Annotated in this window: 45 protein-coding genes and 1 other annotated feature (1 of these 46 only partly in view); of the genes, 18 read left to right on the top strand and 27 right to left on the bottom strand. The window is 59.2% G+C overall.

The genetic code is table 11. From position 1 onward, the window contains the following. Window positions 1-374: 374 nt before the first annotated feature. The 3 genes from dcd to apbC all read right to left on the bottom strand — a co-directional run bounded on the left by dcd (window position 375) and on the right by apbC (window position 2,857). Window positions 375-956, bottom strand: coding sequence for a dCTP deaminase (dcd, locus tag OKC43_RS08490; protein WP_005336719.1), 582 nt, complete (start codon window positions 954-956; stop codon window positions 375-377). A 63-nt stretch (window positions 957-1,019) separates the two neighbouring features. Next, window positions 1,020-1,664 (bottom strand): uridine kinase, encoded by a 645-nt coding sequence (gene udk, locus OKC43_RS08485; protein WP_005352133.1) that lies wholly within the window; start codon window positions 1,662-1,664, stop codon window positions 1,020-1,022. A 110-nt stretch (window positions 1,665-1,774) separates the two neighbouring features. Then, window positions 1,775-2,857: an iron-sulfur cluster carrier protein ApbC gene (apbC, locus tag OKC43_RS08480; protein WP_058057670.1), complete on the bottom strand. Its 1,083-nt coding sequence runs from the start codon at window positions 2,855-2,857 to the stop codon at window positions 1,775-1,777. Between the two features lie 186 nt (window positions 2,858-3,043). On the opposite strand from apbC, the gene metG reads away from it, so the two are divergent. Further along, on the top strand, window positions 3,044-5,077 hold the full coding sequence (gene metG / locus OKC43_RS08475) for a methionine--tRNA ligase (protein WP_236271415.1): 2,034 nt from the start codon (window positions 3,044-3,046) through the stop codon (window positions 5,075-5,077). A gap of 140 nt (window positions 5,078-5,217) precedes the next feature. Here the strand turns inward: metG and OKC43_RS08470 are convergent, their stop codons facing one another. Next, entirely contained in the window at window positions 5,218-6,084 is an 867-nt protein-coding gene (locus OKC43_RS08470; protein WP_236271414.1) for a CHAD domain-containing protein, read from the bottom strand. Window positions 6,085-6,099: 15 nt separating this feature from the next. Further along, window positions 6,100-6,372: an acylphosphatase gene (locus OKC43_RS08465; protein ID WP_129504015.1), complete on the bottom strand. Its 273-nt coding sequence runs from the start codon at window positions 6,370-6,372 to the stop codon at window positions 6,100-6,102. Between the two features lie 82 nt (window positions 6,373-6,454). Between OKC43_RS08465 and OKC43_RS08460 the strand changes: the two genes are divergently transcribed. Beyond that, on the top strand, window positions 6,455-7,885 hold the full coding sequence (locus OKC43_RS08460; protein ID WP_236271413.1) for a methyl-accepting chemotaxis protein: 1,431 nt from the start codon (window positions 6,455-6,457) through the stop codon (window positions 7,883-7,885). Between the two features lie 129 nt (window positions 7,886-8,014). Here OKC43_RS08460 and OKC43_RS08455 read toward each other — a convergent pair whose 3' ends face one another. After that, window positions 8,015-9,583, bottom strand: a complete 1,569-nt coding sequence (locus tag OKC43_RS08455) for a flagellin N-terminal helical domain-containing protein (protein ID WP_270658572.1) — start codon at window positions 9,581-9,583, stop codon at window positions 8,015-8,017. A gap of 293 nt (window positions 9,584-9,876) precedes the next feature. Between OKC43_RS08455 and OKC43_RS08450 the strand changes: the two genes are divergently transcribed. Next, window positions 9,877-11,070, top strand: a complete 1,194-nt coding sequence (locus OKC43_RS08450) for a class I SAM-dependent methyltransferase (RefSeq protein ID WP_005336736.1) — start codon at window positions 9,877-9,879, stop codon at window positions 11,068-11,070. Window positions 11,071-11,419: 349 nt separating this feature from the next. After that, window positions 11,420-12,604: an acyltransferase family protein gene (locus OKC43_RS08445; RefSeq protein ID WP_236271412.1), complete on the top strand. Its 1,185-nt coding sequence runs from the start codon at window positions 11,420-11,422 to the stop codon at window positions 12,602-12,604. A 34-nt stretch (window positions 12,605-12,638) separates the two neighbouring features. Here the strand turns inward: OKC43_RS08445 and OKC43_RS08440 are convergent, their stop codons facing one another. Beyond that, on the bottom strand, window positions 12,639-13,067 hold the full coding sequence (locus OKC43_RS08440; protein WP_236271411.1) for a GNAT family N-acetyltransferase: 429 nt from the start codon (window positions 13,065-13,067) through the stop codon (window positions 12,639-12,641). Between the two features lie 405 nt (window positions 13,068-13,472). Between OKC43_RS08440 and selD the strand changes: the two genes are divergently transcribed. Genes selD through OKC43_RS08425 form a run of 3 tightly spaced genes read left to right on the top strand, consistent with a single transcriptional unit; the run spans window position 13,473 to window position 16,289 of the window. After that, a complete protein-coding gene (selD, locus tag OKC43_RS08435) occupies window positions 13,473-14,510 on the top strand; it encodes a selenide, water dikinase SelD (protein WP_236271410.1) in 1,038 nt (345 codons plus the stop codon). Beyond that, window positions 14,507-15,622, top strand: a complete 1,116-nt coding sequence (mnmH, locus tag OKC43_RS08430) for a tRNA 2-selenouridine(34) synthase MnmH (RefSeq protein WP_236271409.1) — start codon at window positions 14,507-14,509, stop codon at window positions 15,620-15,622. The genes selD and mnmH overlap by 4 nt, the downstream gene beginning before the upstream one ends. A gap of 22 nt (window positions 15,623-15,644) precedes the next feature. After that, a complete protein-coding gene (locus OKC43_RS08425; protein WP_101530594.1) occupies window positions 15,645-16,289 on the top strand; it encodes an MBL fold metallo-hydrolase in 645 nt (214 codons plus the stop codon). Window positions 16,290-17,098: 809 nt separating this feature from the next. Here OKC43_RS08425 and rnd read toward each other — a convergent pair. The 7 genes from rnd to OKC43_RS08390 form a co-directional block, all read right to left on the bottom strand. After that, the gene (gene rnd / locus OKC43_RS08420) at window positions 17,099-18,211 is read right to left on the bottom strand and encodes a ribonuclease D (RefSeq protein ID WP_236271408.1); all 1,113 of its coding nucleotides are present in this window, start codon (window positions 18,209-18,211) and stop codon (window positions 17,099-17,101) included. 108 nt (window positions 18,212-18,319) lie between these two features. Beyond that, on the bottom strand, window positions 18,320-19,996 hold the full coding sequence (gene fadD, locus OKC43_RS08415) for a long-chain-fatty-acid--CoA ligase FadD (RefSeq protein WP_270804012.1): 1,677 nt from the start codon (window positions 19,994-19,996) through the stop codon (window positions 18,320-18,322). 198 nt (window positions 19,997-20,194) lie between these two features. Further along, a complete protein-coding gene (locus OKC43_RS08410) occupies window positions 20,195-21,073 on the bottom strand; it encodes an alpha/beta fold hydrolase (protein WP_144713298.1) in 879 nt (292 codons plus the stop codon). Between the two features lie 8 nt (window positions 21,074-21,081). Continuing rightward, window positions 21,082-21,597 carry a Slp family lipoprotein gene (locus OKC43_RS08405; protein WP_236271506.1) on the bottom strand — a complete coding sequence of 172 codons (516 nt, stop codon included), beginning with the start codon at window positions 21,595-21,597 and terminating at the stop codon, window positions 21,082-21,084. Window positions 21,598-21,715: 118 nt separating this feature from the next. Next, on the bottom strand, window positions 21,716-22,417 hold the full coding sequence (gene tsaB / locus OKC43_RS08400; RefSeq protein ID WP_236271407.1) for a tRNA (adenosine(37)-N6)-threonylcarbamoyltransferase complex dimerization subunit type 1 TsaB: 702 nt from the start codon (window positions 22,415-22,417) through the stop codon (window positions 21,716-21,718). Between the two features lie 90 nt (window positions 22,418-22,507). Continuing rightward, window positions 22,508-24,427, bottom strand: coding sequence for an ATP-dependent DNA helicase (locus OKC43_RS08395; protein ID WP_236271406.1), 1,920 nt, complete (start codon window positions 24,425-24,427; stop codon window positions 22,508-22,510). A gap of 67 nt (window positions 24,428-24,494) precedes the next feature. Continuing rightward, window positions 24,495-24,740 (bottom strand): hypothetical protein, encoded by a 246-nt coding sequence (locus OKC43_RS08390; protein ID WP_115521430.1) that lies wholly within the window; start codon window positions 24,738-24,740, stop codon window positions 24,495-24,497. Between the two features lie 187 nt (window positions 24,741-24,927). After that, window positions 24,928-25,056: a sequence feature (His leader region), on the top strand. Between the two features lie 24 nt (window positions 25,057-25,080). On the opposite strand from OKC43_RS08390, the gene hisG reads away from it, so the two are divergent. Genes hisG through hisIE form a run of 8 tightly spaced genes read left to right on the top strand, consistent with a single transcriptional unit; the run spans window position 25,081 to window position 32,334 of the window. Then, window positions 25,081-25,977, top strand: coding sequence for an ATP phosphoribosyltransferase (gene hisG / locus OKC43_RS08385; RefSeq protein ID WP_236271405.1), 897 nt, complete (start codon window positions 25,081-25,083; stop codon window positions 25,975-25,977). Window positions 25,978-25,989: 12 nt separating this feature from the next. Next, complete coding sequence (hisD, locus tag OKC43_RS08380; protein ID WP_236271404.1) at window positions 25,990-27,315, top strand: histidinol dehydrogenase; 1,326 nt, start codon at window positions 25,990-25,992, stop codon at window positions 27,313-27,315. Continuing rightward, window positions 27,312-28,382 carry a histidinol-phosphate transaminase gene (gene hisC / locus OKC43_RS08375; protein WP_236271403.1) on the top strand — a complete coding sequence of 357 codons (1,071 nt, stop codon included), beginning with the start codon at window positions 27,312-27,314 and terminating at the stop codon, window positions 28,380-28,382. Before hisD ends, hisC begins: the two co-directional genes overlap by 4 nt. Before the next feature lie 15 nt (window positions 28,383-28,397). Beyond that, window positions 28,398-29,507 (top strand): bifunctional histidinol-phosphatase/imidazoleglycerol-phosphate dehydratase HisB, encoded by a 1,110-nt coding sequence (gene hisB, locus OKC43_RS08370; RefSeq protein WP_236271402.1) that lies wholly within the window; start codon window positions 28,398-28,400, stop codon window positions 29,505-29,507. Next, entirely contained in the window at window positions 29,507-30,151 is a 645-nt protein-coding gene (gene hisH / locus OKC43_RS08365) for an imidazole glycerol phosphate synthase subunit HisH (protein ID WP_236271401.1), read from the top strand. Before hisB ends, hisH begins: the two co-directional genes overlap by 1 nt. Window positions 30,152-30,156: 5 nt before the next feature. Further along, on the top strand, window positions 30,157-30,918 hold the full coding sequence (gene hisA, locus OKC43_RS08360) for a 1-(5-phosphoribosyl)-5-[(5-phosphoribosylamino)methylideneamino]imidazole-4-carboxamide isomerase (RefSeq protein WP_043850846.1): 762 nt from the start codon (window positions 30,157-30,159) through the stop codon (window positions 30,916-30,918). Next, complete coding sequence (gene hisF / locus OKC43_RS08355; protein WP_236271400.1) at window positions 30,918-31,691, top strand: imidazole glycerol phosphate synthase subunit HisF; 774 nt, start codon at window positions 30,918-30,920, stop codon at window positions 31,689-31,691. Before hisA ends, hisF begins: the two co-directional genes overlap by 1 nt. Beyond that, on the top strand, window positions 31,684-32,334 hold the full coding sequence (hisIE, locus tag OKC43_RS08350; RefSeq protein ID WP_236271399.1) for a bifunctional phosphoribosyl-AMP cyclohydrolase/phosphoribosyl-ATP diphosphatase HisIE: 651 nt from the start codon (window positions 31,684-31,686) through the stop codon (window positions 32,332-32,334). The genes hisF and hisIE overlap by 8 nt, the downstream gene beginning before the upstream one ends. A 31-nt stretch (window positions 32,335-32,365) precedes the next feature. Here the strand turns inward: hisIE and OKC43_RS08345 are convergent, their stop codons facing one another. Further along, the gene (locus OKC43_RS08345; protein ID WP_236271398.1) at window positions 32,366-33,847 is read right to left on the bottom strand and encodes a KAP family P-loop NTPase fold protein; all 1,482 of its coding nucleotides are present in this window, start codon (window positions 33,845-33,847) and stop codon (window positions 32,366-32,368) included. 363 nt (window positions 33,848-34,210) lie between these two features. Here OKC43_RS08345 and OKC43_RS08340 point away from each other — a divergent pair, with 363 nt between their 5' ends. Continuing rightward, the gene (locus OKC43_RS08340) at window positions 34,211-35,500 is read left to right on the top strand and encodes a sensor domain-containing diguanylate cyclase (protein ID WP_236271397.1); all 1,290 of its coding nucleotides are present in this window, start codon (window positions 34,211-34,213) and stop codon (window positions 35,498-35,500) included. Between the two features lie 86 nt (window positions 35,501-35,586). Here the strand turns inward: OKC43_RS08340 and OKC43_RS08335 are convergent, their stop codons facing one another. Beyond that, complete coding sequence (locus tag OKC43_RS08335) at window positions 35,587-37,209, bottom strand: acyl-CoA synthetase (protein ID WP_236271396.1); 1,623 nt, start codon at window positions 37,207-37,209, stop codon at window positions 35,587-35,589. 666 nt (window positions 37,210-37,875) lie between these two features. Here OKC43_RS08335 and OKC43_RS08330 point away from each other — a divergent pair. Further along, window positions 37,876-39,402: a YfcC family protein gene (locus OKC43_RS08330; protein ID WP_064338008.1), complete on the top strand. Its 1,527-nt coding sequence runs from the start codon at window positions 37,876-37,878 to the stop codon at window positions 39,400-39,402. A 62-nt stretch (window positions 39,403-39,464) separates the two neighbouring features. Here the strand turns inward: OKC43_RS08330 and OKC43_RS08325 are convergent, their stop codons facing one another. Continuing rightward, window positions 39,465-39,653, bottom strand: coding sequence for a hypothetical protein (locus OKC43_RS08325; RefSeq protein ID WP_005345660.1), 189 nt, complete (start codon window positions 39,651-39,653; stop codon window positions 39,465-39,467). A 501-nt stretch (window positions 39,654-40,154) separates the two neighbouring features. On the opposite strand from OKC43_RS08325, the gene OKC43_RS08320 reads away from it, so the two are divergent. Further along, on the top strand, window positions 40,155-40,694 hold the full coding sequence (locus OKC43_RS08320; RefSeq protein WP_026035120.1) for a glycine zipper 2TM domain-containing protein: 540 nt from the start codon (window positions 40,155-40,157) through the stop codon (window positions 40,692-40,694). A 116-nt stretch (window positions 40,695-40,810) separates the two neighbouring features. Here OKC43_RS08320 and xdhC read toward each other — a convergent pair whose 3' ends face one another. From xdhC to ygfK, 10 genes are all read right to left on the bottom strand, one after another. Continuing rightward, a complete protein-coding gene (gene xdhC, locus OKC43_RS08315; RefSeq protein ID WP_064338009.1) occupies window positions 40,811-41,296 on the bottom strand; it encodes a xanthine dehydrogenase iron sulfur-binding subunit XdhC in 486 nt (161 codons plus the stop codon). Beyond that, a complete protein-coding gene (gene xdhB / locus OKC43_RS08310; protein ID WP_236271395.1) occupies window positions 41,293-42,171 on the bottom strand; it encodes a xanthine dehydrogenase FAD-binding subunit XdhB in 879 nt (292 codons plus the stop codon). Before xdhB ends, xdhC begins: the two co-directional genes overlap by 4 nt. Beyond that, window positions 42,164-44,482 carry a xanthine dehydrogenase molybdenum-binding subunit XdhA gene (xdhA, locus tag OKC43_RS08305; protein WP_236271394.1) on the bottom strand — a complete coding sequence of 773 codons (2,319 nt, stop codon included), beginning with the start codon at window positions 44,480-44,482 and terminating at the stop codon, window positions 42,164-42,166. The genes xdhB and xdhA overlap by 8 nt, the downstream gene beginning before the upstream one ends. Window positions 44,483-44,856: 374 nt before the next feature. Beyond that, entirely contained in the window at window positions 44,857-46,158 is a 1,302-nt protein-coding gene (locus OKC43_RS08300) for an NCS2 family permease (RefSeq protein WP_180343373.1), read from the bottom strand. A 397-nt stretch (window positions 46,159-46,555) separates the two neighbouring features. Further along, window positions 46,556-47,872 carry a guanine deaminase gene (gene guaD, locus OKC43_RS08295; RefSeq protein ID WP_005336781.1) on the bottom strand — a complete coding sequence of 439 codons (1,317 nt, stop codon included), beginning with the start codon at window positions 47,870-47,872 and terminating at the stop codon, window positions 46,556-46,558. Between the two features lie 52 nt (window positions 47,873-47,924). Further along, the gene (locus tag OKC43_RS08290) at window positions 47,925-49,448 is read right to left on the bottom strand and encodes a nucleobase:cation symporter-2 family protein (RefSeq protein ID WP_047440060.1); all 1,524 of its coding nucleotides are present in this window, start codon (window positions 49,446-49,448) and stop codon (window positions 47,925-47,927) included. Between the two features lie 95 nt (window positions 49,449-49,543). Then, complete coding sequence (locus tag OKC43_RS08285) at window positions 49,544-52,441, bottom strand: molybdopterin-dependent oxidoreductase Mo/Fe-S-binding subunit (protein ID WP_236271393.1); 2,898 nt, start codon at window positions 52,439-52,441, stop codon at window positions 49,544-49,546. After that, a complete protein-coding gene (ygfM, locus tag OKC43_RS08280) occupies window positions 52,438-53,214 on the bottom strand; it encodes a molybdopterin-dependent oxidoreductase FAD-binding subunit (protein WP_236271392.1) in 777 nt (258 codons plus the stop codon). Before ygfM ends, OKC43_RS08285 begins: the two co-directional genes overlap by 4 nt. An 80-nt stretch (window positions 53,215-53,294) precedes the next feature. Then, window positions 53,295-54,623: a putative aminohydrolase SsnA gene (gene ssnA / locus OKC43_RS08275; protein WP_236271391.1), complete on the bottom strand. Its 1,329-nt coding sequence runs from the start codon at window positions 54,621-54,623 to the stop codon at window positions 53,295-53,297. 30 nt (window positions 54,624-54,653) lie between these two features. Next, window positions 54,654-57,671: the 3' portion of a putative selenate reductase subunit YgfK gene (gene ygfK, locus OKC43_RS08270; protein ID WP_270658567.1), read on the bottom strand. Its footprint extends 93 nt past the window's final position; 3,018 of the gene's 3,111 nt are visible here — the last part of the coding sequence; the start codon falls outside the window, past its right edge; the stop codon is at window positions 54,654-54,656.

The following is a 57,671-nucleotide window of genomic DNA, read 5'->3' as shown; positions in this document are numbered from 1 at the left end:
AAAAAAGCCTGTTTATGAGTTGCGGCGGATTATGCCAGATGGCGGCCAACACCATAGCCACCATTGAAATATTTCAGCCATAAAAAAAAAGAGCTTTTTGGAAAAAAATATCCTAGAGCCAGTCTTCATGCGGCTTGCCATCGATTAATTAAAGCCATCAATGATTGCGGGAAAGGGCAAAAATAGCTGACAATTAAGCCAATAATTTCATTTTTATGACGTTTTTATGACAGAAAAACGGGCGAAAGTGGTGATAAAGCGTCCCTGCCCCGTCAATCTCATCCGGCCAGCACCATCAGCCCCATATCCGTTTGATTCCAGATGCAAAAAGGGAGCCCTTGTGCTCCCTTGCATCGTTGCCGTGTTGCCAGTTATCAGTCCTGATTGATACGACTGGCAACGGCGCCCTGTTGGCTCTTGTACTTGGCATTTTCCCGCTTGTTGTAGGGACGGGCCGCGACGCCGGAGAGCATCTCGAAGTTCAAGGCGCCAATTTTCATCTTCGGGCGCAGTGCCAGCGGCAGTTTGCCGCCGTTGTAGAACTCCAGCACGATGCGACCGGACCAACCCGGATCGATGCGGTGCGCGGTCACGTGCACCATCAAACCCAGGCGCGCCAGTGAAGAGCGGCCATCCAGCCAGCCGACGATATCGGCAGGCAGGGTGACGGATTCGTAGGTCACCGCCAGCGCCAGCTGACCCGGGTGCAGGTAGAAGGCTTCGCCATCGGGGATGTGGATCTCGTCACTCATCACCCGATCGATGGCATCGGCCATCTCGCTGCTCGGGCCGCTCAGGTCGATATAGGGCGCGGTATGATCGCGAAACACCCGAAACTCGTTACCCAGCAGCACATCGACACTGACACCACTGATCCGCTCTACCCCGGGCCGTGGCTCAATGACGATCTTGCCTTCATCCAGATGGCGTTCAATATCGGTATCACACAGACGCATTGGGCGACTCTCCTGACAAATTGTGCTTTTAAAAAAGCCGGGCATCACCCGGCTTGTTTCATCTTAACCGATCAACATGTGGCGGATACGCGCCTTGAGCATGTCGATGGCGATGCGGTTCTTGCCACCACGGGGCACGATCACATCGGCATACTGTTTGGACGGCTCGATAAACTGCAGGAACATCGGACGCACTGTCTTCTGGTACTGCTTGAGCACGGAGTCCATGGTGCGGCCACGCTCCTGCACATCACGCACCAGACGGCGCAACAGGCAGATGTCGAGCGGGGTATCCATAAAGATGGAGGCATCCATCAGATCCCGCAGACGGCTGTCGGTCAGCAGCAGGATCCCTTCCAGAATGATCACCCGGCGCGGCGCAAACGGGGTCACTTCGTTCATCCGGGTGTGTTCGGTGTAGGAGTACTGGGGAATGGCAACCGCGTCACCTTTGACCAGCTGGCTCAGGTGCTGTACCAGCAAGTCGTGATCCAGCGCGTTAGGGTGGTCATAGTTGGTCTTGACCCGCTCTTCCATGGTCAGGTGGGTCTGATCACGGTAGTAGCAATCTTCGGTGATCACACCAATCTGACCTGCGCCCAGTTCGGCCACCAGCTCTTCATAAATGGTCTGGGCTATAAGACTTTTGCCAGACGCAGATGCGCCCGCAATACCGATGATCACACACGAATGTTGAGTATCAGACATGACAAATACCTAAAAGAGAAGAGCAGTGGGGATGGTTTAAACCGATCCATTATATAAAAAAGGGTGGGTCATGCCCACCCTCAATTCCCTTTCAAGTGACCGACCGCCGATTATTCATCCAGCGCCATGGCATAGAGGGGGGTCGCAATCGGTTTTGCGCTGAAAAAGAGTTCAGCCCCTACCCTACGCGCCAGCTTCAAATAGGCCTGAGCCAGGCTCCCTTCCGGTGCGCCGAACACCGTCGGGCAGCCATCATCCATGTGTTGGCGGATATCGATGTGCAGCGGTAATTGACCAAGCAGTGCCACTTGATACTGCTCTGCCATCTTCTGGCCGCCACCGGTACCAAACAGCGGCTCATGATGACCGCAGGCGCTGCAGACGTGGTAGCTCATGTTCTCGATGATGCCGAGCACCGGCACATCGACCTTGTTGAACATGGCGATCCCCTTGCGGGCATCGGCCAGCGCCACATCTTGCGGGGTGGTAACAATGACCGCGGCCGACGTCGGCACCTGCTGGGCCATGGTGAGCTGGATATCGCCAGTGCCCGGCGGCATGTCTACCACCAGATAATCCACCTCGCCCCAGCGGGTCTCATGGAGGATCTGCGCCAGCGCCTTGCTCGCCATCGGGCCACGCCAGATGGTGGCATCCTGCTCGGAGACCAGATAGCCGATGCTGTTGCTCTTGAGGCCGCAGGCCATCACCGGCTCCATCAGCTTGCCGTCATGGCTGACCGGGCGCTCCTTGAGGGTGCCCATCATGGTGGGAATGGAAGGGCCATAGATATCGGCATCGAGAATAGCGACCCGCGCACCCTCTTTTTGCAGCGCCAGCGCCAGGTTGACCGCAGTGGTAGATTTGCCCACCCCCCCCTTGCCGGAAGCAACCACGATGATGTTGCGAATGCCCTGCACGGCATTGAGGCCCTGCGCCCGCGGCATGCTGGCGACGTCAATCTCCAGTGCCCAGTCGATACGGGCGGCGCCGGTGGCGCTGCGCAGTCTGGCATCGTAGTTCTCTTTGAGCTGATCTAGCAGCGAGAGACCGGCAAACGGCAATACCAGCCGGATAGTAAGCCCCTGACCCTGATTGATGATCTCGCGAACGAATCCGGCATCCACCAGATCCTTGTGCCAGCCTGCTGGCTTAAATTCGGCGAGGATCTGTTTTACTGAATCAATCACCATTAACTCCTCATTATCTTGTCATTATCTTGAGGTGAACGGTTACCGCACACAAATCAGTGGCTTGCCTGCCATCGTAACAGCAGGTGCTGCCAAGGTTGGCACAGCCACAACCCTAGGCAGGCTACCCCCAATTCGGGTAACATGCACGGCACTCTATCATCCCAACAAGCACATCAAGAACGTAATATGGCAACTGATCCTCGTAAAATGCTGGTAACCTGCGCCCTCCCCTATGCCAATGGCTCCATCCATCTTGGCCACATGCTGGAACATATCCAGGCCGATATCTGGGTTCGTTATCAGCGAATGCGCGGCCATCAGGTGCACTTCATCTGTGCCGATGATGCCCACGGCACCCCGATCATGCTCAAGGCACAGCAGATGGGGATCACCCCGGAAGAGATGATTGCCGCTGTCTCCAAGGAGCACCAGGCCGACTTCGCCGGGTTCAACATCAGCTTTGACAACTATCACTCCACCCACAGCGACGAAAACCGCGAGCTGGCGGAGCTGATCTATGGCCGCCTGAAAAATGGTGGCTTTATCAAGAGCCGCACCATCTCCCAGCTGTTCGATCCGGAAAAATCCATGTTCCTGCCGGACCGTTTCGTCAAGGGGACCTGCCCCAAGTGCAAGTCTCCGGAGCAGTATGGCGACAACTGCGACAGCTGCGGCGCTACCTACAGCCCGACTGAGCTGATCGATCCGAAATCTGCCGTCTCCGGCGCGACTCCGGTAATGAAGGACTCCGAGCACTTCTTCTTCGACCTGCCGCAGTTTGAAAAATGGCTCTCTGAGTGGGTACGTGGCTCCGGCGCCATTCAGGAAGAGATGGCCAACAAGATGCAGGAGTGGTTCGAGAGCGGCCTGCAGCAGTGGGACATCACCCGCGACGCCCCCTACTTCGGGTTCGAAATTCCCGGCGCCCCGGGCAAGTACTTCTACGTCTGGCTGGATGCCCCCATCGGTTACATGGCTTCCTTCAAGAACCTGTGCAACAAGCGTGGCGACATCGACTTTGACAGCTACTGGAAAGCGGACTCCGACGCCGAGCTCTACCACTTCATCGGCAAGGACATCGCCTATTTCCACTGCCTGTTCTGGCCGTCCATGCTGGAAGGTGCCAACTTCCGCAAGCCGACCAAGGTCAACGTGCACGGGTATGTGACCGTCAACGGCGCCAAGATGTCCAAGTCCAAGGGCACCTTTATCAAGGCATCTACCTACCTGAACCACCTGGATCCGGAGTGCCTGCGTTACTACTACGCCGCCAAGCTCAACAGCCGCATCGACGATCTGGACTTGAACCTCGAAGATTTCGTGCAGCGCGTCAACGCTGACGTGGTCAACAAGCTGGTCAACCTTGCCTCCCGCAACGCCGGCTTTATTGCCAAGCGCTTTGGCGGCAAGCTGGCAGCAACCTGCGCCGAGCCCGAGCTCTACGCCGAATTCGCCAATGCCCGTACCGCCATTGCCGAAGCGTATGAGAGCCGCGAGTTCAGCCGCGCCATCCGCGAGATCATGGCGCTGGCCGACAAGGCCAACCGCTACGTGGACGACAAGGCTCCCTGGGTTATCGCCAAGCAGGAAGGGGCTGACGCCGAGCTGCAGGCGGTCTGCTCTGTTGGCATCAACCTGTTCCGCGTGCTGATGGCCTACCTCAAGCCCGTCATGCCGCTGCTGGCCGAGCGTGCCGAAGCCTTCCTGGCCGAAACCCTCAGCTGGGATGGCATCGAGATGCCGCTGGTCGATCACACCGTGGCACCGTTCAAGACGCTCTTCTCCCGCATAGAGCCGGCGAAGATTGAAGCCATGATCGAGGCATCCAAGGAAGACTTGGCCAAAGAGCAGGCACCGAAAGTGAGCGGCCCGCTGGCTGATGACCCCATCAGCGAAACCATCACCTATGACGATTTTGCCAAGATTGACCTGCGCGTCGCGCTGATCAAGAAAGCAGAAGCGGTACCGGAAGCCGAGAAGCTGCTCAAGCTGCAACTGGATATCGGCGGCGAAACCCGTCAGGTGTTTGCCGGTATCAAGTCCGCCTACAACCCGGAAGATCTGGAAGGCAAGCTGACCGTGATGGTGGCCAACTTGGCGCCGCGCAAGATGCGTTTCGGCATGTCCGAAGGCATGGTGCTGGCTGCAGGCCCGGGCGGCAAGGATCTCTGGATCCTGGAGCCGCAGGAAGGCGCCCAGCCGGGTATGCGCGTCAAGTAAGCACATCGCTGACTGCGACCACAGCCAGATAGAGAAGAGAGGCCAAACGGCCTCTCTTTTTTGTCTCACCTGTTTGGCCTGGATAGCTTTTGTAGATGCTGATCGCGGATGGCTGCCGCAGATTGCGTGCGGCCTCGGGGCTATCCACCACCGGGATTCGCGGGCGATACATTTTGTTCTGAATACCTGACCAGCCGACTTGGCATGTCATTCATGTTGTGGCCTGCCAGCATCGCCAGTTTGAGCGCCACCAGCTCCGCCTGCTGGCAGTCCAGTTGACGCAAACGGGCGGTGATCTTCCCCTTCAACTGCTGCCGCAGTTTCGTCTGCTTGCGGGTGTTCCCCTGCTCTGCTCGCAACCTCCGCCGCCATTGACGCCAATCCTGCAACTGTCCGAGTCGCTCCTGCCAGTGAGTCAGGGTGCTCAACCAGCCGGGCTCCCCACTCCCCAGATCCAGCAACAGTTCCACGCCATACCGGGCCTGCTTGATCTCGAGGCGCAGCCGATGCCAGCGGCGCAACTGTTGCTGACGGGAGCTGGCAGATTTCCCAACGCAGGGAATAGGTTCATCGAGAGCGCTCTGCGCCTCATCAAGGCGCAGGGCCAGATGCTGCTGATAGAGGAACGCCAATGCCCACGCATCCTGCACCTGCGCCACCGCCGCAAGCCAGCGGGCCAGTCGCCGCGACAACAGGGGCACGCGACAGGCCGATTTGTGGGTATTACCCGTGCTGGCAGGCGGCTTGCCAAAACGCTCGGCGTAGACCTGAGCATCCCGCAGCGCCGAGAGCCGCCCGACCGAGCGCAGCAGACGCCGCTCCAGCTCGGGATGATAGGTGAGTGGCCGCCACAGGGCGAACAACGCCAGCAAGCGGCGCGCCGCGATACGGTAGCCATGCACGGCCGGTTCGCTGGCCTCTTCGCGCACCGCTCGCGCCGCCTCCTGATAACGGGCGACCCAGCTTGTTGCCTGAGTCAGCAACAGACCTTCCTTGTCAGCGTCCATCTCATCCCCGCCCCTTCAGTTGGTGTGAAAGCCCTGACCGGTGGGCGGCAGCGCCTCCTCATACTCCATCTTGGTCACTCTGGCGGTGCGCGGGCCATGTTCCAGCCACCCCAGCATCATCTGCACCCCCTGCGCGGGGCCGCTGATGAGGATCTCCACCGAGCCATCCTCCAGGTTGTAGGCATGGCCCCGCAAACCCAGTTGCAGCGCCCGCTCGCGGGTGAAATAGCGAAATCCTACCCCCTGCACCTGCCCCCACACCCGAATGACAAACGATTGCTCTCCCATTTCTCACACCTTCCGCTTAAGAAAAAAATTCCCGAGACGATAATGTGCCCGACACTCTATCTCTGCAGGATGCAGCTCCATTATGAAAGAAGTTAAATTCCGGTGGGTTGACCGCTATCTCATTCACCTCACCATCAGTGAAAAATTCCATATCGCGTTCTGGTTACCTCTCTTCATCATCGCCTTTCTCAGCTGGTATATGCTGGCGGCCAGCCATCAGCAGGAGATCTCCCTGCGGGTAGCACAGTTGCAGCAACGGGTCGAGACCACGGCGCAGCTGGTCAGCCAGCAGCCAACTCTGGTGTTGCCTGCTGATCTGCGTCTGACTCGACAAGGCAGCAGCGGGTTGCAGCAGCAAGGAGATCACTTCCTCTTTAGCGCGCCAGCGGGTCAGGCAGGCTACGTCACCGGTGATCTCGACACCGGCAACCTCTCCATGTGGGAGGGTCAGGGCTCGACCCTGCTCCTCATCGGCGCGCTGGCCGCCCTGATGGCGCTGGTGATCCACTACATGATGACCTTTGTCTCCGGTGCGCTCTACTCCACCAACAAGGCGCTGCAAACCGTGGCGGACGGGGATCTCACCTTCCGACTCAACTTCTTCCCGGTGCGGGACGAGTTCTCCACCCTGGCGGGCAGCATCGACCGCTTTACCGACCGCCAGCACCAGATCGTCAAACTGGTGGAAGAGTCTGCCGAAGCGCTGACCATGGCCGCCGACGAGTTTCGTGACCATGCACGCGAAGGCGAGAGCATGGCGCGTTCCCAGCGCCAGCACATGGATTCACTGGCCACCGCCATGGAGCAGATGTCGGCGGCGATCCGCGAAGTGGCGCGCAATGCCAACGACACCCTGCAGCAGACCCGTCAATCGAGCGAAGAGGCAGCCAATGGCGCCAACCGGGTGGCCCGCACCATCGAAGCGATCCGTACCCTGGCCGACGAGATTGGCAACGCCTCCGGCGCGGTCGAGCGCCTGACCCACAACGCCAACCGGATCAACGAGGTGGTCAACGTCATCAACGCCATCTCCCAGCAGACCAACCTGCTGGCCCTCAACGCCGCCATCGAAGCGGCCCGTGCCGGTGAGCAGGGTCGCGGCTTTGCGGTGGTAGCGGATGAAGTGCGTACCCTCGCCAGCCGTACCCAGCAGGCTACGGTGGAGATCCAGCAGATGATCGAAGAGCTGCAGACCGGTACCGGCGCACTGAACGAGATCATGGAGAAAACCGTGGGGCGTGCCGCCAGCAGCCAGCAGCTCATCAGCGAAGTGGGGCTAGATATCGAAAAACTGAGCAACCACAGCGATGCGGTGCTGCAGATGAGCACCCAGATCGCCACCTCCAGCGAGGAGCAGAGCTCGGTCGCCGCCGAGATCACCCACAATCTGGATCAGGTGCGCCATGAAGCGGCGCAGGTGGAGGAGTCTGCCAGTGCCTCGGTAGCCGGCACACAAGGGCTGAAAGCCACCGCCAGCGAACTGACCCAGGCACTCAAGGGGATCACTCTCTGACGCTGCCGAATAGCATCCGGCAACAAGAAGCAATAAGAAAAGAGGCCACCCATTGGGTGGCCTCTTTGTCTTTATGGATAGTGACCATGAATGATAGCGACCAATTGCTATGCCGGCTGGCAGTCCCGCTCAGGATTGCAGCAAACTCAGGGCCGCATTGGGGCGACTGTTTGCCTGACTCAAAATAGAAGCACTTGCCTGCTGCAAGATTTGGGTGCTGACCAAGCGCGCCGATTCCACAGCCATGTCGGCATCCCGGATCCTTGAGCGGGCAGCGCTGAGGTTCTCATTGGCATTGGCCAGATTGCGTACCCGTGAATCCAGCGCGTTGGCTTGGGCCCCGAGCCGAGCGCGCTGAACACCCAGCTGTTTCATACCCACATCCAGGGTTTTGATGGCCCTGCTGGCGTTGTCGTAACTCAGGACATCAATGTTATCAACGGTATATTTCTTCTTGTCCTCTTGATAAAAGCCAAGCGCATGCAAGCTGGATCCCTGCATATCAATATTGGAATACTTGTCGCCTGATGAGCGCAGCTCCATCTGACCGATATACGTCGTCGATGTAACGTCGGGTAGCAAAGCGCTCAGAGAGGAACTACTGATCACCGGAGGCGCCGGTGGTGCTGGCTGCGGAGGGGGAGTTGTGCCATTGGCCAGCGCAAGGCTGTTGCCCTGAGCGCTATGCATGGTCAACGCATTGCTGGCGGGATTGCTGTTGTTGGAGGCACTAACATAAAAACCCAGACCTGCCGATTGCGCAGTACTGTTGATGCGTTGAACCACAGTTGCCATGATGGCACTATTTTTTGCTGTCGGATTGACCGGATCCCATCCGGTCATATCAATGCCTGTGGTCAAATCCACAGAGTGACCCGCCACATCGATATAGGAGGGTAATGCGGATAAATCGACCGCGGAGGCGACAGAAAATGGCAGTTGTTGCGCTTGTACCGGCCCCTGATTATTGGGAAAGGTGGTGCCATTAATATCTGCCACGAACGCTTCCAGGGTTGAATAGTCCTTGTCAAAAGTGACGCCATTAAGGGTGATAGGCTGAGATGAAAGCTTGAGATCAGCAATGTCATACGCCCCTGGCTTGCTTCCTGCCGGACTGCGCGCTTGCCACTCCATCTCCCCCAGATTTTTGGTCTGGGCATTGAGATCGGTAATGACAGTATTCTGTCCTGCATAGGCACCGACCAAGAAGATACCTTCGTAACTCCCCGCCAGCAGGTCCTGTCCGGCAAACCGGGTACCTGTGGCAATCCGGTCCATCTCCAACTGCAGTTGCTTGAACTCAGCATTCAGGGCTACGCGATCCTCTGCTGTATTGGCACCGCTTCCCGACTGCAGTGCCAGAGTGCGCATCCGCTGCATCAGGTTCACCGACTCATCAAGCGCCCCATCGGCGATGTTGATCACCGAGATCCCATCATTGGCGTTGCGAATAGCAGTGTTGGTCCCGTTCACTTCACTGGTGAGGCGATTACTGATCTGCAAGCCTGCTGCATCATCAGCGGCACTGTTGATGCGCAAGCCGGATGAGAGTCGTCGATATACCGAATCCAGCGTGTTGGATGATTGACCAAGATGGCGAGAAGCATTGAGGGCAGAAATATTGGTAGCGATGGAGAGGGACATGGACAGCTCGATACAGGAAAGATTCAAAATGGTCTTCCCCACTATCGACATCATCAAATGACTCTTTAGCGAAAATCACTATAAAGTAAGGTTAAAACGCTTTATTGACTACATTGTGCACACATAGCGACCAACTCTGAACAAAAAACAAGCACAACCAACTGTGACATATAAGATAAACAGCGTGAAACGCCAACATTGAGATTCTGCAAATCTTGCATATGCAACACTCGGGCGTTGTCCAGATGTACAATTCGTCACTCTGCCATATACCAGCAAAGGCTGGCTTAGCCGCACTATTGCACATAGAATGTGGCCCCTTTTCTTTCTACCATCGGCAAACATTCATGAGCGCTTCCATCTATCTCGTCAAAGGCCGCGAAAAATCCCTGCTGCGTCGCCACCCCTGGATCTTCTCCAAGGGGATTGAGCGGGTTCAGGGCAACCCCATTGACGGCGATACCGTCGAGATCTATGCCAACGATGGCAAGTGGCTCGCCCGTGGCGCCTGGTCAGGCAGCTCCCAGATCCGTGCCCGGGTCTGGACCTTCGACAAGGATGAGACCGTCGATCTCGACTTCTTTATCCGTCGTCTCAAATATGCGCAGGAGTCTCGCGATCCGCTGATCAAGCGTCAGGGCCTCACCGGCTATCGCCTCTGCGCCGCCGAATCCGACGGCCTGCCGGGTCTGACCATCGACCGTTATGCCGATTTTCTGGTGTGCCAAATCCTCTCTGCCGGTGCCGAGTTCCAGCGTGAGCTGATAACGCAAGCACTGCGTACCCTCTACCCAGAGTGCAGCATCTATGAGCGCTCCGACGTGGCGGTACGCAAGAAGGAAGGGCTGAAAGAGCGCACCGGCGTCATCTATGGCGAGACCCCGAACGAGCCGGTGGTCATCGAAGAGAACGGTGGCGTCAAGATCCTGGTAGACATTCGCAACGGCCACAAAACCGGTTTCTATCTGGATCAGCGGGACAACCGTCAGGCTGCCGCCAAGTACACCGAAGGCAAGCGGGTGCTCAACTGCTTCTGCTACACCGGCGGGTTTGGCGTTTATGCCCTCAAGGGCGGCGCCAAGGAAGTGGTCAACGTCGATCTCTCCCAGAATGCGCTGGATATCGCCCGCCAGAACGCCGAGCTGAACGGGCTGGATACCAGCAACACCCAGTTTGTCCGTCACGACGTATTCAAGCTGCTGCGTGAATACCGCGAGAAGGGCGAGAAGTTCGATGTCATCGTGCTGGATCCGCCCAAGTTTGCCGAGAGCAAGGCCCAGCTGCTAGGCGCCTGCCGAGGCTACAAGGACATCAACATGCTGGCGTTCCAGCTGCTGGCGCCGGGTGGCGTGCTCTTGACCTACTCCTGCTCCGGCCTGATGGAGCAGAGCCTGTTCCAGAAGATCGTTGCCGATGCGGCGCTCGATGCCGGTCGCGATGCCCAGATCCTGGAGCTGCTCTCCCAGGCCTCCGATCACCCCATCGGTACCGCCTATCCGGAAGGCTTCTACCTCAAGGGTCTGGTGGTACGCGCCCGCTGATCGGTCGTCATCTTCCCTTGTGATCAATCAGGCCCCTTGCGGGCCTGATTGTTTTGCATCGCGCCGTATAAACCTGAGCCTGACGCTCGCCCCGATGACCACCCTCTCTGCTTTATTCGCGTTCCTTCTCCTCCTCTTTTGCTGCCAGCGCCCCACTTCTTCTCTGTTTAAATTACTTTGCACAATAACTGCACATTTATGATTTAAATCACATCCGTATGACTCTCTTTTCCGTAGTGTGATCCCGCCTGCGGCAGCCGAGCCGGGGCAACCGTCCCGTCAGGATTGATGGGCGGCACAACAACAAAATAGATGTCAGGCCAAGCTGAACATCACAAGGGATCCCGATATGAATCAATCATTGCCGCTGTTAACGCCGCTGCGGGGTATCGCTGCCCTGATGGTGGTGCTGTTCCATGCCCGATTATTGCTCTTTCCCCAGTGGATGGAGCCGCTCGCAGGCCACACCCAACTCATCGAGAACGGCTACCTCTGGGTCGATCTGTTCTTTATTTTGAGCGGCGTGGTGCTGGCCCATGTCTATGGGGAGGCCTTCACCCGCACGCCCCGCACCGTGGGCTATGGCCGCTTTCTCTGGCTGCGGCTGACCCGCGTCTACCCCCTCTATCTTGTAACCCTGCTATTGCTGGTTGGCTGGGAGCTTTACAAGGCGCAACACGGGGTGGGCTTCTATGCTGGCCCCTTGTTCAAGATGTGGGAGTGGGAAGGCATGCCGCCTTTCGGTTCCCCCTTCACCCCGGCCGAGGCGCTGCCAAGCGCCTTTCTGCTGCTGCAGGTGGTGACCGATCACGGGTTGACCTGGAACTTCGCAGCCTGGTCGCTCAGCGTAGAGTGGATCAGCTACCTGCTGTTCCCGCTGCTGATCCCGCTGGCGGTGACCCGCAGTCGCTGGAGCCATCTCGTCCCCCTGCTGGCGCTGACGGTGCTGGCCTTTATCGTGCACAGTCGCGGCACCCTGGATGTCACCAGCGGGGCGCTGGCGGTAGGACGCGGGGTGAGTGAATTTGTGCTCGGCCTCTGGCTGCTGCCGAGGGTGAAGGCCGCGAAAAGCTCGCCCATGATGAAGCATGATCTGCCGCTCTTGATCGCCTTTGTGCTGCCCTTCGCGCTGATGCAGTTCGCCATGACACCGCAGCTGACCCTGCTGCTGATCAGCTCCTACGTGCTGTTGATCTGGATTGCCGCCGCCCAGGGGGAGCGCCAGAGCCCGCTGCTGCGCCTTTTGGATAACCGCTTCACCAACTGGCTGGGGGATCTCTCCTACTCCATCTACCTGCTCCATGCGCTGGTGCTGCTCACTGGCTGCGAGCTCATCCACTATCTGGCACCGGGGCTCACCGAGTGGTGGTATGGCCAGACCAACCCGCTGCTGGGGGTAGTGGCCACCTTGCTGATGCTGGCGGTGCTGATCGGGCTCTCTTCTTTAAGTTACAACCTGCTGGAGCGGCCACTGCAAAGGCGCCTGCGCCGCTGGGGCAAGTCACGGCAACCGGCGCTGAAACAAGCCGGATAAGCTAGTCTCGCCCTGTCTGGATGAGTTGACGGTCTTATGCCAACTCATCCAGTACCAGTTCATCCAGGCTGCTCATCACCCAGGCGCTCGGGTGCTGGCTAAATCCGAGCTTGGGGTAGTACGCCACCGCCTGCGGCGCGGCCAGCAGGATCAGCTTGCAGCCCGGCTGCAATTGCAAAAACGTCTCGCGAATAAGGGCTTTGCCAATCCCCTGTCCCTGCACCGACTCGGCCACCGCCAGATCCGAGAGGTAGCAGCAAAAATGAAAATCGGTCACCGAGCGGGCCACCCCGACCAGGGGCTCGCCCTGCCAGGCGGTGATCAGCAAATTGGCGTTATCCAGCATGCTCTGCAGGGTGGCCGGATGGTCCAGCGGCCGTCTCGCCCCCAGCGAGGTCTGCACCAACAACGCCGCAAACTGCGCCGTGGTAATGGGGTGGTTAACCAAAAATGTGGTGGTCACTAAGCTCTCCTGTTGTAGATCGGCAGTTGCGTGCTGTTGGTCTCTTTGAAGTTCTCTTTGCTGCATCTGTACTGCAATCAATCAGCCAGCGCCGGATCCAGACCGATGACTGGCAAGTGCGGGCAATTCCCTGCTGTTTATGTGAATTCCTGTTCGAACCCCAAGGGGCAAATGTGGCATAATGCCCCGTCCTGTGGCCCTTGGCGGGGCTGCGCTGGCGCACCTTGTCGCCCTTTTCTTCCCCGTCCGGCCTGGCGGTCTTTCATAACTGCCAGTCATCGCTGCCCCTGTTGGCACCGAGGCCACCCATATTTGCGGCTTCTTGTCTTCCTTTCTACAAGGCCGCCCATTGACCAAGACGGCTCCACAGAGCCTCTGCTCTGTTTGCAAATAAAAGGGGTAAGTATGTCTTCCATTCGTCTGACCCAATACAGCCACGGCGCTGGCTGCGGCTGCAAAATCTCTCCCAAGGTACTCGACACCATACTCAAGAGCCAGATCCCGGGCTTCAACGACCCGACCCTGATCGTTGGCAACAGCAGCAAGGATGACGCGGCCGTGGTCGATATCGGCAACGGTCAGGGCATTGTCTCCACCACCGACTTCTTCATGCCCATCGTCGATGACCCCTTCACCTTTGGCCGCATTGCCGCCACCAACGCCATCAGCGATATCTACGCCATGGGCGGCAAGCCCATCGTTGCCATCGCCATCCTCGGCTGGCCCATCAATACCCTGCCAGCCGAAGTGGCCCAGCAGGTGATCGACGGCGGCCGTCAGGTGTGCCATGAAGCGGGCATTTCACTGGCCGGTGGCCACAGCATCGATGCCCCCGAGCCCATCTTCGGCCTCGCGGTGACCGGTATCGTGCCTCTGGATGCCATCAAGCAGAACGACACCGCCAAGGTAGGTGACACCCTCTATCTGACCAAGCCTCTTGGTATCGGTATCCTCACCACCGCCCAGAAGAAGGGCAAGCTCAAACCTGAACACGAGCAGCTGGCCCCCAACGCCATGTGCACCCTCAACAAGATTGGTCAACGCTTTGCCGAGCTGCCGGGTGTCCACGCCATGACCGACGTCACCGGTTTTGGTCTGGCCGGTCATCTGCTGGAGATGTGTGAAGGATCTGGCGTCAGTGCCCGCCTCGACTTCAAGGCGCTGCCGCTACTGGACGAGGTGGATTACTACCTGAGTGAGGGCTGCGTACCGGGCGGTACCCTGCGCAACCACGACTCCTACGGCCACAAGCTAGATGCCATAGACGATCGCACCCGCAACATCATGTGCGACCCGCAAACCAGCGGCGGCCTGCTGGTCGCCGTGGGTAAAGAGAGCGAAGCCGAGCTGCTCGCCATCGCGCAAGAAGCTGGGCTAGAACTCTCGCCCATCGGTCAGATCAAGCCCCTTGAGGGCTCCCGCTTTATCGAGATTGTCCAATGAGTGAATTGCCACTGGCCATGGACTACGCCCAGATTTTTTTAGGCGATGTGCCGTTGATTGATGTGCGCGCCCCCATCGAGTTCAAGGAGGGGGCCTTCCCCTGCTCGACCAGCCTGCCCTTGATGACAGACGATGAGCGCGCCCAGGTGGGGACCTGCTTCAAGAAGCAGGGTCAGGCCGCCGCCATTGAGCTTGGACACAAGCTGGTGGGGGGAGCTGTGCGTGCCGAGCGACTCGAAGGCTGGCTGGCGCAGTTGCGCAAGCAGCCCGATGCCCTGCTCTACTGCTTTCGCGGCGGCCTGCGCTCGCAAACCGTACAACAGTGGCTGGCTGATGCCGGGGTGACTCGCCCCCGCGTCGCCGGTGGCTACAAGGAGCTGCGCCGCTTCCTGATCGACACCCAGGACAAGGCCTCTGCCGAGTGCCACTGGACTGTGCTGACCGGCATGACCGGCTCCGGCAAGACCCATATGCTGGACCACGTGGCCCAGGCGCTCGATCTGGAAGGACACGCCCATCACAGGGGCTCGTCGTTTGGTCAGCTGCCCGGCGGCCAGCCCAGCAACATCAACTTTGAAAACAACATTGCCATCGAACTGCTCAAGCGCCGCCATCAGGGCGAGCATGCCTTCGTAGTCGAAGATGAGAGTCGCCTAATTGGCCGCTGCTGCCTGCCCCTCTCCCTCCATGAGGCCATGAGTCAGGCACCGCTGGTGGTGGTAGATGTACCGCAGATCGATCGCGCCGAGCAGATCCGCGAAGATTACGTGCACGATCTCTGGCTGCGCTATCAAGCCATGTATGGCCAAGAAGAGGGATGGCCGCTGTTTGCCGCCTACCTCACCGATGCGTTGGCCCGTCTCAAGCGCCGCCTCGGCGATCAGGCCCACCGTGAGCTGGATGCCCTGATGCAGACCGCTCTCACCGAGCAGGAGAAGAGCGGTGATACCGCGCTGCATCTGGCCTGGATCACCTTGCTGCTGACCCGCTACTACGACCCCATGTATCTCTATCAGCTTGGCAACAAGCAGGAGCGCATCGTGTTTCGCGGTGATAAACAGGCCTGTCTCGACTATTTCGCCGAGCAGCATGCCAGCGCGCTGCGCGGCTGACCCATCCCAAGAGAGGAACTCTATGTTGAAATTCGAGGTGATCCCGGTCACCCAGTTCGCCCAAAACTGCTCCCTCATCTGGTGTGACGAGACCCATCAGGCCGCCCTGATCGATCCGGGCGGCGAAGCGGACAAACTGCTGGCGGCCATCGCCAAGCGCGGCCTGACCCTGACTCATATCCTGCTGACCCACGGTCATCTGGATCACGTCGGTGCCGCCGCCGAGCTGCGGGAAAAAACTGGCGTCACCATCACCGGCCCCCACAAGGAGGACGCCTTCTGGCTCGACATGCTGCCCCAGCAGAGCCAGATGTTCGGCTTCGCCCATACCCCCGCCTTCACGCCGGATCGCTGGCTTGAGCAGGGTGACAAGGTGCAGCTTGGCCAGTGCGAGCTGGATGTCTACTTCTGCCCCGGCCACACACCGGGCCATATCGTGCTGCTGAACCAGGCCGAAAAACTCGCCTGGGTTGGCGACGTGCTGTTTGCCGGCAGCATAGGCCGCACCGACTTTCCCCGTGGGGATCACGGCACGCTGATCAAGTCGATCACCGAGACCCTGCTGCCGCTGGGTGACGAGATCGTCTTTATCCCGGGCCACGGCCCCAGCTCCACCTTCGGCCGCGAGAAGGCGAGCAACCCCTACCTGACCCAGCCTATCTGGTGATCAAAAAAGGCAGCGGTGTTCCGCTGCCTTTTCCTTTTTTCTGAAGTCCTCATTGCTATAGGTACAAGCGAGTCTTTATAATTCACCATGATTTGTCTCTGACCATCAAAACTTGGGAACAAAAATGTATCTTGCTTTAGCTATTGCCATATTGTTATTTATTTTTTTCCTGAAGAAGTCACGAGCCAGATATAGAATCAGAGATTAAAAACGCCCAACAATCATTCATGGGATAATAATACTACTCGTTAATATCGTATTTGAGATAATATATAGAGCTGAGTTTGTCCCCATTCAGGCCATTTACAGCAGCTTACTAACCTATGTACTGCCTCAAGTTATATACTACCTATTGTTGATCACCATTTTTTTAGTTATGGCATATAGATATGGTTTTTTCATATGGCCAGATGATAGAAATGCAATAAATAGACAGCATACAATCAATATCCCCATGTGCTTCTTGTTGACTATTTTTATAGCATGCCCATCTGCCATACGAAATGGAATTATTGAAGCATCACCCTATCTACATGTTTGCTGTCTTATTGGTAGCGGACTTACCTCTATTTATCTTGTAAGAATTTTCACTATCAAGTTTAACAAGACAATTAATGATATATAACTTTTATTGCCAACACAGTCACAAAAAATAAGCTCGTTTATTTCGAACTCTTGTTCTTGAGCCACAATTATTTGATAAGCGACCGCAAGATATTCTGACATTTTAAATCTTAAATATCCCCTGAAAATAAAAAAATCCCCACCCGAGGGTGAGGATTGATTTATAGGTGCAACCGTCAGGTGGCTTATTGTGCCAGCAGGTGACCGACCAGCTCATGACGCCACCCTTGCAGAAGCATCGGCTTGTCGCTGCGGGCCCGCTCTTCGTCGTTCATCCGCCAGCTCCAGGTGAAGTACTGGTGAATGATCTTCTTGCTGGCAATCAGCTCGGGCGGAATATTGCTCGCCTTGGCCTTCTCTTCCACCATGGCCTTGATGCGCTTGAGCTCGGCCTTGTACTGGGGAAAGTCCACCAGCCGGCGAATGGGCTCGGGCCAGCTGTCAGGATCGCTCTGCTGCGCCTTGGCGACGATATCGAGCATCCGCTTGCCGTGGATCTTGATCTCGATGGGCGAGAGGCCCAGCTCGTTGAGATCCCGCAGGGAGGCAGGACGACGCTCTGCCACCTTGAACAGGTGCAGCTCTTTGACCACGAAGTTGAGGGCCAGGTCCCGGCGCACCGCCTCTTGCTGGCGCCAGGCGGCCAGCTCGCGCAGAATGGCGAGCTCGCGGCGACCCAGTTGCCAGGCGTTGACGATTTCAAGATAAGCCTGACGGGGATCGCTACCCTGGGTCTTGCGGGCGGAGTGGTTCTGGCACTCCTGCTCGAACCAGGCAAACTTGCCGCTTTCCCGCAGTTTGGCCATCACTTTCTCGTAGAGCGGCATCAGGTAGAAGACATCCGCTGCCGCGTATTCGAGCTGACGCGGTGTAAGCGGGCGTGCCAGCCAGTCGGTGCGCGCCTGATCTTTTTCCAGCTCGACCCCGAGGAATTCATTCACCAACGCACCAAAGCCGACCGAGACGCCGTAACCGAGAAAGGCGGTAGCCAGCTGGGTGTCGTGCATCTGGTTGGGCAGGTGGCCCGCCTGATGCTGGATAAGCTCCAGATCTTCGCCAGAGGCGTGCAGGATGGCGATCTGCCCTTCCCTGCCCAGTCGCTGCCAGAGGGAGGAGAGATCCAGGGTGAGCGGATCCAGCAGCGCCAGATGCTCGCCGTCATAGATCTGGAACAGACCAAGCTGGGGGTAGTAGGTACGGGTGCGAACGAATTCAGTATCGATAGCCAGGGGAACGTCGGCCAGAGAAGCGAGATACTGCTCAAGTTCGTCTTGCTGAGTGATAAGTTGATAGTGCATCTGTGCCTGCGCGGTTGATCAGGGCCAAAAAGAAAAAACCGTGGGATGACCCACGGTTTTGCATAACGACGGTGCTGGTTTGCAGAGGGTTCTACAGCCACAATCCGGTTATTGCTTGGCAATCTCCTCGTCGCGCAGTACGCGGCGCAGGATCTTGCCCACATTGGTCTTGGGAAGTTCGTCACGAAATTCTACCAGTTTCGGCACCTTATAGGCAGTCAGATGTTTGCGGCAGTGGGCAATAATCTCGTCCTCCTGCAATTTGGCATCTTTCTTGACCACAAAGATCTTCACCAACTCGCCGGAGACCTTGTGCGGCACACCCACGGCGGCCACTTCCAACACTTTCGGGTGCAGGGCAACGACATCTTCGATCTCGTTCGGATAGACGTTGAAACCGGAGACCAGGATCATGTCCTTCTTGCGGTCAACGATCTTGAAGAAGCCCTGCTCGTCGCACACCGCGATATCACCGGTACAGAGCCAGCCATCCTGCATCACTTCAGCAGTCGCCTCGGGGCGCTGCCAGTAGCCCACCATCACCTGCGGGCCGCGCACCTGCATCTCGCCCGGGGTGCCGAGGGCGTGGATCACCTGACCGTTGTCATCTACCAGCCGGATCTCGGTAGAGCAGACCGGCAGACCGATGGAACCGTTGTAATCAGTCAGATCGTAGGGGCAGACGCTCACCAGTGGCGAACACTCGGTCAGGCCATAGCCTTCCAGCAGCGGGGTATCGGTCAGCGTCTTCCACTTCTCCGCGACCGCGCGCTGCACCGCCATGCCGCCACCGATGGTCAGCTTGAGCTTGTCAAAGGCGATCCCCTGAAACTCTTCGTTGTTGACCAGCGCATTGAACAGGGTGTTAACCCCGGTAATGCAGGTGAAGGGGTACTTCTTGATCTCCTTGACAAAGCCCGGAATGTCGCGCGGGTTGCTGATCAGCAGGTTGTAACCGCCGATACGCATAAAGAGCAGGCAGTTCACGGTCAGGGCGAAGACGTGATAGAGGGGCAATGCGGTGACCACGAACTCCTTGCCACGCTCCAGCATGGGGCCGTAGACGCCGAGGCACTGCTCGACGTTGGCAATCATGTTGCGATGGGTCAGCATGGCCCCTTTGGAAAGGCCGGTGGTGCCACCGGTGTACTGCAGGAAGGCGAGATCGTCGTTGGTGATCTCCGGCTTGATGTACTGCAGGAAACGCCCCTTGGAGAGGGCCTGACGCATGGTGGTGGCGTGGGGCAGATTGTATTTCGGCACCAGCTTCTTGACGTACTTGACCACGAAGTTGACCAGGGTGCCCTTGGCCAGCCCCAAGTTGTCCCCCATCCGGGTCAGGATAACGTGCTTGATCGGGGTGTCGTAGACCACCTTTTCCAGGGTATGGGCGAAGTTGGAGACGATGACGATGGCCTTGGCACCGGAATCTTTGAGCTGATGCTCCAGCTCGCGCGGGGTATAGAGCGGGTTAACGTTGACCACGATCATGCCGGCGCGCAGGATGCCGAACACGGCGATGGGGTATTGCAGCAGGTTAGGCATCATCACCGCAACCCGATCCCCTTTCTCCAGCTTCAGCTCGTTTTGCAGGTAGGCAGCAAAGGCGCGGGACTGCTCTTCCAGCCGGCGGTAGGTGATGGTTTGGCCCATGTTGACGAAGGCGGGCTGATCGGCAAACTGGGTCACCGAGGATTCGAACATCTCGACCAGGGAGCTGTATTGGTCTGGATTGATCTCGGCGGGGACCCCTTCCGGATAACATTTCAGCCAGACTTTTTCCACAAACTTCTCCTGCATAACTAGCACCTGTGCGCTCACTGTGTTGCCTCCGTCCCGGTTCACATCCATTTTAATCGGTTGTTTTAAGCTGATGCTCTAATGCCGCACATATTTACACAGCGCAACATCAATTAACAGCAAATTAACAACAGAAAAATGTGAGGGAGAAAACAAACCTGGAATTATTGAAAGCTGGCGATTCTACCGAACTTGACAAAACTTTACGATACAAACGGCCGTATCAACCGAATTTTCCATATGAAAATGGTGGTTTCCACCCAATATGACCCGCTCGATCTGCTGGAAGGCATCCTGACGGGCCTGCCATTGGGCTTCAAGTGCAGCAAAGCCCTGCTCCCCCTGAATCAACAGCACAGGACAGCGGATAGCCGCCATCAATGCCCGAGCTTGCCCTTCGCTCATTCTCAGGGGCGACAGATCCCGCAAACGAGGATCGCTGCGCCAGTGCCAGCGCCCTGCCCGCTCTTCAAGCTGCCGCTCACAGATAAGACGCGCCGCCTGCGGCGTGATATCCGCCACTTTGCAACGGGCGGCGACAGCCTCATCGATGGAGGCAAAGCCGTTGGCACTGCGCTCCCGGGTGCGACTGCGGTTTAAAATCGCACGTCGCAGCTGGGCAGGTACCTCCTCATCGGGCTGGCTCAGCGGCCCCAGCCCCTCCAGCATGATCAACCGCTCCACCTGTTCGGGGAACACCCCGGCATAGGCGGAGGCGATCAACGCCCCGAGGGAGTGACCGAGCAGAGTGAAGCGCGACCACCCTGCCGCCTGCACGATCTGGTAGAGATCGTCCAGCCAGTCGACAAAGACATAGGGGGTAGTTTTGTGATCGGAGTGACCATGTCCCGGCAGATCGACACAGATGAGGTGAAAATCACCCAGATGCGGCGCCAGCGGCAAGAAGCTGGCGCTATTGTCGAGCCAGCCATGCAGGGCGATCAGCAGAGGTTTGCCCTGCTGATCATGCTCCGCAGACTGGTTATCCAGCAGGGCTACCCGCCGCCCATCTGCCAAGGTGAGCAGACGTTCGTGCAGAGTGCTTTTGATGCTGTTGATCATGGCAAGCCTTAGCGACGCAGCGGCCGTCTCGGCCAGAAGGGATCATCGAAGGGGTCGTAGAAGTAGGGGTCCATATAGCGCACCTCCACCTCCTTGACTGGCGGCCACAGCTTGCTGCCCGTCACATTGAGCACAGAGAAACGGTACTTGTGCTCGCCAATCTGGCTATCAACCGGTTGGCCTATGGTACCGAGCACCGTCAGGCTGCGCCCCTTGGCATAGAGGGTCGGATCGACAAAACCCTTCATGATGGCCAGAAAACGGCCCGGGCTTTGCTCGGTCTGCTCCGGTACACCGTTGGACTTGAGCGGCAGATAGACCACTTCAATAACGCTCTGATCCGCCTTGTTGTGCACCGCCGAGATAACGCCGCTCCAGCGGGCCGGTTTGCCCTCCATCCCGCCAAGGGCGGGCTGATAGGCCACCAGCTGGTTTTCAGGCTCATAGGCCAGCTCCTTGGGAACCGAGCTACAGGCCCCGAGCAGCAGGGCCAGCGCCCCGACCACCATAGTGCGTTTCATCATGTCGCTTCTGGTATTACGCATCATGTCACTCTCCTGTTGCCGGCGTGGCCCGTCGGGCCATCCGCTTGTGTTGCAGCTGATGAGCGGCAAGAGCGACATGACGTCAGTGCTCCTGCCCTTATTCGCGACCCGGCAGTTTTTTCCAGGTCACCTTGTCACGCAAATAGACCGGCGTCGCCTGCTCCACAGGCACCGCCTCCCCCGCCAGCCAGGCGGCGCGGGCCAGCGGCAGCATGTCCTCTGCCGCCGGGAAGCGCACCTGACTCTCCGCCAGCTCATCGGCCAGACCACTCAGGGTCTCGCCATAGGTTTCAAAACCGGTGCCGACGCAGGTCACAGGGCCCGCCAGCTTGCCACGGACGTCAACCAGTGCCGCGGGTTCGCTCACCACCTCGTCCCCCACCAGCTGCATGCGGCCATCAATGAGCTCATAGCGGCCGAAATAGACCTCGTTCATCCGCGCATCGATGGCGGTCAGCACCTGCTCGGCGCCATCCCGTCGATAGGCGCCTTGCGCCATGGCGGCCAGGGTCGAGATGCCAATCAGCGGCACACCCGCACCAAACGCCAGCCCCTGTGCCACACTGATGCCGATCCGCACGCCGGTAAAGGAGCCCGGGCCGCGGCCGAACGCGATGGCATCGAGGTCACTCAAACTTATCCCGGCATCCTCTAACACAGCCTGAACCATGGGCAGGATTTTTCGGGTGTGATCCCGTGGCGCCTCCTCCCAGCGGGAGAACAGCTTGTCACCCACCAGCAGGGCGGCGGAGCAGGCTTCGGTGGCGGTATCAACGGCCAGGATCTTCAACTCGTTCATGCTTTCCAATCTCTATAAAATCAGTCAATTACATAATCGGCAAGCGAGATATGCTCACCCGTTGTTCAAATCTGTTAGCTGGCGGCACACTTATTCACCGCGTTCAGTGCGATCGAAAAAACTCCCCAACGTTCCCAACTCCCGGGTACGGGGGATGGCGGGCAGACTCTTGATAAAGGTGGCGCCATAAGGTTTGTTAACCATTCGGGGATCACAGATCACCAGCACCCCGTGATCACTGCGATCACGAATGAGCCGCCCCACCCCCTGTTTGAGGGCAATCACCGCCTTGGGCAACTGCAGCTCAGCGAAGGGATCACCCCCCTTAAGCTTGCAATCATCCACCCGCGCCTTGAGCAGCGGATCATCAGGGCTGGCAAACGGCAGTTTGTCGATGATAACACACGACAACGCCGCCCCTCTCACGTCGATCCCCTCCCAGAAGCTGCTGGTCGCCACCAGTACTGCACGGCCGTTCTCGACAAACTCCTTGAGCAACCGTTGCTTGTTGTCCTCCCCCTGCAACAAGACGGTGCGGCCAATTTCCCGGCGCAGCACCTCGGCCACCTGACGCATCACCTGATGGCTGGTGCAAAGGAAGAAACAGCCGCCCGGTGTCTTGTTGATAAGCGGGATCATCAGATTGGCCAGCTGCTCGCCGCGACCAAAGGCGTTGGGCTCCGGCAGATAGCGGGGCACACAGAGCCGCGCCTGCTCGCCATAGTCGAACGGGCTGTCGAGGATCAGCTCGGCGCTGCCCGCCAACCCCAGCTCGGCCTTGAAGTGATCAAACCGCATATCCACCGTCAGGGTGGCGGAGGTAAAGACCCATGCCACTTCCGGTCTTTGCACCTCGGCACTGAATCGCTCGGCCACCGAGAGCGGCGTCAGATTGAGGGTGAAATGAAGCCGTGAGCAGTCGTACCAGTAGGAGAAACCGGTCTGGTTAACCGCCAGCACTTCACCCAGGCGGGTGCGCAGTTCACTGATACGCTCGAAGGCGTGATCCAGCTGCTCGCCACGGCCGAGAGCCAGTTTCAGCACTTCGTAGCAGAGCCCGATGGCATCGTTGAGACGAGCCAAGGCCTGACCCCAGAGCGGCTGGCGCAGCATGTCGCGGGTATTGCCGCGACCGCCATCCACTCCGAAGGCAAGACGCAGATCCTGACTGGCGATAGCGAGCCGGTCCGCCGCCTTGCCAAGCTGGGCCATGTCGTGCGCCTCTGCCCGATAGGCCAGCTGGATATCCTGCGCCAGATCCTGAATCGTTCGGCTGCCTACCGACTTGCCGAAGTAGTTGGTGACGATCTCCGGCAGCTGATGGGCTTCATCAAACACATAGACTTGTGCTTCCGGCACCAACTCGCCAAATCCGGTGTCTTTCACCGCCATATCGGCGAAGAAGAGGTGATGATTGATCACCACCACCTGGGCATCCATGGCGCGGCGTCGGGCCACCACCAGATGGCAGTCGTCGTAATAGGGGCAGTCGCGACCGAGACAGTTATCGTTGGTGCTGGTGACGTGGGTGAGGATCTCGGCGTTTTCCTGCAACCCTGGGATGTCCCCCACATCGCCGTTATCGGTAGCCGTGGACCAGGATTTGACCTTCACCAGATCATTAAGCACTTCCGGCTTTTGCAGATGGGATTCGCTCAAGAGCCGGTTCATCCGCTCGATGCAGAGATAGTTGCTGCGCCCCTTGAGCAGGGCCACTGGCGGGGTGTAGGAGAGCGCGCCGGTGATGGTCGGGAGATCCCGATAGAAGAGCTGCTCCTGCAGGTTCTTGGAGCCGGTGCTGATCACCACCCGCTTGCCGGACTCCAGCGCAGGCACCAGATAGGCGTAGGTCTTGCCGGTACCGGTCCCCGCCTCAACCAGCAGACGGCCACCACTTTTGATGGCGCGCGCGACCGCTTCGGCCATCTCCAGTTGGGGAGCGCGGGCTTTGAAACCGTCGATATGGCTGGCCAGAGGGCCATCTGGCTTGAACAGGGTCTGGATGGTCAAAAGGACGTCCCGCAGCAAAAGCGGCCATTATGCCAAAAGCGCGGCAAAAGCGGGACAGATAATCTGCCTAGACGAACAGATCGATCTGATGATCGGGATCCGGCTTGTGATCGCCCTCCTCCGCCTTGGGCTGATCACGCTTGGCTGGCGTGTTATATGCCTGCTGGCGCTGCTGGGAGTCACTGTTGTCAGTGCTGGTCTTGCGCAGCTGGTGCTTTTTGCTGATCTGGTTCACTTCCCGCTTGATCTCTTCGCTGCCGGGCGCGGCAGGCGCCCGGGGCAAAATGGGGAACAACAGGTCCTGGCTGGGCATGATGGCGACTCCTGCAGGGGTTATTGTCTAGTTATCGACCAGAAAACCGTTTTCGCCACTTTAATCGATCAAATCACAATTTCGGGTTGCATTTTCTGTCAAGGCAGGTAGTTTAAATCAGGCGTCAATTACGACATCTTATTTTGTAAAGGATTGATTACATGAAGTTCACCACCCTGAAGACTCATCACCACCATCATCATCCCGACTAGTCTTTCAGGAGGTTGACTGCTGGAAGACACTTAACTGGTGACTTCCAAAAGGACCGCAAGATTCATAAACCCTCGGAAGCACCCACTTCCGAGGGTTTTTTCGTTTTTGACTAGAAGGAAATCGAGCAATGGAAACACAACGTCTGCGTATCGCCATGCAAAAGTCCGGTCGTCTGAGCCAGGACTCCCAAGCCCTGTTCAAGAGCTGTGGCCTCAAGATCAACCTGCGCGAGCAGCGCCTTATCGCCCATGTCGAGAACATGCCCATCGATATCCTGCGGGTGCGTGATGACGACATCCCGGGTCTGGTGATGGAAGGGGTGGTCGACCTTGGCATCATCGGCGAGAACGTGCTGGAAGAGGTGCAGCTTATTCGCGCTTCACAAGGATTGCCTGCGGAGGTCAAAACCCTCAAGCAGCTGGACTTTGGTGGCTGCCGCCTCTCACTGGCGGTACCGGAAGATGTGACCTACACAGGGCCACAGAGTCTGGCGGGCAAGCGCATTGCCACCTCCTACCCCGGGCTGCTCAAGCGCTTCTTTGACGAAAAGGGCCTTGGCTTCAAGAGCGTGATGCTGGGCGGCTCGGTGGAAGTGGCGCCCCGCGCGGGTCTGGCCGATGCCATCTGCGATCTGGTTTCCACCGGCGCGACCCTGGAGGCCAACGGCCTCAAAGAGGTGGAGGTGATCTACCGCTCCAAGGCGGTACTGGTACAGGCCCCCAACCCCTTGTCCGATGCCAAGCAGAAGCTCATCGACAAATTGCTGCCCCGCATTCAGGGGATGCAGCAGGCCCGCGAGAGCAAGTACATCATGCTGCACGCCCCCAAAGAGAAGCTCGATGCCATCACCGATCTGCTGCCGGGTGCCGAGCGCCCCACCATCATGCAGCTGGCCGGTGACACCAATCAGGTGGCGCTGCACGTCGTCTCCAGCGAGACCCTGTTCTGGGAGACCATGGAGCAGCTCAAGGCCCTCGGCGCCAGCTCCATTCTGGTGCTGCCCATCGAAAAGATGATGGAATAAGGAAGGGACATCATGCAGACCTTGATCTGGAAGACCCTCTCCCCCGCCCAGCAGGCCGATGTACTGACCCGGCCCGCTCTCAATGACGAGGCCGATATCGGCGCCGTGGTCAAAGAGATCATCGCCGCGGTGCGTAGCCGTGGCGATGAGGCTCTGCGCGAGCTGAGCCAGCGCTTCGAGCGCGCCCCCCGTGAGCAGCTGCGCGTTAGCGAGGCTGAAATTGAAGCCGCCTGCGCGCGGCTGGATAACGACATCAAAAGCGCCATCGAAGCGGCCATTGCCAATATTCGCACCTTCCACGCCGCGCAACTGCAGCAGGTAGTGCGGGTGGAAACCCAACCCGGGGTGGTGTGCGAGCTGCGCTCCCAGCCAATCAGCCGGGTCGGTCTCTACGTACCCGGGGGCAGCGCACCGCTCCCCTCCACCGTGATGATGCTGGCTATTCCGGCTGCTATCGCCGGTTGCCGTGAAGTGGTGCTCTGCACCCCGTCCCCCGCCAGCGACGAGATCCTGTTTGCCGCCCGCGCCTGCGGGGTCGAGAAGGTGTTCGCCATCGGCGGCGCGCAGGCCATCGCGGCGATGGCTTACGGCACCGAAAGCATCCCCAAGGTGGACAAGATCTTCGGCCCGGGCAACGCCTATGTGACCGAGGCCAAGGGGCAAGTTTCTCGCGACTGGCGTGGCGCTGCCATCGACATGCCCGCAGGCCCCTCCGAGGTGCTGGTGATTGCTGACGAGAGCGCCAACCCGGCCTTCGTGGCGGCGGATCTGCTCTCCCAGGCCGAGCATGGCCCCGACAGCCAGGTAGTGCTGGTCACTACCTCGCCCCTGCTGGCCGATGCCATCGCAGGGGAAATTAAAAGCCAGCTGACCAAGCTGAGCCGCCGGGATATCGCCGCGCAGGCGCTCGGTAGCAGTCTGGTGATCCTCTGTGACGATCTGGCCGAGGCATGTGTCATCTCCAACGCCTACGCGCCGGAGCACCTGATTGTGCAGACCCGAGCCCCGCGCGAGCTGCTGGACCAGCTTGAGAATGCCGGCTCCATCTTTCTGGGAGCATGGACACCGGAATCGGTCGGCGATTACGCCAGCGGCACCAACCACACCCTGCCCACTTATGGCTATGCCCGCACCTGCTCGAGCCTTGGCCTCGCCGATTATCAGCGCCGCTACACGGTGCAGGAGCTGAGCGCCGAAGGTATTCGCGGCCTTGGCCCTATCGTCGAGCGTATCGCCCAGGCCGAGGGGCTCGATGGCCACAAAAATGCAGTCACCCTCAGGTTGAACGCCCTGGCCGCCGCGCCCCAACCAACAGCACAGCAGAAGGATTTGTCATGAGCATTGCCAATCTGGCGCGCCGCGTGGTGCGGGCCCTCACCCCTTATCAATCCGCCCGCCGCATCGGCGGCAAGGGCCACGTCTGGCTCAACGCCAACGAGGCACCGCAGGCCTATCCCTTTACCATCGAGGGGAGCCGCCTCAACCGCTACCCCGAGTGCCAACCGGCCGAGGTGGTGAACGGCTATGCCGCCTACGCCGGGGTCAATCCCGATCAGGTGCTGGTGAGCCGCGGCGCCGACGAGGCCATCGAGCTGCTTATTCGCACCTTCTGCGAAGCGGGTGAAGATCAGATCCTCATCTGCCCGCCCACCTACGGCATGTACGCCATCAGCGCCGAGACCTGTGGCGTCGGCATCGTCGAGCAGCCGCTAACCGCCAGCCGCCAGCCGGACTGGCCCGCCATCGCGGACCGTCTGTCTGATGTGAAACTGGTGTTTCTCTGCTCCCCCAACAACCCCACCGGGGATCTGGTGGGGCGCGACGGCCTCATCGCCCTGCTGGAAAAAGCTCGGGATCGCGCCATCGTGGTGGTGGACGAGGCCTATATCGAGTTCTGCCCCGAGGCGTCCGTGGTGGACCTGCTGGCCCGCTTCCCCAATCTGGTGGTGACCCGCACCCTCTCCAAGGCTTTTGCCCTGGCGGGGATCCGCTGCGGCTTTACGCTGGCAAGCCCCGAGGTGATCGCCATGCTGGCCAAGGTGATCGCCCCCTATCCCATCCCCGAGCCCATCGCCCAGATCGCGGCGCAGGCCCTCTCCCCCATGGGGCTGGAGCTGATGCGCGAGCGAGTAATAGAGCTCAACAAGCAAAAAGCCGCCTTCAAGGCAGAGCTGGCAACGCTTGCCTGCGTGAAGGAAGTATTCGAAGACAAGGGCAACTTCGTGCTGGTGCGCTTTGTGGATGGCACCGCCGTCTTTGCCGCCATGAAGGCCGCCGGCATCATTCTGCGGGATTTCTCGACCAAACCCGGCCTTGATAACAGCATTCGCGTCACCATCGGCTATCAGGGCGAGATGGATGCCGTGCTGGCGGTACTGCGTGATCTGCCCTCTCCCACTTTGTAAGACAAGGATGTAGCGATGAAGACCCCGTTTTTGTTTATCGACCGCGACGGCACCCTGATTGAAGAGCCGGTGACCGACAAGCAGGTGGATAGCCTTGCCAAGCTGCGCTTCGAGCCCATGGTCATTCCGGTGCTGCGCGAGTTGCAGGCCGCTGGCTATGTGCTGGTGATGGTGACCAATCAGGATGGGCTGGGCACCGCCAGCCTGCCGCTGGAGAACTTCCAGCCACCCCACGACCTGATGATGCACCTGTTTGAATCGCAACGAGTGAAGTGGGAACAGGTGTTGATCTGCCCGCACTTCCCCACCGACGGCTGCAGCTGCCGCAAGCCCCACCTCGGGCTGGTGAAAGAGTACCTCGCCTCGGGTCGCATCGACTTTGCCAACTCCTTCGTGATTGGCGATCGCCAGACCGATCTGCAGCTGGCCGAGAACATGGGCATTGGCGGCATTCGCTACCACCCGCAGGATCACAACTGGCTCGCCATCCGTGATCAGCTGTTATCCAAGGGGCGCGTAGCCTCGGTGGAGCGCTACACCAAGGAGACCCGCATTCAGGTAGCTGTGGATCTCGACAACAGCGGCGGCAACCAGATCGCCACCGGCATCGGCTTCTTTGATCACATGCTGGATCAGATTGCCACCCACGCCGGTTTCCAGCTCAAGCTGAGCGTCAGCGGCGATCTGCATATCGACGATCACCACACGGTGGAAGACGTCGGGCTGGCGCTGGGCCAGGCGCTGCGCCAAGCCCTTGGCAACAAGCGCGGTATCGGCCGCTTCGGCTTCGTGCTGGCGATGGACGAAGTGCAGGCGGTGATCGATGCGCGCCCGCTGACCGAGCAGGAGGTAAGCACCGCACTGGATCTCAGCGGTCGCCCCTACTTCGTGTTCGACTGCCCGAGCGGTTTTGGCCGCGACAACGTGGGTGAGATGGCCACCGAGATGGTGCCCCACTTCTTCCGCTCCCTCTCGGATGCCATGGCCATCACATTGCAGATGAAGGTGGGCAGCGGCAACACCCACCATCAGGTGGAGGCGCTGTTCAAAGGCTTTGGCCGCGCCCTGCGTCAGGCCATTCGGGTGGAAGGGAGCGAGCTTCCCTCCAGCAAGGGAGTGCTGTGATGGATGTGAGCAAGCAGAAGCTGGTCATTATCGATACCGGCTGCGCTAACCTGGCCTCGGTCAGAATGGCGTTCGAGCGCCTCGGTGTGCAGCCGCTGGTCTCCAGCCAGGCAGCCGATATCGAGCAGGCGGACAAGCTGATCCTGCCCGGCGTCGGCACCGCGGTAGCCGCCATGAAGAACCTCAACGAGCGGGGGCTGGTGCCCCTTATTCGCGCCGCCAAGCAGCCGCTGCTGGGCTTTTGCCTCGGCATGCAGATGCTGGCGGAGGCCTCCGAAGAGAGCATGAGTGCCAATGGCAGTGAAGGCGATCTCATCGACTGTCTCGGCATAGTGCCGGGCAAGATCCGGTTGATGGAAGTGGGCACCTTACACCAGTCAAGCATGCGCCTGCCCCATATGGGCTGGAATCAGATTGAGCATGATGAGAGCCATCCTCTGCTCAAGGGGATCCCGAGCGGCAGCTACTTCTACTTCGTGCACTCCTATGCGCTGGAGGTGACAGAAGCAACGCTGGCGACTTGTGACTACGGCAACCCTTTTACCGCGATTGTGGCCCGTGAAAACTTCTTTGGCGCCCAATTCCACCCGGAGCGCTCAGGCGCAGCCGGTGCCCGTTTGCTGCAAAATTTTCTGGAGCTGTGACTAGCATGATCATTCCCGCAATTGACCTTATCAACGGTCAGGTGGTTCGCCTCTATCAGGGGGACTACGAGCAGAAGACCGAATACAGCAGCAGCCCGCAGGCCCGCTTCGATGAATATGTCTCCCAGGGGGCGGTGCAGCTCCATCTGGTAGATCTTGACGGTGCCAAGGATGCCAAGGCGCGCCAGCTGCCCCTGCTGACCCAACTGCTGTCGGCCACCGAAGCACCGGTACAAGTTGGCGGCGGCGTGCGTACCGAGCAGGATGTGGCGGATCTGCTGGCCGCCGGTGCCAGCCGGGTGGTGATTGGCTCCACCGCCGTCAAATCCCCGGATCTGGTAGCGAGCTGGATGGAGAAATATGGCCCCGAGCAGATCGTGCTGGCGCTGGACGTCAATATCGATGAGCAGGGCAATCGCCATATCGCGGTGGCAGGCTGGCAGGAGAACAGCGGCGTGACCATCGAAGCGCTGATCGAGCGCTTCCTCCCCGCCGGGCTCAAGCATGTGCTCTGCACCGACATCAGCCGTGACGGCACCCTGGCTGGCACCAACGTCGAGCTCTATCGGGATCTCTGCGCCCGCTACCCGAGCGTCGCCTTTCAGGCCTCCGGCGGCATTGGCGGCATCGCGGATATCGAGGCGCTCAAGGGTTCAGGGGTCAAGGGGATCATCCTTGGCCGCGCCCTGCTGGAGGGCAAGTTCTCGGTGGGTGACGCCATCGCCTGCTGGCAAGCTCCTGCAGCCGTTACCACAGGAGGTAACTGATGCTGGCAAGACGCATTATCCCCTGCCTCGACGTGAAGGATGGCGTGGTGGTCAAAGGGGTGCAGTTTCGCAACCACGAGGTGATGGGCGGCATAGTCGAGCTGGCACGCCGCTACGCCGAAGAGGGCGCTGACGAGCTGGTGTTCTATGACATCACCGCCTCCAGCGATGCCCGGGTAGTGGACAAGAGCTGGGTGAGCCGGGTAGCGGAGGTGATCGATATCCCCTTCTGCGTCGCCGGTGGCATCAAAAGCGTGGAAGACGCCCGCCAGATCCTCGAATTTGGCGCAGACAAGATCTCCATCAACTCTCCGGCGCTGGCCGACCCGACCCTTATCAGCCGACTGGCCGAGCGCTTTGGCGTGCAGTGCGTGGTGGTGGGCATTGACTCCTACTTCGATGCCGAGACGGGCCACTATCAGGTCAAACAGTTTACCGGTGACGAGAGTCGCACCCGCACCACCGCTTGGCACACCCTCGACTGGGTGCAGGAGGTGCAAAAGCGCGGCGCGGGCGAAATCGTGCTGAACGTGATGAATCAGGACGGCATGCGCCAGGGTTATGATCTCGACCAGCTCAAGCAAGTGCGCAGCGTCTGCAAGGTGCCGCTGATTGCCTCCGGCGGCGCCGGTGCCATGGTGCACTTTCGCGATGCCTTTACCCTCGCCGATGTAGATGGGGCGCTGGCCGCCTCTGTATTCCACAAGGGCCTTATCCCCATTCCCGAATTGAAACGCTGGCTGAAAACCGAAGGAGTCGCCATCCGTGAATAACTTCTCAGATAACACACAAACCACCGCCAGCGCGCGCCCCCTTGCCGAGCAACTCGACTGGGAAAAATGCGATGGCATGATCCCCGCCATCGTCCAGCACGCCGCCAGCGGCGAGGTACTGATGCAGGGCTTTATGACCCGTGAAGCGCTGGAAAAGACCCAGACTACCGGTCAGGTCACCTTCTTTAGCCGCAGCAAACAGCGGCTCTGGACCAAGGGTGAAAGCTCGGGCAATATGCTCCAACTCGTGGCTATCAGCACCGACTGCGATCAGGATTCCCTGCTGATTGCCGCCAACCCCGTCGGCCCTACCTGCCACAAGGGCACAACCTCCTGCTTTAACGGCCACCCGGTGCCACCCCTCGGTTTTCTGGCAGAGCTGGAGCAGGTGCTGGCCGCCCGCAAAGGGGCCGATCCGGACACCAGCTACACCGCCAGCCTCTATGGCAAAGGCACCAAGCGCATCGCCCAGAAGGTCGGTGAGGAAGGTGTTGAAGTGGCGCTGGCAGCCATGGCCAAGGATCGGGAAGAGCTCATCAACGAATCCGCCGATCTGCTCTACCACCTCACCGTGCTGCTGCAAAACGAAGGGCTGGGATTACAGGATGTCGTTCAGCGGCTTTATGAGCGGCATAATAAATAATCGTTAATGATTAAACGGGCTGACCGCCCGTTTAATCATTAAATCCGAGCATTAAAAAATCATCATAATCCATTATATTGAAATCAGAATGTTTATTGAACAATTGAATCACTGCCTGCTGCATTGAATATGATGTTTTATCAAACATAACTCCAGAATCTATTTGCTTATTTAGAAACTCAACATCTGTATTATAATCAAAACTTAAAGTATACAACCAAACAAAGTAACTTAAAGCATCTACTTTTGATATTGCAGATTGACACCGTTTATCTAATCCAGATAGATCAAAACTAATACTTACAGACTGCAACGCATGAATATCGAGTTTTTGTGCCCATTTTACCCATTCAAAATTTGGGTCTCCCCCATCTGACAGAACTCTTTTTAAGTTATACCTTTCCATCAACAAGGTATTGTAAGCCTCTCTTTTCCTAAGATGAATACAATAAAGCGTCACCAAGAAAACAATATCTATGCTTTTCCTAATATTGGTTAATATTGCGACTAGATGTGATATTAATCTATGCATATCTCGAAGCGACAATTCAAAAGCCTTTGAAATATCAGAAATGGTTTCAGCAAGCTGCATCTTTGACATCTTGGGATACAAAAGTAATTTGTCTGATAACCAAAAGTCATCGCCATAAAGATCTAATCTTGATTTAGCCATCTCATAACGAGAGCCTTGTTTCAAAGTACGTTGGCTATCATAGAATCGTTCAAGATATTTTTTACCATCAAATCCCTCCCCATAAATCACCTTGATAGCATGCTGCAACTGCTCGGTATCCGTTGCCAACACAAAGACCACGCCCTTAATATCAAAAATATGCTTGATGGTTTCCAGCATCTCTACCGCATAGGAGGGGCGACAGCGATCCAGCTCATCAATCAGGATAAATGCGGGAGCCTGTTTCTTTTTCTTGCCAATGATTGCCCCAACCCACTGCTGTATTTCGTGTTTGAGCAACTGTACTGCTTCTGTCTTTTTACGCGTGTCTTGAAAGAGAGATTCAACCAGCTTCCCCGCATCATCAGCCGTAATGACCTCCTGGACTTCATCGATATTGATGCCAGAGACTTTTTTAAACAGAGCCTTGGTGACTATCGGCGCAGTTGCTTTTAACAATGATGCCAATTTGGTCGACAGATAGGGGGAAAGCTGAGGGCTACCCGCTTCTTCTTTCAGCTGTTCAATAATCGACGAAATCACCGTCAATAAGGGATCATCGGAAAAGTCCTGCTGCCAGGCATCGATATAGACGGTGGGATAGTGCGCTTTCAGCTCCATATACCAGCGCTTGATAAACCAGGTTTTCCCTGCCCCCCATTCGGCATTGAGGTTGAGCACATAGTTGCGTTGCTTGCCTTCGGCGGCGAGGTAGTTGGTCAGAAAGTCGGCATAGCGGGCACGTTCAAGCCGATCACCAGCCAACTCTTCACTGCCCGCAATGGCCCCCGGCCCGTCCCACTGAACTGCGTCATCCCAATTAAACGGTGCCACTGCCATCTCGTATCTCTCCATATTGCGTTGCTGAGGATGATATCAGGGGCACAGTGAAAATAGTTTGATTAAAGACCTGTTTGTTGCCCTTTCTGCCGCTCGGGGTGGCGCATTTGATTGCTGATTAATTTCTCTGCTGCTAACCAATAATGCCGGGCCGATAAAGGGGGGAACAGGGTGATCTGTACAGCCACAGACTCGGTTGATTGCCTTTGAGCTCGCCAACGATGACAACCGTGTGACATGGCGCAGAACTTGCGGAAATAAACGCGAAACCTGACCTGTTCGGTGCTTTATTTAAAGCTGTTGATCTCTGTTGCGCGTCTTGTTCAACCGACCCATCGTAGCGACCCAAGGATGGCTAGCCCCATGAAGGATGAACCCTTCTCTATCCAGTTACAGCATGAGCTGGATCACCTCAAAGCCATCTTCAACGAGACGGACGCCTACATGTTTACCAAGGATCTGGCGGGCCGTTACACCTATGCCAATCAGGCGGTGCTGGATCTCTTTGGCTGCACCCTCGCCGAGTTGCAGGGGCAGGATGATCGGGCCTTTTTTGATCTCGAATTCTCCGACACCATTCAACGCAACGACCGGTTGGTACTGGAGCAGCAACTCGCCATCGCCCAGGAGGAGATCAACTACCTCAAATCCACCGGGGAAAAGCGCTGCTACTGGACAGTTAAAAAGCCCATCCATGACAAGGATGGCAACCTGATCGGCCTGTGCGGCATCTCCACCGATATCACGGAACACAAGCTGATCGAGGCCCGCATGGCGGAGCAGCATCAGCTGCTGGAAATCATCCTCGCCAACGTGGATGCCCATATCTATATGAAGGACAGCCTGCACCGCTTTCTCTACGTCAACCAAAAGGTCGCCGATCTGCTGGGCCTTCCTGCCGAGCAGATCATCAACCGGCGCGATGACGAGGTGATCCCCGCGGCCAGCGCCTGCCAGCTGTGGCGGCTGGACAACCGGGTATTCGAAACCGGCGAGCTGCAAGCCGGGGAAGAGATGCTGACCGATCCCGAAGGCAATCAGCACTACTACTGGTCGGTCAAGGTGCCCTTTCTGCTGGGGGATGGCACCCCGACCCTGATCGGGATCTCCTCCGACATTACCGAACTGCACCAGCTCAAGGAGCAGCTACACCAGCAGTCGGTGCGCGATGGCCTCACCGGTCTCTACAACCGCCGTTTCTTTTTCGAGTTGTGCGAGAAGAACCTCAGTCTGGACATGCGCCACCACCTCGCCTCGGTGCTGATGGTGCTGGATGTGGATCAGTTCAAGTGTATCAACGATCGCTTCGGTCACCCCCTTGGGGATAGCGCGCTGGTGCATCTGGGCAGGGTGATGCAATCAGTGCTGCGCAGCGAAGATGTGCTGGCCCGCATCGGCGGTGACGAGTTTGCCATCTTGCTACCCAACACCACCCTCTCGGCCGCCGCATCTCTGGCCGAGCGGCTGCGCCTGCAGGTGATGCAAAGCCCGCTGCCCCTGCCCGATGGGGATAAGCTGGTTATCACCATCAGCGCCGGACTGGTGGAAAATGGCGAAGGGGAGCTGATGGAGAGCCTCTACGCCCGCGCCGATCAGATGCTCTATCAGGCTAAACAGAGCGGCCGCAACTGCGTTGCCTGCAAGGCACCCTAGCCATACAACGGGAGGGCCAGCAGCCCTCCAACTCCCTCGAATCTCCCTTCTATGAAAGTCTGTGCTGGCTCCTTACGAACAGGCGGCTACCCCAGCTGTTTGCGCAGCACAAACTTTTGCACCTTGCCGGTCGAGGTTTTCGGCAGCGGGGTGAAGATGATGCGTTTGGGGGCCTTGAAGTGGGCCATCTGCTCCCGGCAAAAGGCGATCAACTCCGCCTGGGTGGTCTCTCGCCCCTCTTTCAGTTTGACGAAGGCGCAGGGCACCTCTCCCCACTTCTCATCGGGCATGGCGATCACTGCCGCTTCGTCCACATCGGGATGGCGATAGAGCACATCTTCCACCTCCAGACTGGAGATATTCTCCCCGCCGGAGATGATGATGTCCTTGGATCTGTCCTTGATCTCCACATAACCATCCGGGTGCCATACCGCCAGATCGCCACTGCGAAACCACCCCTCCGCCATCGCCTCGGCACTGGCCGCCGGATTTTTCAGATAGCCCTTCATCACCACATTACCGCGCAGCACTATCTCCCCCATGGTTTTGCCATCTTTGGCCACCGGTTCGCCGCTGACCGGATTGATGACCCGCATCTCCCCCTGCAGAGGCGACGCAACCCCCTGGCGCGCCTTGAGGCGGGAGAGCGCAGTGGCATCCTGCCCCTGCCAGCTTCTTTGCGGTTCGCACAACACGCAAGGGCCATAGGTTTCGGTCAGGCCATAGACGTGGGTCACAGCGATCCCCATCGCCTCCATCCCGGCGATCACGGTGGCGGGGGGCGCAGCGCCAGCGGTCATCACCTTGATGGGGTGATCCAGCCCCCGCTTGAGCGCCTGTTCAGCATTGTTGAGCATATTGAGCACGATGGGCGCCGCGCAAAAATGGCTCACCTTGTGCTCGTGCAGCGCCTCATAAATGGCGGCCGCCTGCACATGCCGCAGGCAGACGCTCACCCCGGCGGTGGCCGCCAGCGTCCAGGGGAAACACCAGCCGTTGCAGTGAAACATCGGCAAGGTCCAGAGATAGACGGGATGTTTGGGCAGCTCCCAGGAGAGCACGTTGTTGATGGCGTTGAGGTGGGCACCGCGGTGGTGATAGACCACCCCCTTGGGATTGCCCGTGGTGCCGGAGGTGTAGTTAAGGGATATCGCCTGCCACTCATCCTCTGGCAACCAGCCGGGTTCATCGCCGTTACCAGTGGCAATAAAGGTCTCATAGTCGAGGTCACTGACAAGCGCCCCCTCCCGGTAGAGGGGATCGTCGATGGCGATGACCAGCGGTTGGCACTCCAGCAGATCCAGCGCCTTGCGCACCACGGCACCAAACTCCCTGTCCACCAGCACCACCTTGCTCTGGGCATGCTGGAAGATAAAGGCCATCGACTCTGCATCGAGCCGGGTATTGATGGTGTTGAGCACGGCGCCGCTCATGGGCACCCCGAAGTGAGCTTCAAACATCGCCGGGATGTTGGGCGCAACGATGGAGACGGTATCCCCCTCCCCGATGCCGCGAAGCCGCAGAGCCGAGGCAAGCTGGCGGCAACGGCGGGCGGTCTCGCCCCAGCTCTGGCGTAGCGAGCCATGGATCAGCGCCGGATAGTCGGGATAGACCCGCTCCGCCCGCCCCAGAAAGCTGATGGGGGTCAGGGCCTCGAAATTGGCGGCGGTTTTGGCAAGGTCGCGCTCATAGATGTTCTGTACTGTCATCGGATTCCTTCCTCACAGGTGGCACAAAACGGGCTGTTCCGGGATGATTCAGAGATCAGCAAGCGACATGGGCATCCTGCCCGTCACTGGTCTCTTATGGGGATGACAGCCTAACAGTGAGCCTACGGCGGCAGGTATTAGCAAAACGTCTTAGACAGGGGCAGCCTGCTGCCAACAGAGGCCCCCTGTTTTCGTTGCAAAAAATATTTCATTACGGGAAAGCGTGCCATTTTTTTCACAGGCTGTTTTTGGCGAATAACGAAAAATGACGATAATGGAATATTATTCCGTCAAAACTGCTTTATATGTCATTTCATTCATCTCGGCACGCACTATTTTCATGATCTTTATTTAAGGTAAACAGCATAAAACGAAAGCTGAAATAGTTATTGCATAATAACTTTTATTTCATATCAGCTGTTAAATCCATGGAAAATAAATTTTGTGAGTCATCCCATAAAGCGAGCATGGCACCATGTTCATTCAGCCACACACGGGTTACGGTTACAACGTGAAACAATCTACCGGATGTTCAATATCAGGCCAGATTTCTCGCCAATCACTACGCAATCCACAGTGAGTTTGCGTACCTTGGATGTATGACGCAGAAACCCTATCGACCCGATATTCCGCCGAGCCCAAACCTGCTTTATCAAGGAGCATTTTATGTGTGCCGTGCCGAATACCACACCACGCAGACAATTCCCTACTGCATTTACCATTCTGTTTCTTATTATGTTACTTGCCATTGCGCTGACCTGGATAATTCCAGCGGGCGCCTATGCCAAGCTCTCTTATAATCCAGCCAGTGAAAGCCTGATGGTCAATAGCCCACAGGGGGAAATTAGCCGACTTCCCGCAACCCAGGATGCCCTGGCAAAACTCAATATCAATATTGCGGTGGAGCAATTTACCAACGGCACCATCCGCAAGCCCATCGCCATTCCCGGCACCTATGCACGGCTGGAGCAAGCGCCCAAGGGGCTCAGTGACGTGGCAGTCAGCATGGTCAAGGGCACCATAGAGGGGGCGGATATCATCGTCTTTATTCTGGTGCTCGGGGGGCTGATCGGCGTCATCAACAAGACAGGTGCCTTCAGTGCAGGGCTGGTGGCGTTGTCGCGCAAGACCCGGGGCAACGAGTTCCTGTTTGTGGCGCTGGTCTGCTTCGTAATGGCGCTGGGAGGCACCACCTGCGGACTGGAGGAAGAGGCGGTCGCCTTCTATCCCATACTGGTGCCCATTTTTCTGGCGCTCGGCTATGACTCCATCGTCTGCGTGGGAGCCATCTTCCTCGCTGCCTCCATGGGCACCACCTTCTCCACCATCAATCCCTTCTCGGTGGTGATCGCCTCCAATGCCGCCGGCATTCCCTTTACCGAGGGGCTGATCTTTCGCGCCATTGGCTGTCTGGTGGGCACCCTGGTGGTGATCAGTTATCTCTACTGGTACTGCAAGAAGATCAAGGCCAACCCTGCCTTCTCCTACACCTATGAGGACAGAGAGAGTTTTCGCGCCCGTTTTCTCAAAGAGGGCTCTATGGACGAAGGGGTGCCCTTCACCCTGCGCCGCAAGCTCATTCTGACCCTGTTTATCCTCGCCTTCCCGCTGATGGTGTGGGGCGTATCCATGGCCGGTTGGTGGTTTCCGCAGATGGCAGCTTCCTTCCTGACCATCGCCATCATCATCATTTTTATCTCGGGTCTCAAAGAGAAAGAGGCGGTCGAGGCCTTCACTCAGGGGGCGTCGGAGCTGGTGGCCGTCTCCCTCATCATCGGGCTGGCGCGGGGGGTCAATCTGGTACTGGATCAGGGGATGATCTCGGACACTATTCTGGCCTACGCCTCCGATCTGGTCTCCGGCATGCATGGCGCCGTGTTCGCGGTGGCACAGATGCTGGTGTTCACCCTCTTGGGGCTGGTGGTACCCTCCTCCTCGGGGCTCGCAGTGCTCTCCATGCCCATCATGGCACCGCTGGCAGATACTGTGATGATCCCCCGCTATATCGTGGTGTCGGCCTACAACTGGGGGCAATACGCCATGTTGTTTCTGGCCCCCACCGGACTGGTGCTGGTCACTCTGCAGATGCTCGGCATCCAGTTCAACAAGTGGGTCAAGTTCGTGCTGCCCATGGTGGGCTTTGTGCTGGGATTTGGCGCCCTGATGCTGGTGGCGCAAGTGATGTTGGCCTGATAGGTCTGTGATACATGAGTGACAACACCCCGAGCCTGGCGCGGGGTGTTCTTTTGTCAGTCTTAGTGGCGAACCCGTCCCTGCTGGCGGAAGCAGTAGAGTTTAAGGCTGATGTCGGCTATATCGGCAGGAAGCTCCTCTCCCTGCTCGGCCAGTGGCCGGTAGAGGGATGAGAGCAGACGTTCGGCCTGCTGCACCGTGATGATGTTGGCCTGGATGGCCGGGGTGATCCAGCTGGGTAACATTGACATATCTCCCCCTCATTGATCCGGTGATCTCGGGTGAACGTCTTCATATCAGGTCTTACGCAGTTGTCTGCCGACCCGTTCACCCTCTGCTTCACCCAATCAAAGCAAAATGCTTGCCGTGATCTCTTATCGGCCAACATCCGATGGGGCTGGAGCCATTTATCAACCACTTGCGTGGCCATCTCAACAAACAGAGTGCCCGTTCAAGACCTCCCTTGACCTGCCCCCGTCCACGCCTTGTCACTCTGGCATTCTGCTCACCGCCCGCCTTGCAAATTGCGACTCGAATTGCTCCTTATCACACTTGCTAAGTTCACCACACGTCGGAAACCGGTCACTTTTAGTCCGTTGTCGCCAAAGCCAGACACTTTTCCATGGCGGCTATTTTTTGACCTTGCCAGCGCCTGTCGCAGGCCCATCACCCTCGCCTTGTCCGGCCAACCAGTTGTGACAAGATGGCGCCAGATTGGAAGAGCCCGTATGGGTATGCAGGAGAACCATAAGATGAACAGATCCATGATGGCAGGTATCGGTATTGGCATCGCCTCGGCCCTGGCACTCTCGGCGGCGGCCAGCGGCTCCCTCTTTACACCCCAACCCACCTTTGCCGAGGTGATCGCCAGCAAGCCGATCACCGAGACCATCAAGACTCCCCGACAGGAGTGTCGCAACGTCACCGTGACCCACCGCAAGCCGGTACAGGATGAGCACAAGATCCTCGGCACAGTGGTTGGCGCGGCGCTGGGTGGCGTGGTTGGCCACCAGTTTGGCGGCGGCAGTGGCAAGAAGGTGGCCACCGCAGCCGGGGCAGTCGCGGGTGGCTATGCCGGTAATCAGGTGCAGGGCAATATGCAGGCGGGCGATACCTACACCACCACCGAACAGCGCTGCAAGACGGTGCAGGATACGAGCGTCAACACCATAGGTTATGACGTGACCTATCGCCTCGCAGGTCAGGAGGGGGTGATCCGCATGAAGCAAGCCCCGGGCGCCACCATTCCGGTCAAAGATGGCAAATTGGTGATCGACCAGCCAAAAGTGTGATTTCTCCTGACCCCACTCAGCAGCAGGCCCGCCTCTTTCGAGGCGGGCCTGTGTTTTTGGGCGGCTTGATTTCCTTTTTTCAAACAACGGCACTCAGGCTCATTGCGCCCAGTCAGTTACCCCTTGCAGCACTTTTTCACCGCCCGCACAACGTTCTGATACCCGGTGCAGCGGCACAGATTCCCCGATAGCCCGCGGCGGATCTCCGCATCGGTCAGCGGACGGCGCTCGGTCTTGTCGAGCAGGGCGGCGCTCGCCATCACAAGGCCCGGGGTGCAAAAACCGCACTGCACCGCCCCCTCATCGATAAAGGCCTGCTGTACATCGGAGAGTACATTCCCCTTACGCTCCCCCTCCACGGTGCGAATGGATTTGCCATCGGCCCAGACCGCCAGATAGAGGCAGCTGTCGATGGCAGTGCCATTCACCCGCACGGTACAGGCGCCGCACTCACCGACACTGCACCCCTCTTTCACACTGATCAGCCCCTGCCCGCGCAGGAAGTGGAGCAGCGACATGGTGGGCGGCACTGCATAGGAGTAAGGCTTGCCGTTGATCTCGCACTGGATCTCCACGGCGGGACAGCTTTGCGGTTGCATCATAGGATCTTGCCTCCGGCACGTTCGACTGCGCAGGCGACCACCCGCTGCGCCAGGGTTTTGATAAGGTGCAGGCGAAACTCTTTTTCCGCCCGCCAGGAGGAGCGCGGCGCCACATCGGCCACCACCGCCTCGGCAATCGCTGCCAGTGTGGCGCGAGTCAGGGGTTGCCCCTCGGCCGCAGCTTCGGCGTGCGGGGTACGCACCGGGGTCGGGGCCGCCACGCCATAGGCCAGCCGCAGGCGCTTGAAGTGACCATCCTCAATCTGGCAGTAGGCGGCGCAGCCGATGGTGGCGATATCCATGGCATCGCGCATGGCGTATTTGAAGTAGTGGGAGCCCACATGGGGGTGCGAGTCCGGCGCAAAGTGGAATGCCACCAGGATTTCTGCCGGTTGCAGCGCCACCTTGCCGGGACCGGTGTGAAAACCGGCGATGGGGATGCGGCGCGTACCATCGGGGCCGGCGATTTCCAGCTCTGCTTCCAGCGCGACGGTAGGCGCCGCCGAGTCGGCACTGGTAGCGCCGTTGCAGATATTGCCGCCATAGGTGGCAACGTTGCGGATCTGCGGGCCGGCGATGGTAGCGGCCGCCTCGGCCAGCATCGGCAGGCGGCGCTGCACCAGCTCGTTCTCGATGAGCTCGGTAAAGGTGGTGCCGGAGCCGATGCGGATCGACCCATCAGGCAACTCGCTCACCCCTTTGAGTTCGGGCAAGTCGTGAATATCGACGATATGACGATAGGCTGCGTTAAGGTGATGAAGCTGGATCATCACATCGGTGCCACCAGCCAAGAGACGCGCCTCGGGGTCAGCCTGACGCAGGGCGACCGCCTCGGCCACGCTGTGCGCCTTGTAGTAACAGGCAATATCAAACATGGTGTTGCTCCTCCCCTGATCCCTCGCCAATCAAACCCGCCGCGACAAACTCCCGGAACAGGGTTTTGGGGGTGATGGGCAGCTCGTTGATGGCCACCCCGGTCGCCATGCGAATGGCGTTACGGATAGCGGGGCCCGGCGAGATGATGGGCGGTTCACCCAGGGATTTGTGGCCATAGACCGACTGGGGCTCGTAGGTCTGCACGAAGTCGCATTCCAGCTCGGGCAAATCCAGCATGGTGGGGAACTTGTAGTCGAGCAGGTTGGGGTTGCGCACCACGCCGGTCTTGGCGTCGATAATCATCTCCTCGAACAGGGACCAGCCGATCCCCATCCCCATGCCGCCGTGTACCTGCCCCTCCGCCAGCTGCGGATTGAGGATCTTGCCGGCATCGTGCAGGTTGATGATGCGATTGATGGTCACCTTGCAGAGATCGATATCGACGCTGAGATCGACAAAGGTACAGCCGAAACTGGGCGGGTTGGTGGTGGTCTTGTGGGAGACCTCGGAGGTGATCTGGCCACCGATGGTGAGGTGGTAGTAGGCGTTGACCGACACCTCGGCGACGCTGATCCGCACCTTGTCCGGCGCACCGGCCAGCACCACGTAGCCGTCGATCAGGGTCAGCGATCCTACATCCTGATGGCAGAGTTGGGCCGCCAGCGACAAAATGCGCGCCCGCAACTGCAGCGCCGCCTGATGGATGGCGGGGGCCGCCACATAGCTCTGACGCGAGGCGAACGAGCCAGGATCATAGGCAGTAATGTCGGTATCCTGAGTCGAGATGACCCGGATCTGCTCAAACGGAATGCCCAACGTCTGGGCCGCCATCTGGGCAAAGACGGTATCCGACCCCTGCCCTATCTCGGTGGCGCCGATCTGCAGATTGACGGTGCCATCCTGATTGAGCAGCATGCGGGCGCCGGCAATTTCGACCCCCACCGGATAGGTGTTGGAGCCGTAGCTGAAACAGGCCACCCCGATGCCACGTCGCAGCCGGCTTGCAGGATCCTGCCCCAGACATTCGGCCTTGAGCCGAGCCCACTCGAACATCTCGCGACCACGCAGTAGGCAGTCCGGCAACCCGGCGCTATAGATGGTCTTCTGGTTGACCTGATTGATGTCCCCCTCGCGCGCCACGTTGGCGATCCGCACATCAAGCGGATCCAGCCCGAGTTCGGCGCAAGCGTCATCCAGCATGCACTCGAGGGCAAAAATCGCCTGCGGCGCGCCGTAACCGCGCATGGCACCGGCGGCGGGCAGGTTGCTGTAGAAGGTTTTGGCGTCATAGCCAAAGGCGCTGCGCGGATAGAGGTAGCTGATCTTGTTGCCCCCAGCGCTGGCGATGGAGTGGCCGTGAGAGGCATAGCCGCCGGTGTTGGAGAGCACGTCGAGCTGATAGCCCTTGAGGGTGCCGTCGCGGTTGAGGCCCATTTTGCCATCGATTGCAAAGCCGTGGCGGGTACGGGAGGCAAAGAAACACTCCTCCCGGCTCAGGGTCACCTTGACCGGCACGCCGCCAAGCTTGTAGCTCAAAAACGCCGCCATCGGCTCTTCCAGCACATCCTGCTTGTTGCCAAAACCGCCGCCCATATAGGGCTTGATCACCCGCACGCTGGACCAGGGCAGACCGAGGGATTTGGCCACGCGGCTGCGCACTATCTGGGGGATCTGGGTACTGCTGACGACGATGATGTGGTCCGGTTGATCCATATAGGCGTAGCAGGTCACCGTCTCCAGATGGCAGTGCTGCACCACCGGCGTCCGGTAGTGCCCCTGAAACTGCAGATCGGCCGCCGCGATGGCCTGCTCCGGGTCATTGGCGCGAAGCTGACTTTGCCGCAGCAGATTACCACTCGGATGAATGGGATAGGCATCGTCGGCCAGCGCGCTTTCGGCATCCGTCATCACCGGCAGCGGCTCGTAAGTCACCTTGACCAGGGCGGCAGCCTTCTCGGCCACCAGCGGATCCCGGGCCACCACGATGGCGACGCCATCGCCGAAGTGGCGTACATGGTCGGTGAGCAGACGGCGGTCTTTCACGTCCCGTTTCGCCTCATCGAGAGACCAGGCGTGACCGGCGGTGCGAAAACAGGTGGTGGGCACATCTTCATGGGTAAACACGGCTTCGACCCCGTGCAGGGCCAGCGCTTCGGTCGCATCAATGGCAAGCACCTTGCCGTGGGCAATATTGCTGCGCACGTACTTGGCGTGGCGCATCCCGAGCATGATGTTGTCATCGGTATAGCGGGCGCTGCCGGTCACCTTGGCCTCGGCATCCACCCGCTTGAGCGGTAATCCTATGGACATATGCAAGTCCTTTTTCGAATGGAAAAATCTGGAACCGACATAAAAAACAGCAAGATATGCGCCTGTTTCCCGCCATCGTCAGGAGAATGGGGATAAGTGTGAAGGGGATCCCATCTAGCCTGCTTTTGTTGGCCCGCAGCGACAAGCCAAGGGCAGCCCCTGAGCAAACGGGGCACATCAGCGGTGATAAAAGCGGCAGGGCGAGGAGAGCAAGGGGGGGAGCCTATCAATCTGGTAGGGGGATTTATCAAAATGGTATCGCGATGCCCCCCCAACTGCGGAGACAGCCTAGGCATAATGCCTGCATGGGCGGGCTAAAAATAACAGGCATAAAAATGGGGCCGCCAGAGCGACCCCAAACGGGCGGGTTATCCCTAAATAGCCCACCCCCCAGCATAAAAGAGCACCAGTGCCAGGGCGATGACCACGGTGCCGACGTTGAGCTTGTGCCACTCCTTGGAGCAGATGCGGCCGATCACCAGCGAGCTGAAGCCGAGCATGATGCCGGTGACGATATTGCAGGTGAGTACGATAAAGACGGCGCATACCAGCCCGGACATGGCCCCGACAAAGTCATCGAAATCGAGCTTGGTGACGTTGCTCAGCATCAAGAGCCCCACGTACATCAGGGCCGGTGCGGTGGCATAGGCCGGCACCAGATAGGAGAGCGGCGAGAGGAACAGCATCAGCAGGAACAGGCCGCCGACCACGGTCGCGGTCAGGCCGGTTTTGCCTCCCGCCGCCGTGCCCGCCGCCGACTCGATATAGACGGCAGCCGGGGCCGCCCCCACCAGACTGGAGAAGATGCTGCTGACCGAGTCGGCACTGAGCGCCTTGCCGCTGTTGATGATGTGACCATCCTTATCGAGCAGGTTGGCCTGCCCCGCCACGGCGCGGATGGTGCCGGTGGCATCGAATACCGCCGTCATTACCAGCGCCAGTACGCTGGGCAACACCAGCGGCGAGAGGGCCCCCATGATATCCAGACTGAAGATGAGGGACTTGCCCTGATCGTCCGAGAGGCTCGGCAGGGCGAACAGTCCCTGATACTTCACCGCCGGATCGAAAATCAGGCCGAAGATTGAGATGGCGATGATCACCAGCAGGATCCCGCCCGGTACTCTCAGCTTCTCCAGCCCGAAGATCACCGCAAGGCCGATCAGGGACATAATGACCGGCATAGAGGTAAAGGCTCCCAGCGCCACCGGCAGCCCCTCCAGCGGGTTCTTGATCACCAGCCCCACCCCGTTGGCGGCGATAAGCAGCAAGAAGAGACCAATCCCGATGCCGGTGCCGTGGGCAATCCCCATCGGCAGGTTGTCGAGGATCCAGCTACGCACCCCGGTCACCGAGATGGCGGTAAACAGCACCCCCATCAGGAAGACGGCCCCCAACGCCACCGGAATGGGGATCTGCTGCCCCAGCACCAGACTGAAGGCAGTAAACGCCGTGAGGGAAATAGCGCAGCCGATGGCCATCGGCAGCTTGGCCCAGAGCCCCATCAAGAGCGAACCGAAACCCGCCACCAGACAGGTGGCGACAAACACGGCGCCGGGGGGAAAGCCCGCCTTGCCGAGCATGCTCGGCACCACTATCACCGAGTAGACCATGGCAAGGAAGGTGGTGAGGCCCGCCAGAACCTCCTGTCTGACATTGCTGCCCCGCTCGCTGATCATAAAGTAGCGATCAAGAGCCGTGAGCGGCTGTTGCTTTGCTGCGCTCGGGCTGGCGTCATCATTGGCCAGCTGTTCCACGCTGTTTGTCCTGCTGTTTGCTTGGGTCATACCCAACTCCTTCACACGCGCCTGAATGTTCCATGACGAAATGGCGACAGGATCTGCGGGTCTGCCTCGCGCCAGTCTGATGAGAAACAGGCGATGGAGGCAGAGGATGCTACAGACAGACCAGGGCAGGCAGCCTTGACTCAAACGTTTGCCTTGCTGGTCAAAAAAACCGGGCCATTTCACGTTCTATGCGGGGAGATCCCCTGTGGTGCGGCAAGACTGGCGCCCCTGTGGGGCACGCCAGCCACCGTATTCGTTGGGGCTGCGCCGCGGCAGCCCACTCCAGCCCCTACCCCCGTTCATGCACCAGTTGGCCATCCACATAGGTGCGGTAGATGGATCTGTCATCCCCCAGGGTCAACAGCACAAAGAGCTTGTCCCGCAGGGTGGTGGAGTTGTCATAACGCAGCTGCTGCAGCGGGGTGGCGACCGGGTCGAGCACCACAAAATCCGCCTCCTTGCCCACCGCAAAGCTGCCGATCTTCTCGTCCAGCCCCAGCGAATGGGCGCCGCCCAGGGTGGCCAGATAGAAAGCCTGATAGGCCGAGAGCCGCTCCCCCTGCAACTGCATCACCTTGTAGGCCTCGTTGAGGGTCTGCAGCATGTTGAAGGTGGTACCGGCGCCAATGTCGGTGCCCATCCCCACCTTCACCTGCTTGCGCCACGCCTTGTGCAGCTTGAAGAGCCCGCTGCCCAGATAAAGATTCGAGGTGGGGCAGAAGGCGATGGTGGAGCCGGTCTCCTTCAGGCAATCCCACTCCTGCTCTTCCAGATGGACGCAGTGGGCAAACACGCAGTTGTGGCCGGTGAGCCCATGCTGGTGATAGACATCGAGATAGCCCTTGTGCGCCGGGAAAAGAGATTTGACCCAGGCGATCTCATCCTTGTTCTCGCACAGATGGGTGTGCAGATAGGTGGTGGGAAACTCTTCGCGCAGTCGCCGCGCCATCGCCAGCTGCTCGGGTGTCGAGGTGGGTGCAAATCGTGGTGTGATGGCATAGAGCAGTCGACCATTGCCGTGCCAGCGCTCGATAAGCTGCTTGCTCTGCACATAACTGCTCTCGGCGGTATCGAGCAAATAATCGGGCGCATTGCGATCCATCATTACCTTGCCCGCGATCATTCGCATGTTGATGCGGCTGGCCGCCTCGAACAGAGCATCCACCGACTCGGGGTGAACGGTGCCGAACACCAGCGCCGTGGTGGTGCCGTTGCGCAGCAGCTGCTTGATAAAGAAGGTGGACATCTCGCGGGCATATTCGAGATCGTTGTAACGCCGCTCGGCCGGGAAGGTGTGGCGGTTGAGCCACTCCAGCAGTTGCTCGCCATAGGCCCCCACCATCTCGCTCTGGGGGTAGTGAATGTGGGTATCGACAAAGCCGGGCACTATCATCTTGCCGCGATAATCCCGCACCCGCACCTCAGCCGGAATGCGATCCTTGCCCTCCTCCCACTCACCGAACCAGTCGATGCAACCGTTGCGAATGATCAGCAGACCATCCTCTATAAGGCGGGCGTTGGACTCAATCTCCTCGGGCTGATCCACCACCCGGGTGATATCGAAGAAGCTGCCGCGTACCGCTTTGACAGAGTTGTCGTTTTTCATAACCGTTTCCCTGTTTTTCTTGTTCTGTTGACGTTTTTTGCCGGTTTAACCGTCAGATCCGTTCCACTTGTGGCGCCACCGCCTGCCCGGGCACTGGCTCTGGTGACCCCTCAACCTTGCTGGCCAATGGCTGGCCCGCACTGCGGGCGGTAAAGATCACATCCGGCTTGTCGCTCAGCTGGATCACTTCAACCGCCTCTGCATCCCTGACGGCCGCCTTGCGTTTGCGGCTCTGTGGCAACACCAGATTCATGATGATGGCGGTGATGCCGCCGGCGCAGATGGGGTTCTCCACCAGCATGTAGATACCCGCCGGCAGCACCTTGAAGACGTTCGGGTCATAGGAAACGCCAAGCCCAAGACCCAGCGAGGTGGCGACAATCAGAGTCTCCCGCCGATCGAAGCCGTGGCTGATGATGATGCGACCACCGGCGATGGCGATCATCGAGAACATGATGACCATGGCGCCCCCCATCACAGGTGACGGTATGGTGGTAAAGAAGCGCCCTACTACGGGGAAGAGCCCCAGCAGCACCAGGATGACGGCGATAAACTTGCCCACATGGCGTGACGCCACCCCGGTCATCTGGATGACGCCGTTGTTCTGGGCAAAGGTGGTGAGTGGCAAAGAGCCGAGGGCCGAGGCGATCACCGAGACCAGACCGTCCGCCAGTACACCGCCGGAGAGCCGTTTTTGAAATTCAGGACCCTGAATATCCCGGTGGGAGACCATGGCGGTGGCGGTGATGTCCCCCACCGCCTCCAGCACGCTCAACAGATAGATGGTGCCCGCCAACATAAAGGCGTGAAAATCGAAGGAGAAACCGTACTTGAACGGGATCGGCACCGTAATAAGCGGCAGGTTTTCAAGGGCGGAGAAATCCACCATACCGAGCATCAGGGCCACCGCATAGCCCACCATCAGACCGATGGCGATCCCGCTCATCCGCAGCAGCGGGCTTCGGCTGCAGTTGAAGGCGACGATAACGCAGAGCACCAAGAGCCCCAGCCCGATGTGCTCGTATTTGCCAAAGGTGCCGCTGCTCATGGCGGAGAAGCCGCCGCCAAAATCGATGATCCCCACCTTGATAAGGCTCAGGCCAATCATCAGTACCACTACCCCGCTCACGGTCGGGGTGATCACCCGCTTGAGGTAGGGCAGCACAAAGGAGGAGCCCATCACCAGAAAGGCACCGACAAAGGAGACCCCGAGCAGGGTCGAGACGATCAGCTCCTCGTGGATGCCATCTTTTTTCATGGCGCCGCCGAGTGCGATCATCACGGTCACGAAGGAGAAGTTGACCGACTGGATGGAGAGCAGCCCCGAACCGATGGGGCCATAACGATTCACCTGCAGCCAGGTGCCAATACCGGAGGCGATCATCGCCATGGAGACCAGATAGGCGGTGGTCTCGGTGGAGAGGCCCAGGGCGCCGCCGACGATCAGCGCCGGGGTTACCATGGGAACAAAAATGGCCAGCAGATGGGTCACTGCACCCATCAGGGTTTGATAAAACGGGGGTTTGTCTTCCAGCTCGTAAATAAGATCCGAGTGCTTGCGTGTTGTTTTAGACATCGTGTTTGTCCCATCACACAGAATGTAGGCGGAGTACTCATTCCGCCGTCAGGCGCTGGGGGCGAGCTGGCGCCCGCCCCTCACCTTTTCTTTTGTTATGCCGACACTTTTTGCACCAGCTTGCCCAGTTCGCGCAGGATCTGCTCCGGCGTGAAGTGCCACTTGCGCAGCCAGACACCGCAGGCGTCGTGGATTGCGGTGGCGATGGCAGGCGCCGCGCCGTTCACCCCGATCTCCGAGATGGACTTGGCGCCGTAGGGGCCAACCTTGTCGTCACTCGGCACTAGGAAGGCCCGAAAATCGCGGGGAATGTCGCCAATCTTGGGCGCGCCATAGCTCTTGAGATCCCGGGTCAGCGGGATGCCCTTGCTGTCGTAGCAGATCTCCTCGGTCATGGTGTGGCCGATGGCCCGCATGGTCGCCCCGTAGATCTGGCCGAGGGCCAGCTCCGGGTTGATGGGCGTACCGCAGTCGAGCAGGGCGTAGAACTTGTCGAGGCGGATCTCGCCGGTTCTGACGTTGACCGCCACCTCGGCGAAGTTGGCCCCGTACGGGAAGGCAAGCTCCGAAGTAATGTAGCTGGCGGTGCCCACCAGAATGCCGAAGCCGGTACCGGTCTCGGCCTTGTGGGCCAGCTTGGCGAGGGTCACCTCCCCCTGCTTGCCGCGTACTATGCCCGGGTGAACCAGCTCCACATCCTCCACCGGCTCGCCCAGCATGGCGGCGCCGTGGAACAGGATCTTCGCCTTGAGGTTCTCGGCCGCCATCTTGGCCGCGTTGCCGGAGAAGCAGGTGCCTGACGAGGCGTAGGCTCCCTTGTCGAATAGCGCATGGTCGGTGTCGCCGGAGATCACATGCACATCGCTGAGCGGGCAACCGAGCACCTCGGCGGTCAGCTTGGCGACCACGGTATCGAGGCCGGTGCCGATATCGGCGCCACCGGAGTGGACGATAAAGGTGCCGTCCGATTCCAGCTTGACCATGCAGTTGGCCTGATCGATATCGGGGATCCCCGATTTTTGCATGATGATGGCGACACCACGGCCGATGCGCCAATCCCCGTCAGCGGGTTTGGGGCTATCCCAAGCAATCAGTTCGCGACCCTGTTTGAGGATGGGCTCGAGGGCGCAGCTGGCGGCGTGGGGCACAGAAGTCGGCATCTTGCCCTCGCCGATGGCACCGAGCACCTTGAGGATGTCTCCTTCGTGCACCCGGTTGTGCTCCACCATGTCGAGCTGATCGATCCCCAGTTTCTCGGCCAGTTCGGCAATGGCCATGGTCAGGGCAAAGTTGCCCTTGGGCGCGCCGTAGCCCTGATAGGCGCCGGTCGGACAGATGTTGCTGTAGTAGGTGTTGACGGTAAAGCGCACGTTGTCGCACGGATAGAGCGGCAGGGAGAGCGCCGGGCCGTTGCTTGGCACCGTCAATGAGTGGTTGCCGTAAGGGCCGGTGTTGGCACGAAAATCCATGTCGATGGCGGTGATGGTGCCATCTTTCTTGGCCCCCACTTTCACCTTCACCTTGGCCACGTGGCGGGAGGTGTTGCTGATGAACTCCTCTTCACGGGTGTAGCGGAAGGTGACCGGACGGCCGGTGACCTTGGTCGCCCAGGCGCACACCTCTTCCAACAGGATGTCCTGCTTGGAGCCAAAACCGCCCCCTACCCGCTCCTTGATCACGTGCACCTGATGTTGCTTGAGGCCGACGATGCGCGCCACCTGACGGCGCACGTGCCACGGCACCTGAGTGGAGGCGTGAATGACCAGACGATCCCCATCCATGTAGGTGAAGCAGATGTGCGGCTCGGTCGGGCACTGCTGGGCCTGGGTCGATTCGTAGGTGCGCTCGACAATCTCGTCCGCCTCGGCAAAGCCCTTGGCCACGTCGCCGATCTGGCCATGGACGCTGGCGGCCAGGTTCTCGTGGGGGCGGGAGCCGATGGGGAAGTTGATGATCATGTGCTCGTCGCCGCGGCGCACCGAGCAGGCGTTCTGCTGCTCGAGATCCGCCGGCGCACCGGCCATGTAGATAATGGGTTCGTCGTGCACCAGTGGTGCATTGGGGGCCATCGCTTCATCGATGGTCATGACCGCAGGCAGCACCTGATACTCGACATCGATGAGTTTGAGGGCCGCCAGAGCGACAGCTTCACTCTCGGCCACCACGGCGGCGACCCTGTCACCTACGTGGCGCACCTTGCGGCTGAACATACGGCGATCAAGCGGTGACGGCTCGGGGGCACTCTGGCCACCCGGGGTGTAAAACACATCCGGGCAGTTGAGATAGGTAATGACATGCACGACACCCGGCAGCGCCTCGGCGCGGCTCACATCGAGTTTGGTGATCACCGCATGGGGATGGGGACTGCGCAGCATCTTGATGATCAGCGCATCTTCAGTAACCCGATCCTCCACGTAGCAGGGCTTGGCCTGCACCATCTTGGCGGCGTCCACTTTTGGGCAGCTCTTGCCGATATGGCGCAAATCGTCGCGAAACTCGGGGGCGATCTGGCACAGGTAATCGGGATCCTTCATCCGTGAGCAAGCGAGCTCGATGGCCTGATAGAACTGCTGATAACCGCCATCGCGGTGAAACAGGCCCGAGAGGGCATCGTCGATTTGATCACGGGTCGGTTCGGGATGGCGATCAAGCAGGTCGGTGACGATGAGCGCGGCGGCCGGATCGTTGTAGCCGGACTGCACCACGCCCACATCCACCATTGCCTGCTGTACCAGACTGAGCTGGTTCCAGCTGCCCAGCGACTCGGCGGTGCGCACGTCTGCTCCATCCAGCTGGGCGGCGATCAGCAGGGAGGCGTTGATCACCTTGCCATTGAAGAGAATGGCGTCGGAGCCGGCAAAACCGAAGCCGTCGTCACTGTTGCGCACCGAGTGCATCCGGCATTGGTTGAACAGCACCCGTTGGGCATTGTCACCGGCCTTGCAGATGACGGTGCGCAGGGCACCGTTCAGGGTAAAGTTGAGTTCCATCATGCTTGCACCTCCTGCTGCTGGCAGTCCACCAGCAGATCCGCCACTACCACGCCGGTGATATACCGCTTGTAACTTATGCTGCCCGCCAAATCCTCACGGGGCGCAATCAGCTCGCTCACGGCGGCCTCCAGCGCGGCATCGTGCAGTTCGCGGCGCTCCAGATCCCGCAGACGCATCGGCTGCGGAGTAACGCCAGCGACGGCCACCCGCATCTCGCCAATGCTGTCGAGGGCCACGGCGGCGGTCATCACCGCCAAGCCGTCGGCGTTGCGGCTGATGCGGCGAGTGGCGCAGCGCAATTCAGGCTCCGGCAGCACAATCCCCAGCACCAGGGCATTGCGCTGGCCCGCCAGATAGGCGTCGATGGGTTGCAGCAGGTTGTTCTCCAGCACCACCACGGCTTCGAGTACCAGCAGTACCGGCAGCAAGGGTGAGTCCTGCTGCTGGCAGGCAATTTCGCCGCCGAGGGTGGCCTGATTGCGCAGATGGCGGGAGTAGACAAACCCCAGCGCGTCGCACAGGGCGGCCGGGGTACGGGGATCATCTTTCAGGGTCTGCAGGGTGACGGTGGCGCCGATATGGAGCTGGCCATGCTGTTGCTCAATCTGGTTCAGTCCCAGCTTGTCCAGTGAGATAGCGACCTTCTTGTCGGTGCGAGTCGGAGCGGCGTTAAGCTTGCTGCCGCCCCCCATGTAGACGGCGTCGTTGCCGAAACTGGCCTTGAGTTCCAAAGCCTGACCCAGTTGCTCGGGTCGGAAGAATTGCTCAATCATGTGTCGTCCTTACTCTTGCTGCCCGCCGCCGGGAAAATCCACAGGGCGGGCAATCCGGTCCAAAACTGTGGAAGGTGGCCTTAGGCCAGCTGATCCATCCGTTGCCACAGGCGGCTCGCCACCTTGCTGGCCTGCTCGTAAATGGGCGCGACGTCAAAGGCGAACTCGCGATCCTGATAGACCATGCGCCCCTCCACCATCACGCTGTTGACGCTGTTCGATCCCATACCAAAGGCGAGATGGCCGCCGAGGTTGCGCGGCGCCAGCGGGGTCGGTGCGTCGTAGTCGCAAATGGTGAGGTCGGCCTTGTAGCCCGGCTCCAGGCGGCCAAATTTGGCACCGAAGTTGCGCTCCAGCAGGGTGTTGCCGTTCCAGAGGAAGCGGGCAAAGCTGTCGGGCCACAGGGCGCCGCCCGCATCCTTGTGTTTGAAGTAGGCGAACTTGAGCTCTTCGAGCATGTCGGAGCCGATACCATCGGTGCCAAGCGCCAGATTGCGATACTCCGGCAGGTGCATGTTGTAGCCCACGTGGTTGTTCATGTTGGAGCGGGCGTTGTGCACCAGGAAGGCATCGCGGCTGTTGAGCAGCTCAATGTCGGCCGGGCTCAGGTAGATGCCGTGGGCGACAAGCGACTTGCTGTCGATAAGGCCAAACTCGTCCAACCGGGCGATGGGCTCCTTGCCATAGTGGTGGTGGCCGTGAGCCATGTCGTAACGGTCTTCCGCCACATGGATATGCAGGCCGCGACCGGTGACCTGCACCGCTTCGCGCAGCATGGCCAGCCCCTCGTCCGGTACCGTAAAGGGGGCGTGGGCGCCGATATGAGCTTCCACCAGATAGGGTTCGTTCCCCTTGGCCTTGGCGGCATCGATGGCTTGGGCGAACAGGATGTTCTCCTCCACCCCGGCCTGCAGTTCGGCGAGGCCGCCGTTGCGATCCGTGGTCTCGAAGCAGGTCATGCCGCGCAGGCCCGCCTCCATAAACCCTTTGCGCAACACGTTCAGGGAGCCCTTGATGAAGTTGGGCGAAGCGTGGTGGTCGATCACCGCGCTGCAACCGCTCTTGATCGCCTCCAGTGAGCAGATAAGGCCGCTGTAGTAGAGGGACTCCTCATCGAGCGCCCGATCGAGCCGCCACCAGAGGTTTTTCAGGGTGGAGATAAAGTCCGGGCAAGGGGCGATATTGGCCATGATCCCCCGCGACAGGCCGGAGTAGAAGTGGTTATGGGCACAGACGATGCCCGGCATCACCAGCTTGCCGCCCATCTCCCGATAGTTGGCCTCCGGGTAGAGGGCCCGCAGATTGGGCCCTACCGCTTTGATAAGGGTGCCTTCGATGGCGATATCCACCCCTTCCAGTACCCGGGTCGGCTCCAGCTGGACGGCGGTGACGTTTTTCAGAATAAACATGGTGTGCTCCTTCGCTTATTCGTGGTTCGCTCAGGCCTCGACGGCCCCCAGCAGGTAGTGGTGATGGGCATGGACATGGCTGATGATGCGGCACATGTCGCCAAGGGCCGCTGGCGCATCCTTGATCCGGCTCTGGGCGTCGATGGTCAGGCGATAGGTCTCGCCGCCCTGACGCACCCGCAGTTCGCCACCATCCGCCAGATAGAAACCGGGGTTGCGGCTGTTGTCGAAGTCCTCGGGCAGGCTGAAGATGGTGACCTTGTCCTGATAGGGCTTGCCCTGCCACGGGCAGAACTGGGCGCAGTTGCCACATTCGTTGCAGTAGGCATCCAGGTGCAAGGTCTGGAACTGGTCTTTGAAGCCCGGCACCGCGATGGCGACGTTGGCCCGGTTGGGGCAGACATCCACGCACTTGCTGCAGAGGTAGTTGCACTCGAGGCAACGGTGCGCCTCTTGCGCCACGAAGGCATCACGCTCGTTCTTGTCGACCATGGTGACGGCGATGCTCCCCTTGCGGCGGTAGATCTCATCCTTGCCCGACGGCTGGATGGTCACTTCACTCTGCTGGCTGGCGATATGCTCGCGAGAGAGCACCAGATCCGCGGCGCGGCGGGCACCACCGATGGCACCGACGATGGAGGACGGGCCACTCTGCACGTCACCGATGAGGAAGACGTTGCGACGGCTGGTTTCGCCAGTCTGGCTATCCACCTCGGGCCAGCCATCGCTGCCAAGAGGAATGCCCATCGCTTTCAATACTTCGCAATCAGGCTGCTCGCCGATGGCGGTGATCAGCGCATCCATCTGCATCACTTCGGTCTGCTCGGTGGGCACAGGACGGCGGCGGCCCTGCTCGTCAGGATCCCCCAGCGCCATCATCCGCACGGTGAGCTTGCCATCTTTGTCAAAGCGCTCCGGATTGGTGAGGAAGCAGAAACGTACCCCATCCTCTACCGCTTCCAGAACCTCCTCGCGATAGGCGGGCATCTCTTTTTCGCTGCGACGGTAGATCACGGTCACATCGCTGACACCGGGCACCTTGAGGGCGGCGCGGGTGCAGTCCATGGCGGTGTTACCGGCGCCGATCACCGCCACATGGCGGCCCAGCGGCAGCGGTTTGCCCTGATTGAAGCTGCGCAGGAAGTGGAAGGATTTGTAAATCCGCTCGTGACCCCCCTCGAGGCGCATGCCGCCATTCTTGTCGGCGCCGATGCCGACGAAGACATAGGTAAAGCCCTGGGCGTGCAGCTTGTCGACGGTGAGCGCCGGATCGCAGCCAAACTCGAACTTGACCCCGTGAGCGGCGACAAAGTCGATGTCATGCTGGATAAGCTCCGCTGGGATGCGGAACTCGGGGATGATGTGCTTGACCACGCCACCGGCATCCGCTTCGCGCTCGAACACGGTGACCGGGTGACCGGCACGGGCCAGGAAGTAACCGGCGGAGAGACCGGCAGGACCGGCGCCAATCACCGCAACCGGGTGCTTGTCACCACTGCCTGCCGGTTTGTGCCAGCGGGCCTTGTACCCTTCCCAGCCGCGCTCCAGCGCCACTTTTTTCAGCTCACGGATATTGAGCGCGCTGTCGTAATCGAGACGGGTGCAGTTGTACTGGCACTGGTGATCGCAGATATGGCCGGTGATGGCGGGCAAGGCGTTGCGCTGATAAATCAGCTCAAGGGCCGCCACATACTCCCCCTCGCCCATCAGGCGAATGTACTCGGGGATATCCTGGTGCACGGCGCAGGCGGTGACGCAGGGCGCCACGTAGCAGTCAGTCAGCGGCAGACCGCCGCCCACTTCGATGCGATCCTCGGACTTCCACTCCTTCTGGGTATAATCCATGGTGAGCGCCTTGGCGGCCAGCGCCTCCAGCTTGGCCACATCCACCTGACTCATGCCCCAGCTGTCAGAGGCGTCGATCTCTTTGAGACACTCAATCTGGCGCAGGTAGCCACCCGGTTTGAGCAGGTCGGTGGCCATGGTGATGGGACGAATACCGGTCTCGAAGATCTCCGCGATGTTGAACTTGCTGGCACCACCGGAGTAGGAGATGGGCAGCTTGCCATCGAAGGCGCGGGACAGCACGGCAGCCACGTTGATGGAGAGGGGGAACAGCGCGCGGCCGGACATATACATCTCATCGCCGGGCAGCGCCCCCTTGCGGTTGATGGTGCCAAGGGTGTTGGTGAGCTTGACCCCGAAGGTGAGCCCCTTCTCGGCCCCCAGCGCCATCAAACGGGTCAGCATCGCCTTGGCCTGCTCCAGCTTGAGGTCGTGATCGAACGACGCTTCGCTCAGACCAATGTAATCAAAGCCACAGGTATCGAGGATCTCGCGCACCCGCGGGTAGCCCAGCAGGGTCGGGTTCAATTTGACGAAGGTGTTGAGCCCCTTCTCTTCCAGCATGTAGCGGCAGATGGCCTCAATTTCGTTCGGCGGGCAGCCGTGCATGGTGGAGAGGGTGACGCCGTGAACCAGATTGGCCGGGATACGATCCACCAGCTGTTGCAGGCGATCGCGGCGCGCCCCCAGTCCCAGCTCGGCGATAAACTGCTCGTCGGCCACCAGCTCGCGCAGCACCTGCTGGTACTCGGCAAATTTCGGAGTGCTGCTGGCATCCATCAGACTGTGGATAAACTGCTGCATCGGTGGCTGTTTGATGCCATCGAGGTTGTAACCCACACTCATATTGAAGATGAAGGACTTGGCCTCTCCGTCGAGCCGCGGGTCGAACACCTCTTCCAGCAGGTAGAGGGCAAACCAGGCTTTCAGATACTCGTCAAATGCCTTGGGCAGAGTGAACTCGGTGGACCACTCTGTGTTGAAGCACTCATCCTCGGCATCGATACAGGGCTTTTCCAGTTCGAGACGGTCCAGGATCTGCACCGTCTTGAGCTCGATAAAGCGCCCGCCGGTCAGCCAGGAAGTGACGATGTTCTGGGCCAACTGGGTATGGGGGCCAGCTGCCGGGCCAATGGGGGTCTCGCAGGTTTCACCGAACACCTTGATCTTGCGCTCGTCCTGCTTGCGATAGAATTGCGCGGC

This window comes from Aeromonas sp. Y289-2 (assembly GCF_027705925.1).
In the GTDB taxonomy this organism is placed as follows: domain Bacteria; phylum Pseudomonadota; class Gammaproteobacteria; order Enterobacterales; family Aeromonadaceae; genus Aeromonas; species Aeromonas veronii.
Note: the sequence above shows the minus strand (reverse complement) of the source record. Positions and strands in the feature narration are given on the sequence as shown.

Bases quoted from the DNA above. Each gene is read 5' to 3' on its own strand.
- dcd (WP_005336719.1), bottom strand. From the start codon at position 956: ATGCGTCTGTGTGATACCGATATTGAACGCCATCTGGATGAAGGCAAG.
- udk (WP_005352133.1), bottom strand. From the start codon at position 1,664: ATGTCTGATACTCAACATTCGTGTGTGATCATCGGTATTGCGGGCGCA.
- apbC (WP_058057670.1), bottom strand. From the start codon at position 2,857: ATGGTGATTGATTCAGTAAAACAGATCCTCGCCGAATTTAAGCCAGCA.
- metG (WP_236271415.1), top strand. From the start codon at position 3,044: ATGGCAACTGATCCTCGTAAAATGCTGGTAACCTGCGCCCTCCCCTAT.
- OKC43_RS08470 (WP_236271414.1), bottom strand. From the start codon at position 6,084: ATGGACGCTGACAAGGAAGGTCTGTTGCTGACTCAGGCAACAAGCTGG.
- OKC43_RS08465 (WP_129504015.1), bottom strand. From the start codon at position 6,372: ATGGGAGAGCAATCGTTTGTCATTCGGGTGTGGGGGCAGGTGCAGGGG.
- OKC43_RS08460 (WP_236271413.1), top strand. From the start codon at position 6,455: ATGAAAGAAGTTAAATTCCGGTGGGTTGACCGCTATCTCATTCACCTC.
- OKC43_RS08455 (WP_270658572.1), bottom strand. From the start codon at position 9,583: ATGATGTCGATAGTGGGGAAGACCATTTTGAATCTTTCCTGTATCGAG.
- OKC43_RS08450 (WP_005336736.1), top strand. From the start codon at position 9,877: ATGAGCGCTTCCATCTATCTCGTCAAAGGCCGCGAAAAATCCCTGCTG.
- OKC43_RS08445 (WP_236271412.1), top strand. From the start codon at position 11,420: ATGAATCAATCATTGCCGCTGTTAACGCCGCTGCGGGGTATCGCTGCC.
- selD (WP_236271410.1), top strand. From the start codon at position 13,473: ATGTCTTCCATTCGTCTGACCCAATACAGCCACGGCGCTGGCTGCGGC.
- mnmH (WP_236271409.1), top strand. From the start codon at position 14,507: ATGAGTGAATTGCCACTGGCCATGGACTACGCCCAGATTTTTTTAGGC.
- OKC43_RS08425 (WP_101530594.1), top strand. From the start codon at position 15,645: ATGTTGAAATTCGAGGTGATCCCGGTCACCCAGTTCGCCCAAAACTGC.
- rnd (WP_236271408.1), bottom strand. From the start codon at position 18,211: ATGCACTATCAACTTATCACTCAGCAAGACGAACTTGAGCAGTATCTC.
- OKC43_RS08410 (WP_144713298.1), bottom strand. From the start codon at position 21,073: ATGATCAACAGCATCAAAAGCACTCTGCACGAACGTCTGCTCACCTTG.
- OKC43_RS08405 (WP_236271506.1), bottom strand. From the start codon at position 21,597: ATGATGAAACGCACTATGGTGGTCGGGGCGCTGGCCCTGCTGCTCGGG.
- tsaB (WP_236271407.1), bottom strand. From the start codon at position 22,417: ATGAACGAGTTGAAGATCCTGGCCGTTGATACCGCCACCGAAGCCTGC.
- OKC43_RS08390 (WP_115521430.1), bottom strand. From the start codon at position 24,740: ATGCCCAGCCAGGACCTGTTGTTCCCCATTTTGCCCCGGGCGCCTGCC.
- hisG (WP_236271405.1), top strand. From the start codon at position 25,081: ATGGAAACACAACGTCTGCGTATCGCCATGCAAAAGTCCGGTCGTCTG.
- hisD (WP_236271404.1), top strand. From the start codon at position 25,990: ATGCAGACCTTGATCTGGAAGACCCTCTCCCCCGCCCAGCAGGCCGAT.
- hisC (WP_236271403.1), top strand. From the start codon at position 27,312: ATGAGCATTGCCAATCTGGCGCGCCGCGTGGTGCGGGCCCTCACCCCT.
- hisB (WP_236271402.1), top strand. From the start codon at position 28,398: ATGAAGACCCCGTTTTTGTTTATCGACCGCGACGGCACCCTGATTGAA.
- hisH (WP_236271401.1), top strand. From the start codon at position 29,507: ATGGATGTGAGCAAGCAGAAGCTGGTCATTATCGATACCGGCTGCGCT.
- hisA (WP_043850846.1), top strand. From the start codon at position 30,157: ATGATCATTCCCGCAATTGACCTTATCAACGGTCAGGTGGTTCGCCTC.
- hisF (WP_236271400.1), top strand. From the start codon at position 30,918: ATGCTGGCAAGACGCATTATCCCCTGCCTCGACGTGAAGGATGGCGTG.
- OKC43_RS08345 (WP_236271398.1), bottom strand. From the start codon at position 33,847: ATGGCAGTGGCACCGTTTAATTGGGATGACGCAGTTCAGTGGGACGGG.
- OKC43_RS08340 (WP_236271397.1), top strand. From the start codon at position 34,211: ATGAAGGATGAACCCTTCTCTATCCAGTTACAGCATGAGCTGGATCAC.
- OKC43_RS08335 (WP_236271396.1), bottom strand. From the start codon at position 37,209: ATGACAGTACAGAACATCTATGAGCGCGACCTTGCCAAAACCGCCGCC.
- OKC43_RS08330 (WP_064338008.1), top strand. From the start codon at position 37,876: ATGTGTGCCGTGCCGAATACCACACCACGCAGACAATTCCCTACTGCA.
- OKC43_RS08325 (WP_005345660.1), bottom strand. From the start codon at position 39,653: ATGTCAATGTTACCCAGCTGGATCACCCCGGCCATCCAGGCCAACATC.
- OKC43_RS08320 (WP_026035120.1), top strand. From the start codon at position 40,155: ATGAACAGATCCATGATGGCAGGTATCGGTATTGGCATCGCCTCGGCC.
- xdhC (WP_064338009.1), bottom strand. From the start codon at position 41,296: ATGATGCAACCGCAAAGCTGTCCCGCCGTGGAGATCCAGTGCGAGATC.
- xdhB (WP_236271395.1), bottom strand. From the start codon at position 42,171: ATGTTTGATATTGCCTGTTACTACAAGGCGCACAGCGTGGCCGAGGCG.
- xdhA (WP_236271394.1), bottom strand. From the start codon at position 44,482: ATGTCCATAGGATTACCGCTCAAGCGGGTGGATGCCGAGGCCAAGGTG.
- OKC43_RS08300 (WP_180343373.1), bottom strand. From the start codon at position 46,158: ATGATCAGCGAGCGGGGCAGCAATGTCAGACAGGAGGTTCTGGCGGGC.
- guaD (WP_005336781.1), bottom strand. From the start codon at position 47,872: ATGAAAAACGACAACTCTGTCAAAGCGGTACGCGGCAGCTTCTTCGAT.
- OKC43_RS08290 (WP_047440060.1), bottom strand. From the start codon at position 49,448: ATGTCTAAAACAACACGCAAGCACTCGGATCTTATTTACGAGCTGGAA.
- OKC43_RS08285 (WP_236271393.1), bottom strand. From the start codon at position 52,441: ATGATGGAACTCAACTTTACCCTGAACGGTGCCCTGCGCACCGTCATC.
- ygfM (WP_236271392.1), bottom strand. From the start codon at position 53,214: ATGATTGAGCAATTCTTCCGACCCGAGCAACTGGGTCAGGCTTTGGAA.
- ssnA (WP_236271391.1), bottom strand. From the start codon at position 54,623: ATGTTTATTCTGAAAAACGTCACCGCCGTCCAGCTGGAGCCGACCCGG.